At 63.4% G+C, this 57,237-nt stretch carries 47 protein-coding genes, 1 tRNA gene and 1 pseudogene (1 of these 49 only partly in view); 16 read left to right on the forward strand and 33 right to left on the reverse strand.

Annotation, left to right across the window (positions count from 1 at the left end; all coding sequences use genetic code 11):
• Window positions 1–174: 174 nt before the first annotated feature.
• The 9 genes from IGS60_RS04730 to wrbA all read right to left on the reverse strand — a co-directional run bounded on the left by IGS60_RS04730 (window position 175) and on the right by wrbA (window position 10,444).
• The gene (locus IGS60_RS04730; protein ID WP_230502714.1) at window positions 175–1,275 is read right to left on the reverse strand and encodes a beta-eliminating lyase-related protein; all 1,101 of its coding nucleotides are present in this window, start codon (window positions 1,273–1,275) and stop codon (window positions 175–177) included.
• A 10-nt stretch (window positions 1,276–1,285) separates the two neighbouring features.
• Complete coding sequence (leuE, locus tag IGS60_RS04735) at window positions 1,286–1,960, reverse strand: leucine efflux protein LeuE (RefSeq protein WP_070224441.1); 675 nt, start codon at window positions 1,958–1,960, stop codon at window positions 1,286–1,288.
• A gap of 2 nt (window positions 1,961–1,962) precedes the next feature.
• Window positions 1,963–3,843 (reverse strand): ABC transporter transmembrane domain-containing protein, encoded by a 1,881-nt coding sequence (locus IGS60_RS04740; RefSeq protein WP_230502716.1) that lies wholly within the window; start codon window positions 3,841–3,843, stop codon window positions 1,963–1,965.
• 78 nt (window positions 3,844–3,921) lie between these two features.
• Window positions 3,922–4,998 carry a carotenoid 1,2-hydratase gene (locus IGS60_RS04745; RefSeq protein ID WP_230502718.1) on the reverse strand — a complete coding sequence of 359 codons (1,077 nt, stop codon included), beginning with the start codon at window positions 4,996–4,998 and terminating at the stop codon, window positions 3,922–3,924.
• The gene (locus IGS60_RS04750; protein WP_230502720.1) at window positions 4,998–7,589 is read right to left on the reverse strand and encodes an FtsX-like permease family protein; all 2,592 of its coding nucleotides are present in this window, start codon (window positions 7,587–7,589) and stop codon (window positions 4,998–5,000) included. Before IGS60_RS04750 ends, IGS60_RS04745 begins: the two co-directional genes overlap by 1 nt.
• Window positions 7,577–8,005, reverse strand: coding sequence for a DUF4124 domain-containing protein (locus IGS60_RS04755; protein ID WP_083293704.1), 429 nt, complete (start codon window positions 8,003–8,005; stop codon window positions 7,577–7,579). Before IGS60_RS04755 ends, IGS60_RS04750 begins: the two co-directional genes overlap by 13 nt.
• Entirely contained in the window at window positions 8,002–9,429 is a 1,428-nt protein-coding gene (locus IGS60_RS04760; protein WP_230502722.1) for an FAD-binding oxidoreductase, read from the reverse strand. Before IGS60_RS04760 ends, IGS60_RS04755 begins: the two co-directional genes overlap by 4 nt.
• Complete coding sequence (locus IGS60_RS04765) at window positions 9,426–9,836, reverse strand: DUF2069 domain-containing protein (RefSeq protein ID WP_070224481.1); 411 nt, start codon at window positions 9,834–9,836, stop codon at window positions 9,426–9,428. The genes IGS60_RS04760 and IGS60_RS04765 overlap by 4 nt, the downstream gene beginning before the upstream one ends.
• The gene (wrbA, locus tag IGS60_RS04770; RefSeq protein ID WP_230503475.1) at window positions 9,836–10,444 is read right to left on the reverse strand and encodes an NAD(P)H:quinone oxidoreductase; all 609 of its coding nucleotides are present in this window, start codon (window positions 10,442–10,444) and stop codon (window positions 9,836–9,838) included. The genes IGS60_RS04765 and wrbA overlap by 1 nt, the downstream gene beginning before the upstream one ends.
• Window positions 10,445–10,511: 67 nt before the next feature.
• On the opposite strand from wrbA, the gene IGS60_RS04775 reads away from it, so the two are divergent.
• Both IGS60_RS04775 and IGS60_RS04780 read left to right on the forward strand, forming a co-directional pair.
• Window positions 10,512–11,888 carry a YihY family inner membrane protein gene (locus tag IGS60_RS04775; RefSeq protein WP_230502723.1) on the forward strand — a complete coding sequence of 459 codons (1,377 nt, stop codon included), beginning with the start codon at window positions 10,512–10,514 and terminating at the stop codon, window positions 11,886–11,888.
• A gap of 119 nt (window positions 11,889–12,007) precedes the next feature.
• The gene (locus IGS60_RS04780) at window positions 12,008–13,405 is read left to right on the forward strand and encodes an esterase-like activity of phytase family protein (RefSeq protein ID WP_230502725.1); all 1,398 of its coding nucleotides are present in this window, start codon (window positions 12,008–12,010) and stop codon (window positions 13,403–13,405) included.
• A gap of 73 nt (window positions 13,406–13,478) precedes the next feature.
• Here IGS60_RS04780 and IGS60_RS04785 read toward each other — a convergent pair whose 3' ends face one another.
• The 4 genes from IGS60_RS04785 to IGS60_RS04800 are packed head-to-tail and all read right to left on the reverse strand — an operon-like array spanning window position 13,479 to window position 19,058.
• Window positions 13,479–15,470 carry a WG repeat-containing protein gene (locus IGS60_RS04785; RefSeq protein WP_230502727.1) on the reverse strand — a complete coding sequence of 664 codons (1,992 nt, stop codon included), beginning with the start codon at window positions 15,468–15,470 and terminating at the stop codon, window positions 13,479–13,481.
• Between the two features lie 29 nt (window positions 15,471–15,499).
• A complete protein-coding gene (locus IGS60_RS04790) occupies window positions 15,500–16,906 on the reverse strand; it encodes a PoNe immunity protein domain-containing protein (RefSeq protein ID WP_230502728.1) in 1,407 nt (468 codons plus the stop codon).
• 21 nt (window positions 16,907–16,927) lie between these two features.
• Window positions 16,928–17,746, reverse strand: coding sequence for an alpha/beta fold hydrolase (locus IGS60_RS04795; RefSeq protein WP_230502730.1), 819 nt, complete (start codon window positions 17,744–17,746; stop codon window positions 16,928–16,930).
• 1 nt (window position 17,747) lies between these two features.
• The gene (locus tag IGS60_RS04800) at window positions 17,748–19,058 is read right to left on the reverse strand and encodes an O-acetylhomoserine aminocarboxypropyltransferase (RefSeq protein ID WP_230502732.1); all 1,311 of its coding nucleotides are present in this window, start codon (window positions 19,056–19,058) and stop codon (window positions 17,748–17,750) included.
• Between the two features lie 294 nt (window positions 19,059–19,352).
• Here IGS60_RS04800 and IGS60_RS04805 point away from each other — a divergent pair, with 294 nt between their 5' ends.
• Window positions 19,353–19,976, forward strand: coding sequence for a 2OG-Fe(II) oxygenase (locus tag IGS60_RS04805; RefSeq protein ID WP_070291630.1), 624 nt, complete (start codon window positions 19,353–19,355; stop codon window positions 19,974–19,976).
• Between the two features lie 129 nt (window positions 19,977–20,105).
• Window positions 20,106–20,552: a CBS domain-containing protein gene (locus IGS60_RS04810; RefSeq protein ID WP_010398828.1), complete on the forward strand. Its 447-nt coding sequence runs from the start codon at window positions 20,106–20,108 to the stop codon at window positions 20,550–20,552.
• A gap of 67 nt (window positions 20,553–20,619) precedes the next feature.
• Here IGS60_RS04810 and IGS60_RS04815 read toward each other — a convergent pair whose 3' ends face one another.
• The gene (locus IGS60_RS04815) at window positions 20,620–22,881 is read right to left on the reverse strand and encodes a bifunctional diguanylate cyclase/phosphodiesterase (RefSeq protein ID WP_070291631.1); all 2,262 of its coding nucleotides are present in this window, start codon (window positions 22,879–22,881) and stop codon (window positions 20,620–20,622) included.
• 560 nt (window positions 22,882–23,441) lie between these two features.
• On the opposite strand from IGS60_RS04815, the gene aroC reads away from it, so the two are divergent.
• A complete protein-coding gene (gene aroC, locus IGS60_RS04820) occupies window positions 23,442–24,536 on the forward strand; it encodes a chorismate synthase (RefSeq protein WP_070224428.1) in 1,095 nt (364 codons plus the stop codon).
• 392 nt (window positions 24,537–24,928) lie between these two features.
• On the opposite strand, the gene IGS60_RS04825 is transcribed toward aroC, so the two are convergent.
• Both IGS60_RS04825 and IGS60_RS04830 read right to left on the reverse strand, forming a co-directional pair.
• The gene (locus tag IGS60_RS04825) at window positions 24,929–26,425 is read right to left on the reverse strand and encodes an HDOD domain-containing protein (protein ID WP_230502734.1); all 1,497 of its coding nucleotides are present in this window, start codon (window positions 26,423–26,425) and stop codon (window positions 24,929–24,931) included.
• A complete protein-coding gene (locus IGS60_RS04830; RefSeq protein WP_070224478.1) occupies window positions 26,422–28,161 on the reverse strand; it encodes a bifunctional diguanylate cyclase/phosphodiesterase in 1,740 nt (579 codons plus the stop codon). The genes IGS60_RS04825 and IGS60_RS04830 overlap by 4 nt, the downstream gene beginning before the upstream one ends.
• Before the next feature lie 397 nt (window positions 28,162–28,558).
• Between IGS60_RS04830 and IGS60_RS04835 the strand changes: the two genes are divergently transcribed.
• The 4 genes from IGS60_RS04835 to IGS60_RS04850 all read left to right on the forward strand — a co-directional run bounded on the left by IGS60_RS04835 (window position 28,559) and on the right by IGS60_RS04850 (window position 31,915).
• A complete protein-coding gene (locus IGS60_RS04835) occupies window positions 28,559–30,241 on the forward strand; it encodes an isovaleryl-CoA dehydrogenase (RefSeq protein ID WP_230502736.1) in 1,683 nt (560 codons plus the stop codon).
• 137 nt (window positions 30,242–30,378) lie between these two features.
• A complete protein-coding gene (gene upp, locus IGS60_RS04840; RefSeq protein WP_046682928.1) occupies window positions 30,379–31,029 on the forward strand; it encodes a uracil phosphoribosyltransferase in 651 nt (216 codons plus the stop codon).
• 21 nt (window positions 31,030–31,050) lie between these two features.
• Complete coding sequence (locus IGS60_RS04845; protein ID WP_070291633.1) at window positions 31,051–31,413, forward strand: Hpt domain-containing protein; 363 nt, start codon at window positions 31,051–31,053, stop codon at window positions 31,411–31,413.
• 298 nt (window positions 31,414–31,711) lie between these two features.
• Window positions 31,712–31,915 carry a cold-shock protein gene (locus tag IGS60_RS04850; protein ID WP_010398811.1) on the forward strand — a complete coding sequence of 68 codons (204 nt, stop codon included), beginning with the start codon at window positions 31,712–31,714 and terminating at the stop codon, window positions 31,913–31,915.
• 788 nt (window positions 31,916–32,703) lie between these two features.
• On the opposite strand, the gene IGS60_RS04855 is transcribed toward IGS60_RS04850, so the two are convergent.
• Window positions 32,704–33,615, reverse strand: a complete 912-nt coding sequence (locus IGS60_RS04855; protein WP_230502738.1) for a LysR family transcriptional regulator — start codon at window positions 33,613–33,615, stop codon at window positions 32,704–32,706.
• A 216-nt stretch (window positions 33,616–33,831) separates the two neighbouring features.
• Between IGS60_RS04855 and aceB the strand changes: the two genes are divergently transcribed.
• On the forward strand, window positions 33,832–35,430 hold the full coding sequence (aceB, locus tag IGS60_RS04860) for a malate synthase A (RefSeq protein WP_070223472.1): 1,599 nt from the start codon (window positions 33,832–33,834) through the stop codon (window positions 35,428–35,430).
• Window positions 35,431–35,510: 80 nt separating this feature from the next.
• On the opposite strand, the gene gloB is transcribed toward aceB, so the two are convergent.
• The gene (gene gloB / locus IGS60_RS04865) at window positions 35,511–36,320 is read right to left on the reverse strand and encodes a hydroxyacylglutathione hydrolase (protein WP_070223473.1); all 810 of its coding nucleotides are present in this window, start codon (window positions 36,318–36,320) and stop codon (window positions 35,511–35,513) included.
• A gap of 19 nt (window positions 36,321–36,339) precedes the next feature.
• On the opposite strand from gloB, the gene IGS60_RS04870 reads away from it, so the two are divergent.
• The 4 genes from IGS60_RS04870 (at window position 36,340) to IGS60_RS04885 (ending at window position 38,624) form a co-directional block, all read left to right on the forward strand.
• Complete coding sequence (locus IGS60_RS04870) at window positions 36,340–37,116, forward strand: class I SAM-dependent methyltransferase (RefSeq protein WP_121669758.1); 777 nt, start codon at window positions 36,340–36,342, stop codon at window positions 37,114–37,116.
• On the forward strand, window positions 37,109–37,546 hold the full coding sequence (rnhA, locus tag IGS60_RS04875) for a ribonuclease HI (RefSeq protein ID WP_034784447.1): 438 nt from the start codon (window positions 37,109–37,111) through the stop codon (window positions 37,544–37,546). Before IGS60_RS04870 ends, rnhA begins: the two co-directional genes overlap by 8 nt.
• Before the next feature lie 205 nt (window positions 37,547–37,751).
• Window positions 37,752–38,468 carry a DNA polymerase III subunit epsilon gene (dnaQ, locus tag IGS60_RS04880; protein WP_230502740.1) on the forward strand — a complete coding sequence of 239 codons (717 nt, stop codon included), beginning with the start codon at window positions 37,752–37,754 and terminating at the stop codon, window positions 38,466–38,468.
• Window positions 38,469–38,549: 81 nt separating this feature from the next.
• A tRNA-Val gene (locus IGS60_RS04885) sits at window positions 38,550–38,624 on the forward strand.
• Between the two features lie 417 nt (window positions 38,625–39,041).
• On the opposite strand, the gene IGS60_RS04890 is transcribed toward IGS60_RS04885, so the two are convergent.
• Entirely contained in the window at window positions 39,042–39,905 is an 864-nt protein-coding gene (locus IGS60_RS04890) for a class I SAM-dependent methyltransferase (protein WP_230502742.1), read from the reverse strand.
• Window positions 39,906–40,270: 365 nt separating this feature from the next.
• Window positions 40,271–41,164 (reverse strand): NAD(P)/FAD-dependent oxidoreductase, encoded by an 894-nt coding sequence (locus IGS60_RS04895; protein ID WP_070223477.1) that lies wholly within the window; start codon window positions 41,162–41,164, stop codon window positions 40,271–40,273.
• A gap of 135 nt (window positions 41,165–41,299) precedes the next feature.
• On the opposite strand from IGS60_RS04895, the gene IGS60_RS04900 reads away from it, so the two are divergent.
• Complete coding sequence (locus tag IGS60_RS04900; protein WP_230502743.1) at window positions 41,300–41,953, forward strand: TetR/AcrR family transcriptional regulator; 654 nt, start codon at window positions 41,300–41,302, stop codon at window positions 41,951–41,953.
• 234 nt (window positions 41,954–42,187) lie between these two features.
• Here the strand turns inward: IGS60_RS04900 and IGS60_RS04905 are convergent, their stop codons facing one another.
• Window positions 42,188–42,679, reverse strand: coding sequence for a hypothetical protein (locus tag IGS60_RS04905; protein ID WP_230502745.1), 492 nt, complete (start codon window positions 42,677–42,679; stop codon window positions 42,188–42,190).
• Between the two features lie 313 nt (window positions 42,680–42,992).
• Window positions 42,993–43,907: a hypothetical protein gene (locus IGS60_RS04910; protein WP_230502747.1), complete on the reverse strand. Its 915-nt coding sequence runs from the start codon at window positions 43,905–43,907 to the stop codon at window positions 42,993–42,995.
• A gap of 189 nt (window positions 43,908–44,096) precedes the next feature.
• On the opposite strand from IGS60_RS04910, the pseudogene IGS60_RS04915 reads away from it, so the two are divergent.
• Window positions 44,097–44,519: pseudogene (locus tag IGS60_RS04915) on the forward strand (MFS transporter); the annotation flags it as partial.
• Window positions 44,520–44,549: 30 nt separating this feature from the next.
• Here the strand turns inward: IGS60_RS04915 and IGS60_RS04920 are convergent.
• The 11 genes from IGS60_RS04920 to IGS60_RS04970 all read right to left on the reverse strand — a co-directional run.
• On the reverse strand, window positions 44,550–45,143 hold the full coding sequence (locus IGS60_RS04920; protein WP_230502749.1) for a hypothetical protein: 594 nt from the start codon (window positions 45,141–45,143) through the stop codon (window positions 44,550–44,552).
• 84 nt (window positions 45,144–45,227) lie between these two features.
• On the reverse strand, window positions 45,228–45,821 hold the full coding sequence (locus IGS60_RS04925; protein ID WP_230502751.1) for a hypothetical protein: 594 nt from the start codon (window positions 45,819–45,821) through the stop codon (window positions 45,228–45,230).
• Window positions 45,822–45,905: 84 nt separating this feature from the next.
• Window positions 45,906–46,499 carry a hypothetical protein gene (locus IGS60_RS04930; protein ID WP_230502753.1) on the reverse strand — a complete coding sequence of 198 codons (594 nt, stop codon included), beginning with the start codon at window positions 46,497–46,499 and terminating at the stop codon, window positions 45,906–45,908.
• 84 nt (window positions 46,500–46,583) lie between these two features.
• On the reverse strand, window positions 46,584–47,177 hold the full coding sequence (locus tag IGS60_RS04935) for a hypothetical protein (protein WP_230502755.1): 594 nt from the start codon (window positions 47,175–47,177) through the stop codon (window positions 46,584–46,586).
• Window positions 47,178–47,261: 84 nt separating this feature from the next.
• Window positions 47,262–47,951 carry a hypothetical protein gene (locus tag IGS60_RS04940; RefSeq protein WP_230502757.1) on the reverse strand — a complete coding sequence of 230 codons (690 nt, stop codon included), beginning with the start codon at window positions 47,949–47,951 and terminating at the stop codon, window positions 47,262–47,264.
• A complete protein-coding gene (locus tag IGS60_RS04945; protein WP_230502759.1) occupies window positions 47,948–48,541 on the reverse strand; it encodes a hypothetical protein in 594 nt (197 codons plus the stop codon). Before IGS60_RS04945 ends, IGS60_RS04940 begins: the two co-directional genes overlap by 4 nt.
• An 84-nt stretch (window positions 48,542–48,625) precedes the next feature.
• A complete protein-coding gene (locus IGS60_RS04950) occupies window positions 48,626–49,222 on the reverse strand; it encodes a hypothetical protein (protein ID WP_230502761.1) in 597 nt (198 codons plus the stop codon).
• On the reverse strand, window positions 49,219–54,333 hold the full coding sequence (locus tag IGS60_RS04955) for a DUF2235 domain-containing protein (RefSeq protein WP_230502763.1): 5,115 nt from the start codon (window positions 54,331–54,333) through the stop codon (window positions 49,219–49,221). The genes IGS60_RS04950 and IGS60_RS04955 overlap by 4 nt, the downstream gene beginning before the upstream one ends.
• An 83-nt stretch (window positions 54,334–54,416) precedes the next feature.
• On the reverse strand, window positions 54,417–55,682 hold the full coding sequence (locus IGS60_RS04960) for a DUF192 domain-containing protein (protein WP_230502765.1): 1,266 nt from the start codon (window positions 55,680–55,682) through the stop codon (window positions 54,417–54,419).
• A gap of 9 nt (window positions 55,683–55,691) precedes the next feature.
• Window positions 55,692–56,609, reverse strand: coding sequence for a type II secretion system F family protein (locus IGS60_RS04965; protein ID WP_070218534.1), 918 nt, complete (start codon window positions 56,607–56,609; stop codon window positions 55,692–55,694).
• A gap of 8 nt (window positions 56,610–56,617) precedes the next feature.
• Window positions 56,618–57,237, reverse strand: partial view of a type II secretion system F family protein gene (locus tag IGS60_RS04970; protein WP_230502767.1) — the 3' portion only. The gene runs 253 nt beyond the window's last position; only the last 620 of its 873 coding nucleotides appear in the window; the start codon falls outside the window, past its right edge; its stop codon occupies window positions 56,618–56,620.

Genomic DNA, 57,237 nt, shown 5'->3' on the forward strand with positions numbered 1-57,237 from the left:
CAAGATTTTGACAGCGGTCGATACCGTTCGCAATACCACGAACGGCATGAGGGGAATAATACAAGGTCGGATTAGCGTGGCGAAGCCGCGCGTAATCCGACGGTATTGTTGGCGATGGCTGTTGCTGTGGTGTTGTCGGGTTACGCGCTATGCGCTAACCCGACCTACCCCGACCTACGCCGATGGTGCCTTGTTACGCATGGCCTGATCCAGCAGGGTCAAGGCCAGCCGTACGCTGTCGTCCGGCAGTTCCAGCAAGTTGTCGCCCACATACCACTCCACCACGCTGTGCCCGGGCAGGGCCGCGTGGCTGGCGCGGCCGAACAGCCAGATGCCGTGGTCTTCGGCCACCTGGTTGCGGATGGCGATGGCCCGCTCGCGGGAAACGGGCAGGTGCAGGTGCAGCATGTTCGCTTGCGGCTGGGCGGGATTGACGGCGATCGATGGAAAATCGCGCAGCAGCGCGTACAGCCACTGCGTGCGCGCAAAATAGCGGGGCATGGCGGCGAGGCGCGCGTCGAACTGCATGGCGGCGGCCACCACGTAGGGCGTGCGGTGCACGATGTTCCCGCCCTGGCGGTGGAACCACGCGCGCGCCCGTTCGACAAAACTGCGGCTGCCGGCCAGCATGGCGCCGCCGAGGCCGCCGATGCCCTTGTACAGCGACACGTAGACGGAATCAAAACCGTCGCAGATGGCGGGCAGGGACTGGCCAAAACCGGCTTGCGCTTCCCACAGGCGCGCGCCATCCATGTGCAGGTGGATATTGCGTTCGCGGCAGTGCCGCTTGATGTCTTTCAAGGCATCCCACGACGGACACTGGCCGCCGATTTCGCGCATCGGCAGTTCGAGCTGCGCGGCACCCAGCGCATCGGGCACGGCGCGCAGGTCGTCCACCGTCCACGGGCGGTGCGGGTCGCCGATCGTCAAGCCCTTGAAGTGGTCGAGCAATTCATGGTTGCCCCGTTCGTGGCGCAGAATGTGCGAGGTCGGGTGCAGCGCGACGAGGCGCGAGCCCCGGTCCTGGCAGGCCAGGCGCAGGGCCGTGACTTGCGTCATGGTGCCCGTGATGCAGAACACGGCCGCCTCGAAACCGAGCAGGCTGGCGATCTTGTTCTCGAACTGTTCGATCAGCGCGCCTTCGCCATAGGTATCGTGTGCAACATCGTTGGCATCGCACCAGGCGGCCATGGCGGCGAAGGTGGCCGCTGGCGTCGGCTGGCGGTGGCCCGGCAGGATGGTATGGCAGCGCTGGCGCAGTTCAAGCTCGTTCACGGTGTTTTCCTTACAGGGTGGCCGTGGCCAGTTTTGCGCCAAAGCCGATGAACATGGCGCCCACACCGCCGCCCATGCCGGCCGACAGGCGGCGACGGCGGCGGAAGGTCTCGGCCAGCCGCGCGCCGACAAAGATGATGGCCGTCAGGTAGGTAAAGCTGATCACCTGGCAGATCAGGCCCAGGCCGATGAAGGACAGCACGGGCTTTGCAAAGGCCGGGTCGACGAACTGGATGAAAAACGAGATGAAGAACAAAATCGCTTTCGGGTTCATCAGGCTGATGATCAGCGCCTTGCGGAACGGGTCGCTTTCCTTGACGGGGGGCGGCACGGCTGCCGCTTCGCCTTCAGCGGGAGCGGGCGCGCGCAGCTTGCGCCAGCAGCCTATCAGCATCTGCAGGCCGATCCAGCCCAGGTAGGCCGCGCCGATGTATTTCACCACGTAGAACAGGGCCGGGCTGGCTTTCAGCAGCGAAGCGACGCCGCAGGCCGACAGCACCATCAGAATCAGGTCGCCGGCGAAGATGCCGAAGGCGCCCTGGTAGGCGGGCCGCACGCCGCGCTGGGCGGCCACGGACAGCACGTACATGGAGTTGGGACCGGGCAGGATGACGATGAAGATGGTCCCCAGTAAAAAGGTCCAGAAATCGGTGATGCCCAGGTTGGCGTGGAAAAGTGCGTTCATGATTATTCCGCTGGATTGAGCTGTACGTGATGGAATTGCAGTGCGGCAAGATTTGCATAGATACCTCCAAGCGCCACCAGCGACGCATGCGTGCCCGTCTCGACGATCCTGCCGTCTTCCATGACGATGATGCGGTCGGCCCGCTGCACGGTGGCCAGGCGGTGCGCGATGATGACGGTGGTGCGGCCCACCATGGCCGCTTCCAGCGCCTTTTGCACCAGGCGTTCCGATTCCGCGTCGAGCGCGCTGGTCGCTTCGTCGAGCAGCAGCAGCGGCGGGTTTTTCAGCAGGGCGCGGGCGATGGCGATGCGCTGGCGCTGGCCGCCGGACAGGCGCACGCCCCGTTCACCGAGGAAGGATTTGTAGCCGTTCGGCAGGCGCTCGATGAATTCGTGGGCGGCCGCCATCTTCGCGGCGGCGATGACTTCCTCGTCGCTGGCGCCGGCGCGGCCGTAGCGGATGTTTTCCATGGCGTCGGCCGAGAAAATCACGGTATCCTGCGGCACGATGCCGATGGCGTCGCGCAGGGTGTGCAGGTCGAGCTGCTTGATGTCGACGCCATCGAGGCGGATGCTGCCGCTTTGCGGGTCATAGAAGCGCAGGAACAGCTGGAACAGCGTGGTCTTGCCGGCGCCCGACGGGCCGACGACGGCCACCGTTTCGCCGGCGCGGATGTCGAGGCTGACGTGGTTCAGGGCGTGGGTGTCGGGGCGCGACGGATACGAGAACATGACGTCGTCCAGCGACAGCGAAGCGCCGTTCGCGGCGCGCGCGGGCAGCGGCAGCGGCGTGGCAGGCGACTCGATTTCCGATTTGACGGCCATCAGTTCCAGCAGGCGCTCGGTGGCGCCGGCGGCGCGCTGCGCTTCGCCCATGACTTCGGACAGGGCGCCGATGGCGCCGGCCACGATGGAGGCGTACAGGATGAACTGGCCCAGGTCGCCGCCCGTCATCGCGCCTTCCAGCACGGCGCGCGCGCCCAGCCACAGGACGAACACGATGGTGCCGAAGACCAGCAAAATCGCGATCATGGTCAAGAGGGCGCGGGCGCGGATGCGGCGCATGGCCGTCATGAAGGCACCTTCGACGGAGTCGCCGAAGCGTTTCGATTCGATTTTCTCGTGCGTAAACGCCTGCACGGTGGGCATGGCGTTGAGGATTTCGCCGGCCATGGCCGACGCGTCGGCGATGCGGTCCTGCGAATCGCGCGACAGCTTGCGCACACGGCGGCCAAACACGATGATGGGCACGACGACGAGGATCAAGAGGCCGATGATGATGCCCGCCAGCTTGGCGCTGGTGACGAACAGCATCACCAGACCGCCCAGGAACAGCAGCACATTGCGCAGCGCCATCGAGATGCTGGTGCCGACGACGGCCTGGATCAGGGTCGTGTCGGTGGTGATGCGCGACAGGACTTCGCCCGTCTGCGTGGTTTCAAAGAATTCCGGGCTTTGCGTGACGACGTGGCGGTACACGGCGCTGCGGATGTCGGCCGTGACGCGCTCGCCCAGCCACGACACCGTATAAAAGCGCGCCGCCGTGGCCAAGGCCAGGATGGACGCCACGCCGAACAGGGCGAGGAAGACCAGGTCGACGTGCTGGATGCTTTTCGAGCCGGCCGCGCCGCCGAAACCCAGGTCGATCATCTGCTTGAAGGCGGCGGGAATGGCCAGGGTCGAGGCGGCGGCCACCACCAGCGCGATTCCGGCCAGGAAGAACTGCTTGCGGTACGGCGTCAGAAAGGGCATCAAGCCCTTGAAGGCGGCCAGGCTGCCTTTTTTCAGTTCGCGGCTGCTGCCGGTGTCGGGAGTCGGTGCGGTACTTGCGGCGGTTGCGGCGGTTGCTTTGCTGGTGCTGCCTGTTTCTGTGCTGGTTGTCATTGTTTTTCGCTTTGATTTACTTTTTTGCTTGTCCGGGGTCAGACCCGATGGGTCTGACCCCGGCATTTTATGCATTGCTTACAACTTCATCGGCTGGACATAGCCCGTCATTTCCAGGTAGGCGCGGCCGACCGGCTGGCCGTCGCGCTCCACCGTCACGGCGCCTTCCCAGTACACGGCCCCCGTCGAGCGGCGTGAATCGAGCTCCTGGTCGGCCTGCAGGGGCTTGATCTGCCAGCGCGTGGCACCCGTGCGGATCTCGGTGGCGACCGGGTATTCGGCCTGCGTGCGGGGCGAGCGCCACAGCTGCGTGGGCGTGAAATCGACGTCGCCGGGCGCGTACTGCGTCATCTTACCGGACGCATCGCGCCATGTCGCGTGCGCCCATAGTTTAGCACCTGTCTTGCTGCGGATCTGGAAGGCCATCAGGGCGCCGCCGTCAGCGAGGTTGGCGCCTATCCAGTTCCAGCCGCTGGCGTCCGCATCAAGCACCTGGCTCGACCACTCGTGATCGAGCCAGGTGGCGCCCGTCACCGCTTCCGGCTTGCCGCCCGCGCGGGCGATCGTGCCCGTGGTACGCAACTGCGGCTCGCTGTAGTAATAACTCGATTGCGCGGGCTGCGCGCCCTTGCGCGAATAGCCGCCAACGCCTTGCAGCAGCACGGGCTGCGTGGGCGCGAGGGTCAGCTGCAAGCTGAAGTCGCGCGCGGCCAGGCTGACCTTGTAGCTGCCGTCCGCTTGCCGCTGCATGCGCCAGTCGTCGAGTTTGACGTCCGTGTCGCCGACCTTGGCGTAGGCCAGGCCAAAACCCTCGCGCGCGCTTTTCTCGTCGTGCAGCAGCTTGCCCACTTTCGGGTCGGACAGGGCCGCATGGCCGATGATCAGCTGTTTCGGCGCGAAGGCGCTGGGGTTGTCCGCGTCGGCGGCCGTGGCGCTGCGAAAGAAGGTCACCTGGTAGCCCAGTTGCTCGCCGCCGGCGGTCTTGACCCAGCCAGTGGCATACCACCATTCCGTTTTATAGGCGGGATGGGCGCCGAAATCGTGCGGCATGCGCAGGGTCTGGCCGGCCGGCAGCGGCGTGACGGGGGCGAAGGCGGGCGGCGCGGCGATGGCGGCGGCGCTGCAAAACAACAATAAACAAGTCAAACGGCGCATTACCAGTCCTCCCTGACGGCGCGGATGGGGCCAGCGGACAGCGCCTGGCGCCCCGCGATGAGGGCGGTGAGGGCGGCGGCCGTCAGCAGGGCGCCGGCCACGGTGGCGATCAAGGACCACGGCAGGTGCAGCTGCATGGTCCAGTGGAACGATTGCGGGTTGACGATGAAGACCAGCACAAAGCTGATCAACAGGCCCAACACAAAGCCGGTGGCGATGCCCAGCGCCGTTAGCGCGCCGCCCTCGAGCGCCAGGATGGACAGGATCTGGCCGCGCGTCACGCCCACGTGGCGCAGCATGCCGAATTCGCGCGCGCGCGCCAGGGTCTGCGCCGAGAACGTGGCGGCCACGCCGAACAGGCCGATGACGATGGCGATGGCTTCCAATAAATACGTGACGGCGAAGCTGCGGTCAAATATCTGCAGGCTCAGGGCGCGGATGGCCGACGGGTTCGACACTTCGAGGCTGGCGCCGAAGGGTAGGGCCTTGAGCTTTTCCTGCAACTGCTCGCCCGTGGTATTTTTGGCCAGCCACAGGGCCGCATCGCTGACGTCCATATCGCCCGTCAGGGCGCGGTAGTCGTCCAGCGGCATCTGGATGGCGCCGGACGAGCGCGCATAGTCGCGCCAGATGCCGGCGACGAAGAACTTGTGCCGGCCGCCCGCCAGCGGCAGCGCGATCTGCTGGCCAGGCTTGACGTTGTACAGGTCGGCCGCCGCTTCGGACAGCCACACGGGCCGGCTGCCTGCCGGCACGGGCAGGGTGTCGCCCACCAGTACCATGCTCTTGCCAGGGTCCCGCAAGTTGATGGGGCGCGCCAGCAGCATGACGTTCGGGCGGTCCGGCGCCAGCGACAGCGAGCGCAGGCGTTGGAAATCCACCCTGGCCACGCCGGGCAGGGCGGTGATGCTCGCCTGTTCGCGCGGGTTCAGGCCCGCCGTGCCGCCGCTGGCCGCCGGGCGCGTGTACACGTCGGCCGGCAGGATCTGCAGCAGCCAGTCGTCGACGGAAACGCGGAAACTCGACACCATGATCGCCATCGCCACCATCAGGCTAAAGCTCGACAGCACGCCGCCGAGCGCAATGCCGGCCTGGCCCGAGGCGTTCGCCAGGCGCGCCACGGTCAGGCTGCGCACGGGCGCATGCTTGCTCGTTTCCGTGCGCAGCCAGGCGGCTTGCAGGGCGCGGAAGACGACGGCCGCCAGCTGCGGCATCAGGGCGATGGCGCCGATCAGCAGCAGGGCGATGGACAGGTAGCCGAACAGGGGCAGCTCGAACACGGGCGGCAGGAACGTCAAGGCGCCGGCCAGCAGCAGACACGCCAGCGCTGGCCAGGTCTTGGCCAGGCGCGTCGTCACGACTTCTTCGCTGCCCGATTTCAGGGCGATGGCGGGGGCCGCGCGCGCCGCTTCCAGCGCGGGCGCGGCGCAGCCCAGCAAGGCCACGCCGAGGCCCAGCGCGAAATACACGAAAGCGGCGACGGGCGTGAATTGCACCTGCGGCTGCACGCCCGCGAAATAGCCGGCGCCCAGGTCGCCGCCGAAGAAGCGCAGGGCGACAGCGGCCATGGCGTAGCCGCCGGCGATGCCCAGCGCCGCGCCGACCACGCCCAGGCTGGCGCCTTCCAGCAGCACCTGGCGCAGCAATGGCCTGCGCTCCATGCCCAGCACGCGCAGCAGCGCGAACTGGCCGCGGCGGCGGATGACGGACAGGGCCTGCGTGGAAAACACGAGGAACGCGCCCGTAAACAGGGCGACCAGGGCCAGCACCGTCAGGTTGACGCGGTAGGCGCGGCTCAGGTTATTGTTGCGGCTATTCTGGTTTTCATCATTTGGCTGGCCTACCTGGAAACGCCCCGGGTACTGCGCTTCCAGCGCGCGCGCGAGATCCGCCTGGAAGGCGTCGCGGTTGACGCCCTGGCGCAGTTTCAAGTCGATGCGCGACAGCTTGCCCAGCTTGTTGAAGCGCCATTGCGCCGCACCGATATCCATCACGGCGATGCGCTGGCCGGCGCGCGCGCGCTGTAGCGAACCGGCCACGCGCAGGGACACCGTGCCCGTGCCCGATTGCAGCGCGACTTGACCGCCTTCGGCGACGTCGAGCCAGCGCAAGGCGGCAGGCGATAAAAAGAGGGCGTCGTCGGCCAGGGTGTCGAAAGGCTGGCCTTCGGCCGGCGCGCCGATCAGGTCGGGCGAGATGAAGCCGGCGCGGAAGACGTCGAGCGCCAGGATGTGCAGCGGGCCGCCGTCCTTCTTGCCGTTCACGCCGGCTTGCAGTTCCAGCACGGGCGAGGCAACGGCCACGCCGTCGCGCTGCGCCAGCCACGGGTAGACGGCTTCGTCGAACAGCGCTTCGCGTCCGGCCACTTGCACGTCGGCCTGACCGGACAGGCTTTTGACGGCCGTGGAAAATTCATTGAAGGCGGCCGCGTTGATCAAATGGATGGCAAAGCCCAGCGACACGCCGATGGCGATGGCGAGGATGGCGACGAAGGCACGCACGGGATGCGCGCGCCATTCGCCCAGCAGCAGCCAGCGCGACAACAGGCGCATACCTGCGGGATTGGCCGCCGGCGCACTCAATTCAGACATTCAACGGCCAGGCGCTCGCCGGCGCGCCGCGCTTTCAGTTGCGCCGCATTGCGGGTTTTATCGCCCGCGCCGACGGCGTCCTGCGCCGCCCATTTTTGTTCCAGCCGTAGCTGGGCGCAATGCTTCTCGTGCATTTCCTTCTGTTTGGCGGCCCGTTCGCGCGCCTGGTCTTCCAGGTTTTCGCGCTTCTTGCGCGCCGCTTCCATCTGGCTGGCCACCCGTTCCTGACGCGTGGCCGCGCCCTTGTCGACGGCGGGCGGAGGCGAGGGAACTTCCAGGATCTGCAGCTGGCCGCCCGTGCAGGGCGTGGCGCTATAGCTGGTCTGGCCATCCTGCACGCATTTGTAGACGTCCTGCGCGCTGGCGGAACCGGCCAGCAAGGTCATGGCGCAGAGCAGGAGGGACGATGGCTTCACAATATCTTCCCCGGATTCATGATGTTTTGCGGGTCCAGCGCCTGCTTCACGGCGCGCATCAGCTGCAGTTCCAGCGGCGACTTGTAGTGCGCCAGATCCGCCTTTTTCAGTGCGCCGATGCCGTGCTCGGCCGATATCGAGCCGCCAAAGCCGTGGACCTGGTCGTGCACGATGCGGTTGATGACATCCTGGTTGGCCAGGAAATCCCGGTCCGTCATGCCGGCTGGCGGCGCCACGTTGTAATGCAGGTTGCCGTCGCCCAGGTGGCCGAAGCATACGAGCTGGCAGCCGGGGAAGGCTGACGCAAGGGCCGCATCCGTGACGGCGATGAAGTCGGCGATGCGGGAAATCGGCAGCGAGATATCGTGTTTGATGTTCTTGCCCGCCTGCGCCTGCGCCAGCGGAATATGTTCGCGCAGCTGCCACAGGCCTTCGGACTGCGCCACGGAACTGGCGACGACGGCGTCTTCGATCAACTCGTCTTCCAGGGCCGCGCCGATGCTCGCTTCGAGCAATTCCACAGCATGCGCCTCGGACTGGCTGCTGGACAGTTCCAGCAACACATATTGCCCATGCGACTGCCCATGCGCGTCGGCGAACGGGCGCGGCAGCTGGGGGAACTGCTCGGCCACCAGCTGCAAACAGTATTGCGACATCAGTTCAAAGCCCGTCAGGCTGGCGCCGCAATGGTCCTGCATCAGGCTTAACAAGCGCAGGGCGTGGGCGGGCGAGGGCATGGCGGCCAGCGCCGTGATGCAGGCCTTCGGCTGCGGGTACAGTTTCATGACCGCGCCCGTGATCACGCCCAGGGTGCCTTCGGCGCCGATGTACAGGTCGCGCAAATCGTAGCCCGTATTATCCTTGCGCAGGCCGCGCAAGCCGCTCCAGATCTCGCCCTGCGGCGTGACTACTTCCAGGCCCAGGCACAGCTCGCGCGTGTTCCCGTAGCGCAGCACCGCCGTGCCGCCCGCGTTGGTGGCCAAATTCCCCCCGATGGTGCAACTGCCTTCGGCCGCCAGCGACAGGGGGAATAGGCAGCCGGCGGCGCTGGCCGCTTCCTGGATGGTTTGCAGGATGCAGCCCGCATCGACCGTGATGGTGCGGTTGACGGGGTCGAGCGCGCGGATGGCGTTCAGGCGCGCCAGCGACAGCACGACGGCCGTGCCGGCGGCGTCGGGAATGCTGCCCAGCACCAGGCCCGTATTGCCCCCCTGCGGCACGACGGGCACCTGCCATTGCGCGCAGGCGCGCAGGATTGCGGCCACCTGCTCCACGGTGGCGGGGCGCAGCACGGCCAGGGCCTTGCCCGTAAAACGGTCGCGCCAGTCGGTGAGGAAGGGCGCCATGTCGGCGTCCAGGGTGAGTACATAGGCGTCGCCCAGCAGGTCGCGGCAGGCGGCGAGGAAATCGGTTTGACCAGTCATTTCTTGATGCTCACTTTATTCACTTTTTCCAGAAGCTCTTTGGCCATGCGCTTGGCCGCCTTTTTATACGGGCGCAGATACAGCACGGCGCAGACAAAATAGACGCAGACGATGGCCGCCTCGCCCCAGGCCATCAGGGCCGAGGTGGGGTTCGTGTCGCTGTAGCCGCGTACCACGCCTTCCGTAAAGTACAGCAGGATCACCATCGACGACCATTGCAGGGTGTAGACGTCGCGCTTGATGACGCCATACAGGGGAATGAGCAGGGGCGCCGCCTTCAGCACGACCCAGGAGCCGCCCGGCTGCAGGGGCGCGACGACGGTTTCCCACAGCAGACACCAGACGATCAGGGTGACGAGGCTGGCGATGGCGCCCCAGTGAAAATACTTGTGCAGTGTGCCGTGCATCATGCGCCTGCCAGTTTCGCGGCGTTTTCCGCCAGGCGCCGGCCCAGCGCGACGGCCAGCCGTTTTTCATCGTCGCTCAAGGCCTTGTCGCTGTCTATGCCCGACCAGTGCGTGGCGCCATACGGCGAGCCGCCCGTGGAGGTGGTCATCAGTTCCGGGTGCGTGTAGGGCAAGCCCATGACCAGCATGCCGTGATGGAAGAGGGGGATCATCATCGACAGCAGGGTCGATTCCTGGCCGCCGTGCAGGCTGCCCGTGGACGTGAACACGCAGGCGGGCTTGCCGGACAGGCTGCCGGCCAGCCAGTCGCTGGCCGTGCCATCCCAGAAGTACTTCATGGCGGCGGCCATGTTGCCGAAGCGCGTGGGCGAGCCCAGGGCCAGGCCCGCGCATTCCTGCAGGTCGTCCAGTTCCACGTAGGGCGCGCCGTCCAGCGGCACCTCGGGCGCCGTCGCTTCCGTTACGGTGGAGACGGCGGGCACGGTGCGCAGGCGCGCATCGCAGCCAGGCACGCTTTCCACTCCCTGGGCTATCAGCTCGGCCAACTGGCGCGTGGCGCCATGGCGTGAATAAAACAATACGAGAATAATCAGATTGGTAGGCTTCATCATTGGTATTATAGGGCGCTTTACAGCCTGATACGACTGCTGTCATGGCGCCGTTCTGATTTTGCACATGTTTTCAAAATATATATTCCCGTTCTTCCAATACCTGTGGCGCACCCTGAGCATGGGGCTGGACGTCGTGCGCGGCCTGACGTGGTCAGAAGCGCGCGACCTGCTGCAGTTCGCGCGCCGCCGCGTGCGCGAGGAAAGCCTGCCGCAAGTGGCCGGCAGCCTGACGTTCGCCACCGTGTTCGCGCTGGTGCCGCTGCTCACGCTGGCCCTGGCCATCTTCACCACCTTCCCCCTGTTTAATACCTTCCGCCACGCGCTGGAAGACTATTTCGTGCAAAGCGTGATGCCCAAGGGCATCTCGAACACCATCCTCGACTACCTGACGACGTTTGCCTCGAAGGCGACGCGATTGTCGGCCATCGGCGCGGGCGCCCTGATCGTCACCTCGGTAGGCATGATGGGCTTGATCGAGCGCGTCTTCAACCGCATCTGGCGCGTGCGCCAGGAGCGCCGCTGGACCAAGCGTTTGCTCGTCTACTGGGCCATCGTCACCCTGGGGCCGCTGCTGGTGGGCGTGTCGCTGACGGTGACGTCGCGCCTCTTCATGGCCACCAGCGGCGTGGTGGGCGCCGTGCCGTTCATCGGCGCCGTGTTTTACACGCTGGTGTCGATCGGCCTGACCATGCTGGCGTTTACCTTGCTGTACATCGCCGTGCCGAACCGCGACGTGGACTGGCGCGACGCGGCCTGGGGCGGCTTGCTGGCGGCGCTGGCGTTCGAGGTGGCCAAGCGCGGTTTCGGCGAATTCATCCAGGAATTTCCCACGTATTCGCGCATCTATGGCGCGCTGGCCGCCTTGCCGCTGTTCCTCGTGTGGATATACCTGAGCTGGATGATCACCCTGGTGGGCGCCTTGCTGGTGGCCGCCTTGCCCGTCGTGAAATACGAGCGCTGGTGGTACGAGGCGGCACCGGGCAGCGAATTCGTCGATGCCGTCGCCATCCTGAAAGTGCTGCACGAGGCGTGCCACTGCGCCGATTCGGCCCTGGTGGGCGCGGCCGAGATCCGCCGCAGCACGCGCCTGGGCTTCGAAGAGATGGAAACCCTGCTCGACAAGATGGTGCAGCAGGGCTGGGTGGGAAGAGTCAACGTGGACGGCGCCGTGCGGGTACAGTGGGGCAAGCGCGTGGCCGACAGTTCCGACCACTGGGTCTTGCTGGGCAACGTCAACCGCATCAGCCTGGCCGACGTCTACCGCCTGTTCGTCTTCGGCGGCATGCGCGTGAACTCCGGCTATCCGGCCGGTTCCACCAACGAGCGCGACATCAAGGCGGCGGAAGAAGCGGCCGCGCTGGCGGCGCAGGTGGAAAACGCCGTGGAGCAGGGACTGGGCCTGAGCCTGGCGCAGCATTTCGGGGAAGTGCGCTGCAATTGACGGGCCCGGCGGTGCGCTTCCTGCCGGCATCCGCCGCGCGCGCTAGGGACGCATGTCATAAACTGGTCACCGAAGGCCGGTAAGCTTTCCTCTCCATTCATCTTGTAGAGGAAGCAAATATGCGTTGTCATTTGAGCGGTTTGAATTTGTGCCGCGGCTTGGCCATCGTGATGGTGAGCGGCATGCTGGCCGCCTGCGGCGGCAGTTCCTCTGCGGCTCCCGACGCGGTGCCCAAGGAGGGGGAAGGGCTGCCGCACCAGCTGGTCGGCTGGGCAGCGTTGCCTGACACGGCGCGCTGGCCGGCGCCGGTTTCCGGACAGTTCACGGCCGTGGCGCTTGGCGTCAGCCCGCCGTTTGCCAATGGCGTGCCGATTCCCGGCTTCTCCGCTCTGCTGAGGAATGACGACGGCAGCTGGACTGCCATGGCCGACAATGGCTACGGCGCCAAGGGCAATTCGGCCGATTTCGTGCTCGGCCTGTATAACGCCAGCATCAACTTCCGCACGGACGCAGACGCCAGCAAGACGCCGGGCAGCATCAAGATCAACAGTTTCCTCGCCTTCAACGACGCCAGGGGTTTCTTAAACGACGGCAAGGGCATCGACCTGAAAATCACGGCCGACTATGTCAACTACCCAAGCAACACCTCCGGCGGGCTGGTCTTTTCCGACAGCGGTATCGCCGTCGATGCGCGCATTCGCGCGGGCCGCCTGCTGACCGGTTTTGACTTCGACATTGAATCGCTCGCGCGCGCCGCCGATGGCACCTGGTTCGTGGGCGAGGAGTTCGGCCCGTATATCCTGCACTTCGACAAAAACGGCACGCTCATGGGCGATCCCGTTCCCCATCCCTTCCTGCGCAGCCCGGCCAATCCGGAAGTGCTGGGCAAGGGCGCCAGCATCACCCTGTCAGGCAGTCGCGGCTTCGAAAGCCTGGCCTATAACGCCGACCGCAGCCTGCTCTACGCGGTGCCGGAAGCGGCGCCAAGCGACCCGTCGCTGCGGCCCGTTGCCGCGGATGAGCGCTACCTGAACATCTTCGAGTTCGACCCCGCCGCCATGCGCTATACGGGCAAGAACCTCGTGTACCGCAAGGATGGCGCGGCCAAGGATAATGGCGTCGTGATCGGCGACATGACCAATGTCGGCGGCAGCAAGTTCGTGCTCATCGAGCGCGACGGCTTCTGGGGCGCCAAGGCCGTGATCAAGCGCCTGTACCTGGTCGACCTGAAGGAGAAAGATGCTGATGGCGCCCTCAAGAAAACGCTGCTGGTGGACTTGCTGAATATCTCCGACCCCAAAGGCATCGGCGGGCAGGCGAGCAATATGCCCGTGGGTAAGTTCAGCATGCCTTTCGACTCGGTGGAGAGCGTTGAAGTCCTCGATGCCCACACGCTAGTTGTGGCAATTGACACGAACTACCCCGGTGAAGACGGCCGCAAGCCAGGCAAGCCGGACGATACCGAAGTCATTACCCTGCGTTTTGACAAGGCGCTGTTCGATCGTTCCGTCAAGTAAAGATGCACCCGGCCAGCAACGGCGTTCCATGTTGCCGGCCGGGTGCGATATCAGCAGACGGGCTGGCAAGCCGTCACAGCAGCACGGGCCGCAGGGCCGCCTGCAGTGCCGCCTTGCTGAACGCGGCCGCATCCTGCGTGCGTACCACGCCCAGATAATACGTATCTTCGCCGCCGTGCAGGTTCACCAGGCGCAGCTGATGCGGCGCCAGGTGGGTGGCGATGGCGGCCAGGCCTTCGGCCATCGCGTCGCCATCCTCGCGCTGCGCCCACGAAAAATCGCGCAGCGCGGGCAGGCCGATGTGCTGGGCGATGCGTGGCACTTCATCGACCGATTTCCAGTCCAGGGTGGTGCCGTGGCCCAGCGCATCGGCGGCGGTGGACCAGAGCAGGAAGAAACACGCCGCTTCGGGCGTCTCGCCTTCGTATTCCTCTTCCGGGTCGTCTTCCGTCAGTTCTTCCAGGGTGATGTCCACGCAGCGTGCGGCCAGTGCAGCATCGCCCAGCAAGAGCAGCGCGGCCATGCTGCGCAACTGCTCGCGGTCGGCCTTGGCCAGGATCTGCGCCGGCGTGAAGCTGCGGCGCTTGGCGGGTTTTTTCTTGCCCAGGCCGATGGACTCGCTCAATTGCGCCGTGATGGCCGCCTTGAAGTTCTCCACGGTGTCGAACTGCTCCAGCAGCTGGCCCGTGAAATCCATGCTCCAGGCCATGCCATCGTTGACCACATATAAAAAGTCGCTTTGCACGGCCACGCCGCGCAAGTGGTGGGCGGGCGGATATAGCGGCGTAAACGCCTGCTTGCCATCGGGCGTCAGCATGCAGGCCAGGCCTTGCGCATCGATGGCGAAGATCAGATTCTTGCGCAGCTTGGGCGGCGACGACGTGGTGGCGCTATCGATGGCTTCGTACTGGCAGGGCGCCAGCAGCTCGCCCTGGCTATTGACCAGGCCAAACAGGAAGCGCCCGCCGATGCGCTGGCTGACGATGGCGATTTTCTTCTTCGTGCCGAAATCCTGCACGGAGCTGTAGGAGGCCGGCACCACCACCTTGCCCGTGGTGTCGACCACGCCGTGCACATTGCGCTCGTCGTCATCGCCCGTCTGGCGTTCGATGTCGATCAAGCCATCGTCGCGCTGGCAGATGTTGTCCACCCCGTCCATCAGCAGCGCGCCGTCGGGCAGGCGCAGCAGGCTGCTGGCGCCGTCCGGCGCGATTCTCTGTACCAGATGGGGGCTGATGACGTACAGGGCGCCGGGGGATGGCGGCAGCACCACCGTGCCGTTGAGGTCCAGCACGCCGTGTGCATCGGAGGTGTCCGCCGTGGCAAAGGTGATCCAGCCATCGTCCGCGTAGTAAACGCCCAGGTCGACATAGCGCTGCGACAGCGGCACGATCCAGCGGCCATAGGGCGTGACCAGGCCGGCGACGTCCGGTTCAGCGGCGTCGCTGACTGCATAGCACAGCGCGTCTTCCTCCCATCCCGCCACTTCCAGACCTTGCAGGAACGGTACATCTTCCGCATCGAGTTCCTCGACATCGGCCAGTTGCGCGCTGGCGGACGCCGACCAGTAGCCGGTCGCAGGCGATGCGGAACCAGCGGCCAGCAGCGGCGCCAACGCGTCCCGGTCGCCGCGCTGCAGGGCAGAGTGCAGGGCATGCGCCTCGGCGCGCAGGGCCTCGAGCGCGGCCGCGTACTCCGGCGTGCCGATATCGTGCGCGATCAGCTGCACGCAATCGAGGATCAGCCACGCCTGGCCGCTGGCCAGCAGGCTGCTGATGGCGCTGCGCGCGACGATGGCGGCCGCGTCGCGCGGCCGGTCCATCAGCGTTGATAATGCTTGCCAGCTGGCCTGCGCCTGCGCCATCGGCGCGGCCAGCACGCAGGGGCAGTCTTCGCCATCGCCGTAGATGGGCCAGGCGACGGCTTGCGTGCCGGCGCCGATGAGCAGCTTGAACAGCACGGGTACGTCCAGCCGCCATTCAGCCAGGCCCGTGATCGTCTCGATGTCGAAGCCGGCCTGGCCGGGTAAAAATGCGGTGCCGAACAGGGCTGCGGTATTGATCATTGATATTTATCTAAAAGTAAACGGGGCATTCAGGGCGTGGGCGGCATCACCCAGTGGGCCAGCGCGCTGCGCTCCAGGCCAAGGTGTTTGGCCACGGCGGCCGCCTCGAAGGCCCACAGGCCGTAGTAGCCGCCCAGGCCGTGCGCGCGCAAATGGCCGTTGAACCAGTCTTCGTGCACCAGCGCGCCATGCCAGCTGGCCAGGTAGTGTTGCAGGTGCTCGAGCTGCTGCGCCGGGTCGTCCGCGTCCAGGCACTCGAACAGGGCGGAATAGGGTTCGGCGAAATACCATTCGTCGACGGCGGGACGCTGCGCATCGATGGTCGACAGCAGCGCTTCGTACACGCCGTCTTCGCCATCGAAGGCCGTCTGCAGGGCGGCCAGGCGCATGGCCAGGTCGTGGCGGCCGAACAGCAGGGCCGCGCCCAGCAGCTGCAGGGTGCGCGCATAGTCCGTCAACTGTTCGAAATCAAAGGCGGGCAGGGCATCGTCATCGTAGGCGGCGGCCAGGGCCGCGCGCGCCGTTTCGCAGGCGGCGATGGCCGCTTCCAGCGCCGTCTCCACGTCAGGCAAGGGCAGGCCGGCCGTGTAGCGCAGCGAGAAGACCTGGTAAGCCACGCTGGCGGCGGCGCACGCCCAATAGGCGGCGTCGCCGCCGTCGACTTCCGCCTGCGCCTGGGCGCGTTCATAGGCGGCCAGCAGGGCGTCAAGATAGGCCAGGTTGCGCGCAAAATCGAAGGGGGTACCGAAAGGCGCGGGCGGCGTCTGGCGCGGCGCGTGGGGCCACGGTTCCTGCGCTGGCAGACAGACATCGGCGCACTCGCGCTGGATGGCCCAGTCGGCGAAGATTTGCTGCAAATATGCCGCCGTCTCGTCGTCGTGGACGATGGCGCCCGCGCCCACCAGGGTCGTGCCCAGCAGGGTATAGCCGGGGAAGCGGCTGCTTTCGTAGGCGATGGTGGTCACGCTCTGGATGGCCTTGCCGTCGCTGAGGTCGCGCACGCGAAAGTACACGTCGTCCCAGCCCGTCAGCGGCGGCGCTGGCGCTTCGTTCGGCAGGGTGGCCCAGCTGCCGTCCGCCTGCTCTTCATAGGCGTCGAGCAGTTCGTCCAGGCCGCCGGGGCGGTCGATGCGGTTGTTGGCATCGTATTGCAGGTCCAGTTCGGCCGCAAACGCGGCCGCGTGGCGGCCCTCGAAGACCAGGTATTGCGCGTTGATCGTACCGACCAGCAGGTCCGTGTGCTGGCCTGCCACGACCAGCACCTGCGGCAGCCGGAACCAGTGGTAGCTGGGGATGCCGGCCATGGGGCCGCCTTCGTCCGCTTGCGGGTTATTGAAACGCAGCTGTTGCAGCCAGTTGTAGCGTTCGTGCCGCTCCGCTTCCGTGCCGCTGCCGCGGCCGGTCAATTCTTCAAACAGGGTATTCAACAACATCATGCATCTATCCTAAAAAAGCGTTCATGCCGCTGCCGCTGCCGTTTGCGCAAACGCAAACAGCGCGTCGAGCACGGCGTCCGGCTGCTCGGCCATCAATTCGTGCCCGCTGTCGACCTGCACCACCTTGCCATGCGCGATGGCGGACGTCAGCCAGCGGGTCGATTTGGGCGGCGTCATCATGTCGCGCGCGCCGAAAATGAATAAAGTGGGGCAGTGTACCGAAGCGGCCGCGATTTCGCCGTTCGCGTAGGCATTGCAGGCAGAAAAATCCGTGTGAAACACGTGAGCGGGATTGAGCGCGGCGATGCGCTGTTTCAGGCGCCGCGCGCCGCCCATGGCATAGAAGCCGGGGCCGGGAAACGACGGCTTTTGTGCGATCGACGAGTGCGACCAGATATTGACCATGTCGATGGCCGCCTGTTCATCGTTGAGCGACGTTTCCAGCAGCGCCGGCGAGACTTTCATCGGGTAGGTGGAACCGAGCATGGCCAGGTGGCTGACGCGATCCGGCGCCAGGAATGCCGCTTCCAGCGCGATCAATGAACCCATGCTGTGGCCGACCAGCATGGCCCTGGATGCGCCGGCCCCGTCCAGCACGGCGAGTATCCAGCGCGCCAGGTCTGCCACATTATCCTTTGCCGCGCCGCCGCTGCGGCCATGGCCCGGCAAGTCGACGGCCAGCACGTTCCAGCCGTGGTGGGCGAAATAGCGCGTCTGCAAGGCCCACACGCTATGGTCGTTCTGCGCGCCGTGGATGAAGACGGCCGTGGGCTGGTGCGGGTTGAATGGTTTGCCGCCCGTGTAGCAGTAGGCCGTGGCGTTGTCGATGGTGAGCTGCATGTCAGGCGCCTTTCTGCGACAGTTTCAGGCCACGGACCAGGTCTTCGATCAAATCGTCGGCGTCTTCCAGGCCCACCGACAGGCGCATGGTGCCCTGCGTGATGCCTGCCTGCGCCAGTTGATCGTCGGGCACGCGGAAGTGCGTGGTGGAGGCGGGGTGGATGACGAGCGACTTGGCGTCGCCCACGTTGGCCAGGTGCGAGAAGATCTTCAGGCTGTCGACGAAGCGCTGGCCCGCCGCGCGGTCGCCGTGCAGGCGGAAGGTGAAGACGCCGCCCGCGCCCTTCGGCAGCAGGGTTTTCGCCAGCTCGTAATCGGGATGCGACGGCAGTTCCGGGTAGGACACGGATTCCACGGCCGGATTGGCCAGCAGGAAATCGATGACCTTGCGCGTATTGGCCACGTGGCGGTCCATGCGCAAGCCCAGGGTTTCGATGCCTTGCAGGATGGCGAAGGCGTTGTGCGGACTCATGACGGCGCCGAAGTCGCGCAAGCCTTCGCGCCGCGCGCGCAGGGCGAACGGTGCCACCGTCGATTCCTCGGCGAAGACCATGCCGTGAAAGCCCTCATACGGTTCGCATAGTTCGGCGAAACGGCCCGTCTGGTCGTAGGCCGCCTGCCAATCAAAAGTGCCGCCATCGACCAGCAAGCCGCCGATGGCCGTACCGTGCCCGCATAAAAACTTGGTGGCCGAGTGGAACACCAGGTCGGCGCCATGCTCGAAGGGGCGCAGCAAATACGGCGTGGTGAACGTCGAATCGAGCATCAGCGGCAGCTGGTGTTCGTGCGCCAGGGCGGCAATGGTCGGGATATCGAGCACGTCGAGGCCGGGATTGCCCAGGGTTTCCGCGAACAGCACTTTGGTATTCGGGCGGATGGCGGCGCGCCAGGCATCCACGTCGCGCGGGTCGACGAAGGTCGTCTCGATGCCGAAGCGTTTTAATGTATACGTCAGCAGGTTGTGCGAGCCGCCGTACAGGGCGCGCGAGGCAACGATGTGCGAGCCGGCGCCGGCGATGGTACATAAACCCAGGTGCATGGCGGCCTGGCCGCTGGCCGTGGCGATGCCGGCCACGCCCCCTTCGAGGGCGGCGATGCGCTCTTCCAGCACGGCGTTGGTGGGATTCGAAATGCGCGAGTAGACGTGGCCGGCCCGCTCCATGTTGAACAGCGAGGCCGCATGGTCCGAACTCTTGAAGGCAAACGAGGACGTGAAATGGATGGGCGTGGCGCGCGCGCCCGTGGCCGGGTCGGGCGCGGCGCCCGCATGCAGGGATAAGGTATCGAAACCGGGGTATTTCGGGCCGCTCATGGTGTCTCCGCCAAGTTTTATAGTGGCAAGATCGTAACCTGATTTGCAGCTGAGCAAAAGGGCTCCTGTGCAGGGCGCATGGGGCCGTGCTGGCGGACGGTCAGGCTCAGCTCGCGTGTAACCTGAAGTGTAAAAAAAGTGACCGGCGCGGTGCGGCGGTGGTACGATATCGTATCAGCGATATTCGGGCTGTCTTAGCTGTGCGCGTGCGCCGCGCCGCAGGGAAGCAGTTGCAAGCGAACGAAATCCTGGGCTTCAGGCGCACTCTCATGCATGTCCACCAGGAAAGATTTTATGCCCGCAATATCGTTCGACGGCTCCCTTGCCGTACCCGGACCCTCTATCGTCGACGGCCTGTGCCAGGCAGGCTGGCTCATGCAAGAGCATTTCATCTCCCCTGAACTGAGCCGCCAGCTGGCCGCCGAATGCGTGCAATCCATGCTCAGCGGCAAGATGAAGGGCGCCGGCGTGGGCAGCGGCCATGCGCCGCTGCTGCAGCCGGACATCCGGGGCGACCATATCGAATGGCTGGAAACGGGCAGGTCAAGCGCGTGCGACCGCTACCTGGCACACATGGAAGCGCTGCGCCTCGTGCTCAACCGTGAGCTGTTCCTGGGGCTGGAAGAGTATGAAAGCCATTTCGCCCTGTACGCGCCGGGCGCCTTTTACCGGGCCCATCTGGACCGATTCCGCGACGACGACAAGCGCACCGTGTCCGTCGTGCTGTACCTGAACGACGACTGGCTGCCCGAACATGGCGGCGCGCTGCGCCTGCACCCGCAGGATGGCGCTCAGGTGGATATCTTGCCGCAGGCGGGCCGCATGGCCATGTTCATGTCGGGCGAGATGCTGCACGAAGTGTTGCCGACGGCGCGCGAGCGCCTCTCGATTGCCGGGTGGTTCCGCCGCCGGGGCTGATGAAAAGTTGCGCGCAATCCCCCTCGATTTGATTGCGCGCAAGGCTGGATTTTTCCGCAGGCATAGGCTACAGTCGCAGTAAGGGCTTAGAATAACTAAAATACCAATCACGCGGACAGGACGGCCAATATGAAAGTATCTGAAATTCTCCAAGTCAAGGGCAATATCCTCTACACGGTCACGCCTGACCAGCCCCTGCTTGACGCGGCCAATACCATGGCTGAAAAAGACATCGGTTCGCTGGTGGTCATGGAATTTGGCGACCTGGTCGGCATGCTGACCTTCCGTGAAGTGTTGAACGCCTTGCATGAAAACGCGGGCCAGATCGGCGGCGGCACCGTGCGCAAGCACATGGATGACCACCCGATCACCGTGACCCCGGATACGGAAGTCAATGAAGTGCGCCGCATCATGCTGGAAAAGCACGCGCGCTACCTGCCCGTCATGAATGCCAAGACCTTGCTGGGCGTCATTTCCTTCTACGACGTGGCGCGCGCCGTGCTCGAAGCGCAAAGCTTTGAAAACCAGATGTTGAAAGCGTACATTCGCGACTGGCCGGCCGAAACGACGGACTGATACCACGATGCAGTAAAAACAACGCCGGCGATTGCCGGCGTTTTGCATTCGCGATCCAAGGTGCAACCTATGCCGCGCCCTGCAGCGCTTCGTTGTTCAGCCAGGTGCCCAGCGCCGTAGCCGTCATGGGGCGGGCGAACAGAAAGCCTTGCGCCATCGGGCAGCCCAGCGCCTGCAAAATCTGTGCTTGCCGCTCGTCTTCCACGCCTTCGGCGATCACGGCCAGGCCCAGGTTGCGGCCCAGCTGGATGACCATTTCCGCGATGCTGCTGCCGCGCGCCGATCCCGTGATCTCGGTGACGAAGGCGCGGTCGATCTTCAGGCGGTCCACCTGCAGGCGCTGCAAATAGGACAGCGAGGAAAAGCCCGTGCCGAAGTCGTCGATGGCGATGCTCACGCCCGTCTGCTTGATCTGCCACAGCATCTTGATCAATAAGTCCGGCTCTTCCATGGCCATCGATTCCGTGATTTCCAGCTCGATGAATTCGGGCGGCGCCTGCGTTTCTTCCAGCGCCGCGCGCAGCATTTCCAGGAACAGCGGGTGGCGGAACTGCACTTGCGACACGTTGACGGACATGACGAAGTTGCGGTGGCCCTGCTCGCGCAGCAGCACCAGTTCGCGGCACGCCGTGCGCAGCACCCATTCGCCGAGGTCGATGATGATGCCCGAATACTCGGCGATCGGGATGAAGCGGTCGGGCGAGATGAACTTGCCGTCCGGCGTCTGCCAGCGCAGCAGCGCTTCGGCGCCTACGGGCCGGCGCGTGGTCAGGTCGATTTGCGGCTGGTACACGACAAACAGCTGGTCCTGACTGAAAGCCGTGCGCAGCGCGTGCATCATGCGGACTCTCTCTCGGATTTCGATGCCCATGCTGCGCGAAAAATAGAAATGCCCGGCGCGCTGCTGGCTTTTGGCCCGTTTCAGCGCGATGTCGGCATCCTTCAGCGCATCGGCGCCCGTGCCCGCATGTTCGCCCAGGCGCACCAGGCCCAGGGTGGCTGACAGCTGCACGTCCTGGCCATCGATGCAGAACGGCGGCTGGAACAGGGCCAGGATATTGCCTGGGTTGACTTGGGACGAGTCGCCCAGCACGCAAAAGATATCGCCGCCCAGGCGCGCCACCGTCAGCTGCGGCCCCAGCTGGGTTTGCAAGCGGCCCGCCACGGCGATCAGCAGCGTATCGCCGAACTGGTGTCCCAGCGCGTCGTTGGTTTCGGCAAAGTGGTCGAGGTCGACCAGCGACAACGTGGCGTCGTCGCGCGCGGGGCCGGCCAGGGTGGCGTCGAGAATTTCCACCAGGCGCGTGCGGTTCGGCAGCTTCGACAACTGGTCGTAGAAGGCGGCGTTGTGCAGGTGCGATACCAGCTCGACGTTGTCCAGGCCCACGGCGACGTTGCTGCAGAATACTTCCAGCAGGCTTTCATCGATGGCGGAAAGGGGGCGCGGCAGCATGAGGTAGGCGGCCGCGTCGCGGCCGGCCTTGCCCGCGAAGTACAGCGTGGCGTAGTCGTGTGCGTAGACATTGCGCCGCTGCGCCAGCGTGTGCTCGATGGCGGCCATCACGCGCGGGTTTTGCAGGCCGCACAGGGCGCTGTGCGGCAGGCTGGAAAAGCTGCCCGTGCAGGCCGAAACGAGCAGCTCCTTGCTGCCATTGTCCTGCAAGTCCTGCACGCACAGCACGCCGTCGGCCCGGGTGCCCAGCAGGTCGGCGATCTGCGCCAGCACGCCGGCCGAGAAATTCTGTACGCCATGCAGCGCCATCAGCTGCGTGCTGGCGTGGACGATACGGTCCAGGCCGCGCCGGCTGCTGTTGATTGAACGGATCTGCTCGTACGAGCGGATGGCCGCCGTCACCGTGGTAAACAGCTTGATGCGCGTCAGTTCGGACTTGGTCTTGTAGTCGTTGATGTCGAAATCGCGGATGGCGTCGATTTCCGGCGCATAGCCGGGCTGGCCCGTGCGCAGGATGATGCGCACGTCCGTCATTTTCAGCGTTTCGCGTATGTAGCGCACCAGGTGCAGGCCCGCGTCATCCTGTTCCATGACCACGTCGAGCAGGATGACGGCGATGTCGTCTTCATGCTTGAGCAGTTCGCGCGCCTGGCCGGCCGAATACGCATGCACGAATTCCAGCGGGCGGTGCTGCATTTCCAGATTGCCCAGGGCGAATGTGGTGGTGGAGTGGACGTCTTCATCGTCGTCGATGATCATCACCCGCCAGACGCTGCGCTGTGCGACGGCCAGCGACGCCGCTGGTTGCTCATCGAGGAATACCAGGTCGTCGTGATCGTCCTTGTTGGCGTCAAGGGGGATGATCGGTGCGGGCATGTATAGCTTCTCCAGGATGACTCAATACGGAACGTGAGCACATCAGAAATGTCCATGGCGTTGTTGTACTGCCTCGCCGTACTCGCGTACTGTCTTCGGCAGTACGCCTAGCCCTGGGCATTTCTGATGCACTCTGGAACAACGAAAAACAGCACTCAACTATCGTTGCGTTGCCTCGCCGTACTTGCGTACTGTCTTCGGCAACGACGCCTGGCCCTGGGCATTTTGTGACGTGCTCTCGGCGCAGCCTAAATCTGGGTTGGCGTTCAGTATTGTGTGCCGCGCTCTGATCCAAGTATATAGCTATTTAATAAGCAAAATGTTTTTTTAAGTCTATTCTGTAGGGCAATATTTCTTGCATTGCATGATTGCGACGCTTATTTGGTATTTTTTATGCGAAAAAATAACGCGGGATTTTAAAATGGCGGTTTGGGGCGGGGCGAAAGGCGCGGCGGGAGGGTGGGTGGCGGGTAAATATCGGGCAGTGGCCTGGCATTAGCGGCATGGCATGCCCCGCAGGCTGGTAGAATTGAGTTTTCCAGTCCTCACCACTTCCTACTATGTCCGGCAATTCTTTTGGCAAGCTGTTTACTGTTACCACTTTCGGCGAATCGCACGGTCCGGCCATCGGCTGCGTGATCGATGGCTGTCCGCCGGGCTTGATCCTGTCGGAAGCCGATATCCAGCCCGAGCTGGACCGCCGCAAGCCGGGCACTTCGCGCCACGTGACGCAGCGCCAGGAATCGGATACCGTGGAAATCCTCTCCGGCGTGTACCAGGGCGTGACGACGGGTACGCCCATCGCGCTGCTGATCCGCAATGAAGACCAGCGCAGCAAGGACTACGGCAATATCGCGGAAAGCTTCCGCCCCGGCCACGCCGACTACACCTACTGGCATAAATACGGCGTGCGCGATCCGCGCGGGGGCGGGCGCTCGTCGGCGCGCCTGACGGCACCCGTCGTGGGCGCGGCGGCGATTGCCAAGAAATGGCTGCTGCAGCAGTACGGCACCACGTTCAAGGGCTGCATGAGCCAGCTGGGCGATATTCCCGTGCCGTTCCAGTCGTGGGAGCACGTGCATGCGAACCCGTTCTTTGCCGCCAGCGGCGACGCGGACCTGATCGCGCGCATGGAAGCGGCGATGGACCAGCTGCGCCGCGACGGCGATTCCATCGGCGCGCGCATCGACGTGATCGCGCAAAACGTGCCGGTCGGCCTGGGCCAGCCCATCTACGACAAGCTCGACGCCGACATCGCCTATGCCATGATGGGCATCAATGCCGTCAAGGGCGTGGAAATCGGCGCCGGCTTCGATTCGGTGGCGCAAAAGGGTTCCGAGCACGGCGACGAACTGACGCCGGAAGGCTTTATCGGCAATAACGCGGGCGGCGTACTGGGCGGTATCTCGACGGGACAGGACATCAGTGTGTCGATCGCCATCAAGCCGACGTCGTCGATCCGCACGCCGCGCCGCTCGATCGATAAAGAGGGCAATCCCGTGATGGTGGAAACGTTCGGCCGCCACGACCCCTGCGTGGGCATCCGCGCCACGCCGATCGCCGAAGCCATGCTGGCGCTGGTGCTGATCGACCACGCCCTGATGCACCGCGCGCAATGCGGCGATGTCAGCGTGAATACGCCGAAGCTGAAGTAAATTGAATGTTGTCGGATGACGGGCCTGCGGCCCGGATCCGACCTACGACCCATGCCATGGAATGCTGTCGGATGACGGGCCTGCGGCCTTAATTCGACCCGCGACCCATGCCATGGAATGTCGTCGGATGACGGGCCTGCGGCCCTGATCCGACCTACGGCCCATGCCATGAAATGTTGTCGGATGACGGGCCTGCGGCCCTGATCCGACCTACAACCCATGCCATGGAATGCTGTCGGATGACGGGCTTGCGGCCTTAATTCGACCCGCGACCCATGCCATGGAATGTTGTCGGATGACGGGCCTGCGGCCCTGATCCGACCTACGGCCCATGCCATGTAGGTCGGATTAGCGCGCAGCGCGTAATCCGACACCATTGTCGGCGCTTCCTGTCACGCCACCTTGTTCGCCACCAATTCCAATTGATGGCGCATCTCCACCGACTGCACCAGCAACGCCCGGATATCGTTGATCAGGTTGAATTCCGTCTGATTCAATTGGATCGGCGGGAAGCTGTCGTCCCAGTCGCCATATAAAAATCCCGTGGGGTGGCCGTTGGCCGACAGCGGCAGCACGACGAAGCTGCGCGCTTCCGACAGGGTCGTCTTCCACCATTGCGGCAGCTTGGCGGCGAATTTCGGGTCGCGCGCGTTGTCGATGAAGATCACGCGGTCGCTGTTGAGGGCCGCATGGAAGACGTTCGGCTCATACGCGTCGCCAAACACCATCAAATCCTGCAGGTCCGCCATGCCTTCGCCCAAGCTGATGCGCGCCGAATACAAATGGTCCCTGTGGTTGCGCACGAACGCCACCGAGCGCGAAAAATCGAAGCCCTGGTGCAGCGTTTCGAGTGCCATCGAGACCATCTGTCCCGGGCTGGCGCTGCCGATGGCGCCGCGCAGGTCGGCCAGGCCGCCGATCAACACGCGATTGCCTTCGGCGCGCATGCGCGTCGAGGCCAGCTGGCGCGCGCGCCGTTCGGCCGGTTTCGACAGCGGTGCGATCGACAGGTCGGCCGCCGCCATCGCCTTGGCCTTGTCCACCGCCACCACCAGGTCGGTCGCGGTGATGCCCAGGGTGCCCGCATAATCGTCGATCAGCGCATGCACCTGCGCCGCGCCGGCCGCATCGTCATGCCACAGCGAGTCGGCGCAGCGCGCCGCCATCGTCGACAGGCCCGCCATCCAGTCGACGCCGCTGACGGGGGAGTTGTCCGGCGACGGGTCCATCGGACGCATGCCGTTGATCAGGTGCTGCGGCAAGCCCCAGTGGGCGGCCGTGGCATAGCCCACTTCGGGCAGCGACAGGCCGAGGATTTCGCGCGCGGCGGCAGCTTCGTTGCCGGGACCCGCATGCGCCTGCATGCGCGCCCAGAAATCCGTCATGTAGAACGTCACCATCATGCGGCCCAGGGTGTGCAGCATGGAGCAGACGACGGCTTGCTCCGCCTGCAGGCTGCCGGCGCTGGTGGCCACCTGCTGCGCCACCATCCCGGCCAGCACGGCTTTTTCCATTTCCACGTGGGCGCTGACGGAATCGGGCGACGCCTGCGACAGCTCCTCGATCAGCTTCAGGCCCAGCGCCAGGTGGCCGATGGCGTCGATGCCGAGCACCAGCACGGCCTTCGAGACCGTGTTGACGCGCTGGCCGAAGGCCGAATACATGCCGCTGTTGGCCAGCCTGAGCACCTTGTGCGTGAGGACAGGGTCGGACAGCACCGTTTGCGTGATGTCGAATTCGTGGTCATCCTCGCCGCGCATGGCGCCCAGGATGGCGCTGATGGCTTTCGCGAAGCCGGGCATGTCGCCTTGCTGTCGCGTGCGCGCCCACAGCAGGTCCAGGGTGTTTTTGCCGAGCTGTGTCGGTACCGTGAAATGACCTGGATTCATTGCACCCCTCCGCGCGGTTCATTGGCAGACGGCGCAGGCACCAGCGCCGCATAGGTTTTGTCGCTCAAGGCCGATAGCGCGGCATGGGCCGGCATCGGCTTGCCCGTCAGGTAGCCTTGCACGTACTGGCAGCCGCGCGACTCGATGAAGTGCATCTGCTCCTCGGTTTCCACGCCCTCGGCCACGACGGACAAATTCAAATGCTTGGCCAGGTCGAGAATGGTGTTGCAGATGGCCGCATCCTTGCTCGATTCGGGCAAGTCCTTGATGAAGGTGCGGTCGATCTTCAGCACGGAAATGGGGAAGCGCTTCAGATACGCGAGCGAGGAGTAGCCGGTGCCGAAATCGTCGATGGCGATGCGCGCGCGGCGCTCCGTCATCTTGACGAGGATGGTTTCAGCATGCACGGGGTCGATCATCAGCGTGCCTTCCGTGATTTCCAGCACCAGGTGTTCGCCGGAGAGACCCGAAAACGCGATGGCTTCATCGAGCACGTCGAGGAATTTATCGTTGCGGAACTGGCGCGGGCTGATGTTGACGGAGATGTACAACGGCCGTTTGGCCACTTCCTGGAACTGCTTGAGCTGCACGCAGGCCGCCTTCAGCGCCCAGGCGCCGAGCAGGTTGATCAGGCCATTGGCTTCCGCAATCGGGATGAAGCGCACGGGCGGCACCAGGCCCAGTGTCGGATGCTTCCAGCGCATCAGGGTTTCGAAGCCCTGGATCTGCCGCGTGTGCGCGTCGACGATGGGCTGGTAAAACAGCAGGAATTCGCCTTCGCGCACGGCGTGGAACATGGCCGCTTCCAACGAAATATCGTGTTCCGACGGGCCGTTCAGGCGCGGGCTGTAGACCAGGCAGCGGGCCTTGCCCGTTTCCTTGGCGCGCGACATGGCCGCATCGGCCAGCGCCACCAGGCGCACTTCATCCTCCGCGTGCAGCGGATAGATCGATACGCCGACGGAGGCGCCCACGTAGATCGTGTGGCCATCGACTTCGAACGGCGCCTGCAGGGTGGCCAGCAGGCGGCCCGTCACCAGCTTGATCTGGGCGTCGGTGGCGCTGCCAGGCAGCACGGCGACGAATTCGTCGCCGCCCACGCGCGCCAGGGTGTCGCTGTCGCGCAGGGTCTTGCGCAGGCGCGCGGCGGCCAGGCGCAGTACGGCGTCGCCGACGGGGTGGCCCAGGCCATCGTTGACCTTTTTAAAACCATCGAGGCCGATGGTGGCGACGGAAAAGCCCTGGCCCGAACGGGCGGCCTGGGCGATCACCATGCGGATGCGGTCCGACAGCAGCAGGCGGTTCGGCAGACCCGTGAGCGCATCGTGCGTTGCCATGTGGCGCAGCCGTTCTTCCGTGTTGTGCTGGGCCGACGTGTCGCGCCCGACCACCAGCAATTCGGCCACGCCGGCCGCGTTCATATAAGACGACAGGCGCAGCTCGAACCAGATTTCCTGGTCCGGCGCTTGCAGGCGCACTTCCAGGCGGCCCGGCTCTTCCAGCGCGTCTTCCAGCGCCGCCTGCAGCGCCGCGCGCGACGCTTCGGTGGCCAGCGGCAGCAGCAAATGGCCGGACAGGCCCGAGGGCGCGCCGAACAGGGTGGCCGCGCGCTTGCTGGCGAACAGGATCAGGCCGTCCGTATCGAGCCGGAACACGACGTCGCCTGCCTCTTCCATGAGGTTGTCCAACTCGTGGCGGGCCTCGCGGTGGGCGGCGGATGGGGTACTGGAAAACATCGTGCTGGCTTTTACCTTTTTATTATCAGTGCCGGCGCTCGCTGCAGGGCAGGGCGCCAACGGAAACAGTGCATCGTGCGTGACGCGCGCCATAGGGGCCGGAAGGGCGGCTATCGGAACGCGATCCACACGAAATGTATCATTGAAAAGCATTCGATTACATGAAATAAAGCAACATTGCTTCAGGTTTTGTAAATATTCCTGCCTTCCATGAAAAAAATCATGCCGCGCGACACACATGGGTATTTTCATTCCACATGGAAACATTTATCTGCGCTTGCTTCCCCTGGCGCGCTTGCCCCGCCTTGCGCTTTGCGCTAGTCTGGCTGGCAGACGGTGTTGACGGCGCGCCCGCGGCAGGCAAGGGCGCCATGATAACAAATCGCGGGAGACCCCCATGAATGCTTTTGATACGCATGAAGTTTTCAACCAGGCCACGCCGTTTGAAAACGTCAACCTGTTCGCCTGCGACCCGGCGCTGATCGAAGCGCTGCTGCGTGAAGGCGGCGGCGCGGCGCTGCAGGAGCTCGACGCGCTGGGCGACAAGCTGGGCCGGCCCGAGACGTATGCGCTGGCGCGTCTGGCCAATATCCACACGCCCGAGCTGCAGCAGTTCGACCGGTCCGGCCGGCGCATCGACGAAGTGCTGTTCCATCCGGCCTGGCATGAACTGATGGACATCCTCGTGGGCGCCGGCGCGCACGCGTCGCCCTGGGCCTCGCCCGGTCCTGGCGCCCAGGTGGCGCGCGCGGCCGCCTATCTATTAGTGGGACAGGTGGAAAACGGCACGCAGTGTCCCGTGACGATGACGTATGCCTCGGTGCCTGCCCTGCGCCAGGCGCTGGATCTGCCGCAGATCGCGCAGCGCTGGCTGCCGAAAATCCTGTCGCGCGAATACGATCCCCGCTCCTTGCCGGTGGAGCAGAAGCGGGGCGCCCTGGTCGGCATGGGCATGACGGAAAAACAGGGCGGCTCGGACGTGCGCAGCAATACCACGCGCGCCGTGCCCGTGCCGCCGGACGAGGCGCAAGCGCTGTTCGGTGCAGAGGCAGGCGGCGCCTGGCGCATCGTCGGCCACAAATGGTTTTTTTCGGCGCCCCAGTGCGACGCGCATCTGATCCTGGCGCAGGCGGACGAGGGCGGACTGTCGTGTTTCTTTTTGCCCCGCTACCTGCCCGACGGCAGCCGCAACGCCATCCGCGTGCAGCGCCTGAAAGACAAACTGGGCAACCGCTCGAACGCCTCGTCGGAGGTGGAGTTCACCAATGCCTACGGCTGGCTCGTGGGGCAGCCGGGGCGCGGCATTCCCACCATCCTGGAGATGGCCAGCCATACGCGCCTCGATTGCGTGCTGGGCAGCACCGGCATCATGCGCGCCGCCTTGACGCAGGCGCTGCACCATGCGCGCCAGCGGGCCGTGTTCGGCAAGCCGCTGGCCGAGCAGCCGCTGATGCAAAACGTGCTGGCCGACCTCGCGCTCGAGTCGGAAGCGGCCACGGCGTTTGCGTTGCGCCTGGCCCGCTGTTTCGATGAAAAGGACGATGCAGGGCAGGCGATGCTGGCGCGCGTGCTCACGCCGGCCGGCAAGTACTGGATCTGCAAACGGGGGCCCGGCTTCGGCGCGGAAGCCATGGAAGTGCTGGGCGGCACGGGCTACGTGGAAGAGGCGCCGCTGGCGCGCCTGTACCGCGAACTGCCCGTCAACTCGATCTGGGAAGGCTCGGGCAACGTCATGTGCCTCGACGTCTTGCGCGCCTTCGGCAAGTCGCCGGCCGCGCGCGACGCCCTGGCGGCCGAGCTGGCGCTGGCCGGCGATGATGACGCTTCCTTTGTGGCCTGCCGCGCGCGCCTGCTGGCCGACCTGGACGGGCCGCAGACGGATGAGTTTGGCGCCAGGCAACTCTCCGAACGCATCGTGCTGGCCGTGCAGGCGGCCTTGCTGCTGCGCCATGCGCCGCCGTTCGTCGCGCAAGCTTTCCTGCAGTCGCGGCTGGTGCAGGCGCCGGGCGGGGCGTATGGCCGCTTGCCGGCCGGCACCGATTGCGCGGCCATCCTGGCGCGCGCGCTGCGCGAGTATTGATTTCAATAAATCCGAAAATTCCGGCCACAGGCGGGCTGCGGACTGGGATAATGCTGCAATCCATGATTTTATCGACACACAGCGCGCTTGCGGTGCATGCTTGCCGCCGCGCCAGAGAGTAGAGAAAGAAAAACAATATGAAACAAGACCCACGCTTCCCGAATTTGTTCATTACCGATCACCCGTTGATCCAGCACAAACTGAGCCACATGCGCGAGCACGACACGTCGACGCGCACCTTTCGCGAATTGCTCAAGGAAATCACTTTGCTGATGGGCTATGAAATCACGCGCGATCTGCCGCTGACCACGCGCGAAATCAAGACCCCGCTGGTGACCATCGATGCGCCCGTCATCGCCGGCAAGAAACTGGCCATCGTGCCCATCCTGCGCGCAGGCATCGGCATGAGCGATGGCTTGCTGAACCTGGTGCCGTCGGCGCGCGTGGGCCATATCGGCGTGTACCGCGACCCGGCCACGCACATGCCCGTGGAATACCTGGTGCGCCTGCCGGACCTGAACGAGCGTACTTTCATCCTGTGCGACCCGATGGTGGCGACCGGTAATTCGGCCGTGTATGCCGTCGATGTGCTGAAAAAACGGGGCGTGACGGACGAGCAGATCATCTTCCTGGCCCTGGTGGCCGCACCGGAAGGCGTGACCGTGTTCCAGAACGCGCACCCGAACGTCAAGATGTTCTGCGCCGCGCTCGACTCGCACCTGGATGACCACGCCTACATCGTGCCGGGTCTGGGCGACGCCGGCGACCGTATCTTCGGCACCAAGTAAGTCATTCAGGCGAGTATTGCGATGGCAACCTTGATCGATCCGGATTTCCGCACGCGTTTGCGTGCGTTGAACGAAAAGTATGCGGCCAGCGTGCCGGCCCTGATGCAGGCGATTGCGCAGGCAAGCGGCCGCTGCGACAGCGAAGGCGCCCGTCTGGAACCGTTGACGGAGCTGCACCGCGCGCTGCACGCGGTGGCCGGCTCGGCCGCCACCTTCGGCTTTGCCGCGCTGGGCCAGGAATGCCGGCGCATCGAACAGCTGGTGCGCGCCATGCTCAATACCCCAGCGCAAGCGGTGGCGGAATGGCCCGCCTTGCGGGCGCAAGTGACGGCGCTACTGGACTGGGCCGGACGTGATGCGGCCGCCACCCATTTCACCGCGTGAGCGACAGCACTACAGAGATGTGGTTGCAATGATTCATTTGATGCAACGCAAAGCACCCGCGTCGAAGATTAGGATATAGTGTCTCCATGCCGCTGGTAAAGGGCGCCGCAAGACGGGGATTTGGCTATTAAAGTAGTGTTCGCAAGTTTATTTTGCGAAAGAATGGTTTTTCTCAGTTTTGTTGGTATAATTGGGCATCGTTGGATTCGAGGTAGTAGTGCAGTTTGTCTGTCATTTCTTTCTTGCTTCAAACGATATAACGGGCGCAAGCCCAACTTAACTGAAATAGGAAATTGTAATGGCAACTGGCATCGTAAAATGGTTCAATGATTCGAAGGGTTTCGGCTTTATTACCCCTGACGAAGGCGGCGAAGATCTGTTCGCTCACTTCTCGGCTATCCAGTCGAACGGCTTCAAGTCCCTGCAAGAGAACCAACGCGTTTCTTTTGAAGTGACCGCTGGCCCTAAAGGCAAGCAAGCTTCGAACATTCAGCCAATCTAATACGCTGGATCAAACGAAATAAAGAAATCCTCGGTCTCCGAGGATTTTTTTTCGCCTGAATTTCCGTGAGGTATGGGTTTTGCGTGGGCTGCGCGCTCTTTTGGCGTGCTTGCGTCACCGTGTAGGTCGGCTTAGCGCTTGCGCGTAAGCCGACAATGGCGGTGCTGGCGAGGTGCATGGGCTGGCGGTGTCGGCTTACGCTGCGCTAAGCCGACTTACGCCGACTTGCGTCGACCTACGTCGACCTACGCTGACCCATGCCGGCCTGCGTCTCGCACGTCGCGGTGCGCAATCAAGCCGTTGCGAATACCTCTGATTTTTGGCCGGCATGCCTCGCCGGGCAGGCGGGTAGCTGGTAGGTCGGCTTAGCGCTTGCGCGTAAGCCGACAATGGCGGTGCTGGGGAGGTGCATGGGCTGGCGGTGTCGGCTTACGCTGCGCTAAGCCGACCTACGCCGACTTACGTCGACCTACGTCGACCTACGCTGACCCATGCCGGCCTGCGTCTGGTACGTCGCGGTGCGCAATCAAGCCATTGCGAACCCCAGTGATTTTTGGCCGGCATGCCTCGCCGGGCAGGCGGGTAGCTGGTAGGTCGGCTTAGCGCTTGCGCGTACGCCGACAATGGTGGTGCTGGGGAGGTGCATGGGCTGGGGTGTCGGCTTACGCTGCGCTAAGCCGACCTACGCCGCCCTTAGCCGACCTACGCACGATCAGGGGGCTGAAGTTGTTCCTTCATGCGTCACGACGGGGGCAAAACTGTCGCGCAGCAGCTTGGGTCCGGCATCCTCAGATGGCGCGCTCGCGCCAGTAGTCGGGTTGGGAATATGCATGCCGCAAAAAATCCACAAATGCCCGTATGCGCAGCGGCAAGTGGCGGCGTTGGGCGAAGACGGCATAAATATCATTGCCCGGCGCGGCGAACTGGTCCAGCACCGTCACCAATTGGCCCGATTCGATCTCCGCGCCCACTTCCCACATCGAGCGCCACGCCAGGCCCTTGCCTGCCAGGGCCCAGTCGTGCAGCACTTCGCCATCGTTGCAGACCATATTCCCTGCTACTTTCAGAATCACATTCTTGCCGTTTTCGCGGAAGGTCCAGCCCCGCTGGCTGCCTTCGCTGCTGATCGCCAGGCAATTGTGCTTGACCAGGTCGGCCGGGATACGCGGCGTGCCCGCCCGTTTCAGATAGGCGGGCGAGCCGACGAGCACGCGCTGGTTGTCGGCCAGCTTGGTGCTCACGAGCGAGGAATCGGACAGACTGGCGATGCGGATGGCCACGTCGATGCCTTCGCCGATCAGGTCGACGAGGCGGTCGTTCAGATTCAGCGACACCGTCACGTCGCGGTGCTCGGCGACAAACGAGGGAATCAATGGCGCCACGTGCTGGCGCCCGAAGCCGGCCGGCGCGGAAATGAGCAAATGGCCGCTGGCTTTGACGCTGCGCTCGGCCACGGCCGCTTCCGCCTCTTCCAGTTCCCCCAGAATGCGCTGGCAATCTTCCAGGAAGGCGGCGCCTTCATTCGTGAGCGCCAGCTTGCGCGTCGTACGCTGCAGCAATTTGACGCCCAGGCGCTGCTCCAGCGCGTCGAGACGGCGGCCTATCATGGCCGGCGCGATGCCTTCCGCGCGTGCGGCGGCCGACAGGCTGCCCTTGGCCACCACTTCCACGAAGGTCGATATTTGTCTGAACTGGCCCATGTGTTGCTCCCGCTATGTCATCACTTGTGATAAAAACGCATAGATGAAGTGATTTTTAATCTCGTTTCCATGCCTTATAGTGCAATACTATAGAACAAACGCGCCGCCTGGCAGAGTGTTTTTGCGCCTCTGTCCAGCTTGCCTGCGCAGTTGTTGCGCTTATACTTGGATCACCAGATTTCCTTTGCTTATATTGACTAAAAACCGGAGAACTTCATGACGCAGAACACGATCGCACTTCCCGATGGCATGCAAATCACGGGTGACATCGCCCCCGGCTACGAACAGATTTTGACGCCGGCCGCGCTGGCGCTGGTGGCCAAGCTGACGCGTGCATTCGAGCCGCGCCGCCAGGAGTTGCTGGCCGTGCGCGTGGAACGGGCCAAGCGCCTCGACGCGGGCGAGCGTCCTGATTTTCTGCCAGAAACCGCGCACATCCGCGACGGCGACTGGAAGATCGCGCCGATTCCGAAGGCGCTGGAATGCCGCCGCGTGGAAATCACCGGTCCCGTCGAGCGCAAGATGGTCATCAACGCCTTCAATTCCGGCGCGGACAGTTACATGACGGACTTCGAGGATTCGAACACGCCGAACTGGGATAACCAGATCACGGGCCAGATCAATATGTATGACGCCGTGCGCAAGACGATTTCGCTCGAGCAAAATGGCAAGTCGTACAAGCTGAACGACAAGATCGCGACCTTGGTTGTGCGTCCGCGCGGCTGGCACCTCGATGAAAAGCACGTGCTGGTCGACGGCAAGCGCATTTCCGGCGGCATTTTTGATTTCGCCCTGTTCATGTTCCATAACGCCAAGGAGCAGCTGGCGCGCGGCGCCGGCCCGTATTTCTACCTGCCGAAGATGGAATCGCACCTGGAAGCGCGCCTGTGGAACGACATCTTCGTCATGACGCAAAACGAACTGGGCTTGCCACAAGGCACGATCAAGGCGACAGTGCTGATCGAAACCATCTTGGCGGCGTTTGAAATGGATGAAATCCTGTACGAACTGAAGGAGCACAGCTCGGGCCTGAACGCGGGCCGCTGGGATTACATCTTCTCGTGTATCAAGAAATTCAAGCTGGACAAGGATTTCTGCCTGGCCGACCGCGCGAAAGTCACGATGACGGCGCCCTTCATGCGCGCCTACGCCTTGCTGCTGCTGAAAACCTGCCACAAACGTGGTGCACCGGCCATCGGCGGCATGGCGGCCTTGATCCCGATCAAGAATGATCCGGAAAAGAACGACATCGCCATGGGTGGCGTGCGCAACGACAAGGCGCGCGACGCCACCGACGGTTATGACGGTGGCTGGGTTGCCCATCCGGGTCTGGTGGAACTGGCCATGGGCGAGTTCACCAAAGTGCTGGGCGACAAGCCGAACCAGATCGAGAAGCAGCGTCCCGACATCGACGTCAAGGCATCGGACTTGCTGAACTTCCAGCCGGAAGCGCCGATTACGGAAGCCGGTTTGCGTTACAACATCAACGTGGGCATCCACTACCTGGGCAGCTGGCTGGCCGGCAACGGTTGTGTGCCCATCCACAACCTGATGGAAGACGCGGCCACGGCCGAGATCAGCCGCTCGCAAGTGTGGCAGTGGATTCGTTCCAGCAAGGGCGTGCTGGAAGACGGCCGCAAGGTGACGGCAGACATGGTGCGCGCCATGATTCCGGAAGAGCTGGCCAAGGTGCAGCGCGATGCGCCGGGCGGCAATGGTCCGACCTATGTGCGCGCCGGCCAGATTTTCGAGGAAATGTCGACGTCGGAATCGTTCGCCGAGTTCCTGACCTTGCCGCTGTACGAGGAAATCTGATCCTGATCAAATGACAGCATAAAAAAATCCCGGCGATGCGATCAGCATCGGCCGGGATTTTTTATGGCGAAAGGGTACGTTTAAAAATTATTTTTCCACATCCGCAAAGCTGCAAACGCTTCGACGGGCGAAGCATCGGTGGTCAGCTTGCCTTCCACCTTCAGGCTGCTCAGGATGGCCGGTTCGCGGTAGCGCAGGAAGGGGTTCGTGGCCTTCTCAAGGGCAATGGTTGACGGCACGGTCGATAAACCCTGCTGGCGCTTTTCCGTGTCGATGGCGATGCGTTCCTGCAAGGCCACATTACCCGGCTCGACGGCGTTAGCGAAGCGCAAATTGGACAAGGTGTACTCATGCGCGCAAAATACCTCGGTATCGTCGGGCAGGGCGGCCAGCTTGCCCAGCGAGTCGGCCATCTGGCCCGGCGTGCCTTCGAACAGGCGGCCGCATCCGCCCGCAAACAGGGTGTCGCCGGAAAACAGCCACGGTGCGCCGCTGCGCTCGTCGCGCTGGCGCACGTAGGCGATATGCCCCTTCGTATGGCCGGGCACGTCGATGACGGTCATTTGCAAGCCCAGTTCGGGCACGTAAGCGACATCGCCTTCGGCAAGCGGTTCCGTGATGGCTGTGATAGCCTCATTGCGAGGTCCGAAGACGGGGACGGCGAAATGCTGCAACAATTCAGGCACGCCACCCGTGTGGTCGGCGTGGTGATGCGTGAGTAAAATGGCGGACAAGGTCAACTGATGGGCTTTGAGCGCATCGAGGATGGCCATCGCATCGCCGGGGTCGACCACGGCGGCGTGGCGGCCGTCATGGATCAGCCACAGGTAATTGTCGGCAAAAGCGGGCACGGCAAGTACCGATAAAGCGTGTTCAGGGGAGTGTGTCATGAGCAAAAGAGAAAACTGAATGGACAGTGTGGCATCCGAAAAATCCATTATAGCGCTTGACGGCTGGCTGCAGACGCCGGCCGGTGTGTACGTGCGCGCCTGGGAGCAGCAATGTCTCGACAGTCTGACCGTTGACATCTTCGGTTTTAATGCCGTGCAGATAGGTTTGCCCCAGCTCGACGCACTGGCCGCCAACCGCATGCCGAATAAATGGCTGCTCGATTCGCGCCTGCCATCGCGTCCGCCGCAAGAGAGTCGTTTGACCCTCGTGTCGGCCTTTGACGAGTTGCCGTTCGACTCGCAAAGCCTGGACCTCGTGGTCTTGCCGCACGTGCTTGAATTTGCCGCCGAGCCGCACCAGGTCTTGCGCGAAGTCGAGCGCGTGCTGATCCCCGAGGGGCGCGTGATCGTCTGCGGCTTCAATCCGGCCAGCCTGTGGGGCGTGCGCCAGGGGCTGGGGCGGGTCACGGGACGCCATTACCTGCCGCAGGCGGGCGAGCTGATCTCTATGCCGCGCATGAAAGACTGGTTAAAATTGCTGAACATGGGCGTCAGCCAAAGCTACTTCGGCTGCTACGCACCTGCCTGCAGGACAGAAAAATGGCTGCGCCGCAACGCTTTCATGGACAAGGCGGGCGCGCGCTGGTGGCCATATCTGGGCGCAGTGTATATAGTGCAGGCGATCAAGCGCGTCAAAGGGATGCGTTTGATCGGTCCGGCGTGGACCAAGAAACCGGCGACGGCGCCCGCAGGCGCACCGGTCACGAATAAAAGGCGGGAACAGCAAGATGGATAAGGTAGAGATTTACGCCGATGGCGCATGCAAGGGCAATCCCGGCACGGGCGGTTGGGGCGCGCTGATGGTAGCCGATGGCGCCAAGAAAGAAATTTACGGCGGGGAACTCAATACGACGAATAACCGCATGGAATTGAAGGCCGTGATCGAAGCCTTGACGGCGCTCAAACGTCCGTGTCAGGTGGTGCTGTATACCGATAGCCAGTATGTCCAGAAGGGCATCAGCGAATGGATCCACGGCTGGAAGGCGCGCGGCTGGAAAACGGCGGCCAAGGCGCCCGTGAAAAACGTCGACCTGTGGCAGGCGCTCGATACGGCCCAGGCCGTGCATGAAGTGGAATGGCGCTGGGTGCGCGGCCACAATGGCCATCCTGGCAATGAGCGAGCCGATCAGCTGGCCAACCTGGGCGTGGAAACCGTGCGCGCCTAAGAACGCCCAACCCAACCTACTGCGCGGCGCGCTTTGCGGCCTGTGATGCTCGCCGTACTAGAGTACGGTTGCGCTTCTCGGCCACAAATCACTGCCGCTCGCTACGGTTTTGTTGGGCGTTCGAACATGTCTGGGTGCGATTGCAGCAGTACACAGGTTTGCTATACTGTGCCCTTCGCTTTTTGCTTTTACGAATGAATCCGCCATGCGTCAAATTGTTCTCGATACTGAAACCACCGGCCTCAACCCGCGCACGGGCGACCGCATCCTGGAGATCGGGGCGGTCGAACTGAACAACCGCATGTTGACGGGGAATAATTTCCACCATTACATCAATCCCGAGCGCGATTCGGAAGAGGGCGCGCTGGCCGTCCACGGATTGACGACGGAATTTCTCAGCGACAAACCGAAATTCGCGGAAATCGCCGACGAATTCCGCGCCTACATCGCCGGCGCCGAACTGATCATCCACAACGCCCCGTTCGATATCGGCTTCCTCAACGCGGAATTCAAGCGCCTGAACCTGCCGCCCGTGCATGAACAAGTGGTTGGCGTGATCGATACCCTGGTGCAGGCGAAGGAAATGCATCCGGGCAAGCGCAACTCGCTCGACGCCCTGTGCGACCGCTACGGCGTCTCGAACGCCCACCGCAAGCTGCACGGCGCGCTGCTCGACTCCGAATTGCTGGCCGACGTCTACCTGGCCATGACGCGCGGGCAAAACAGCCTGAGCATGGAAGAAGAGGTGGAAGTGGCCGCCGACGGCGCCGTGCTGGAAATCGTGCCCCTGGCCGAAGTCATCTTCCAGAGCGCCACGGCCGACGAACTCGCCGCCCACGCAGCCACCATCGCCGGCCTCGACAAGGCCGCCAAAGGCCAGTGCATCTGGAGCGCCGTCACGTCGCCGCCAGCGGCCGCCTGAGAAAAAAGCGGGGCATGGTAAATTTCCTCTTGCCAGCCCTTGCAGATGCCGCAACACCTATGCGATAATTCGCCTCGCTTCGGGAGGTTAGCTCAGGGGTAGAGCACTGCATTCACACTGCAGGGGTCGCAAGTTCGAAACTTGCACTTCCCACCAAATTTTTCGTTTGTATTCAATGACTCAGGATTTCATCTTTTGTCTGAATACGAACTTGGGGCAAACTTGGGGCAATGGGATTTTCGTCCATTGTCCAGTCCCAAACGATACGGCCGCTTCCTGCGGCCGTTTTCATATCAAGCAGGCTTACGCCTATCATATCTCTTCCTTGCTCTCAAAGCCTAAGCCACGCATGTCGTCTGCTATCGGCCGGGCGGAAACGGTCGGTCGCGACCTTCAGCAGTCCCTGCAAGTTCATATTTTTATCTGGACGAACAATAAAGTCGGACATCCTAGACGGCACATTTTTCATCGCAGCGCCAGTGGCGTCAGAGCCATGCCAGACGGGATATCAATCTGCCCGGCCCAAGGCGCCCCGTTCCACCAAGCGGTGGGCGTCCCCCGTGTTAATCCGTGTCAACTTGCCGGATTGCGCGCCGTGACGATCCATGCCGCGCCGTCGATCATCACCGAGCGCTCGCCGGGGCGGCCCGCGAAGACGGTACGGACGGCGACCGCGGCGCGGGCACGGATCTCATCGGGCTGAGCGGCGAGCACGCGCGACAGCGGGCCGACCTCGAGCGCCATCTTCACCGCGTCGTCGATCGCAGCGTCCCGCGTTCCGCCCTCGCCGAACGGGACGGAAGCATCGAAGGGCGCGATAGCGATATCGGTGAAACCGGCTGCCGTCAGGATGCGCGTCACCCGATCCCGCTCGCCGAACGAAAACGGGCCGGGCGCTTCGGGATCGGGCGGCGCGGTCAGCGCGACGATGCCCTGTATCGCGCCCATCGGCAGGCGCATCCATTCGTTCTCGGCCGCGCCGCGCCAGCAGACGAAAGCGACCCGCCCGCCCGGCCGCAGCGCGCGTCGCATATGGGCGAACGCCCCTGTTGGATCGCCGAAGAACATCACCCCGAAACGCGAGAACAGGATGTCGAACGCGCCTTCCGGCAACTCGGCACTGCTGGCGTCGGCTACCAGGAACTGGGCCGGCGTATGTTGTGGCGTAAGCGTGCGTGCGCGGCCGATCAGCGATTCGGATATGTCCACGCCCAGCACTTGCCCCTGCGCGCCGACGCGGGCGGCCAGAGCCAGACTCGACGCGCCTGCGCCGCAGCCGACGTCCAGCACGCGCTCGCCCGTCGCGGGCGCGGCGGCTTCGATCGCGGCTTGGCCGAACACCGCCACCATGGCATCAAGCCGGGCCTGGTTTGCGACCCAGCGCTCTCCGCTTTGATCATTCCAGTCGGCGACCTGATAGGCATTTTGCTCTGTCATGCTATCTCCTTGTTCTGATTTGTTCTTGACTAGACCCCTTTTGTCGAGGCAGGGGGGAATGACACGAGTCGGCCCCACGCCGCGATCCGTTCCGCGATCGCCTCGGGGGCCTCGATGTGTAGGAAGTGGTCGACGTCGGGGGACGACCTCCATCGCATGCCGTGCGGCGAACCGATGGCGGTCCTCGACCTGCGCGGAGAGGATCTCATGAACGTGAGTGGGTGAGGAATTGCGAGCGCGGCCGCGCGTTCGATCTGCTCCGCCGCCAACCCCGACAGCAGCGCTCCCGGATAGATGACGGGCGGAGGGATGTGTACACCGGCGCTGTCGGGTTCGATGGCCATGCTCATCACAAATCTGTGCCCTCAAACCAGCATCGACTGCTGAGCGGAGATACCCGCCGTTGCGCCCTGCGATATTGCCGTGGTGACCGAGGCCATGGCTGGGTTTGCAAGATCGCCGGCGGCGTAGATGCCGGGTATGCTGGTTTCGCGGCGCTCGTCGACCTTGATGGCGATGCCCAGTGGCGTATTGACTGTAGCGAGGCCCAGTGATTCATGCAGGCTTGCGGACGGCTTGTTGCGCGGATGCGCGAACAGGATGTCGACCGCGACATTGGTGGCGGTATCGAGCTTGACAGTGGCATTTTCGCCTCCGTGTCGGGTGATTTCCATGATTCGGCCATCGACGACAGGTATGTTGCGGCGCGCCAGATCGGCCCGGATATCGGGTGGAATGTCGTGCCCATCGGCGAAGACCGTCAGCGTCTCGGTCCAATCGCCGTACAGCCTGACATAATTGTGCGACTGCGGACCAGACCAGACAAGGCCCCAATGCTGGCCGGCGACTTCAAAACCGTCACAATAGGGGCAGGGCACAATGGACGTGCCCCAGCCTTCGGCGAAGCCCGGGATATCAGGCATTTGATCGACGACGCCATAGCTCAGGATCAGGCGACGTGCCCTTAGGCTTTCGTTATCGTCAGTGACGACGCAGAAATCGTCGATCGTACCGGAGATGCATTCGGCACGGGCAGTGACCAGCCTGATCGTTGGATAGCGCGCCAGCTGCTGCCGCGCCTCGACCAGGATGTCCAGCGGCGGCTTGTGATCGTGGCCGAGCAGACCATGCGAATGGCCGGCAAAGCGGTTGCGCGGCCGGCAACTGTCGAGGACCGTGACCTTGCGGCGGGCACGGCCGAGCTGCAGGGCGGCGGCGAGGCCAGCAAAGCTGCCGCCGATAATGATGACGTCATTCATGGTGATGGACTCCGTGTGTGGGTGAGGGCTGGGCAGGGCTTGGCGCGCAATAACCTGTCCATTGGGTTTGCACGTTTTGGATACTATGTGGTATCCTAATTAAAGAATTGGATACTGTCAAGTACTGGAATTTTTATGACTGAAAAAAATCAGGGCCGGCGCGGCCGGCCAACCAACGAGGCGCTTGGCCAAACGATCGCCGACGCTGCGTGCGAGCTTTTTGTGGAATTGGGTTTTCAAGCGACGACAATGGACAAGGTCGCCCAGCGGGCGAAGATATCCAAGCTAAGCATCTATCGGCACTTCGAGAACAAAGAGGCGCTGTTTAGCGCTGCCATTGCGGCCCGCTGCCATCAGTTTGCACCGCAGGCCCTGTTTGAAGGCGTAGACGGTTCGGCCGAGGATCAGCTCATGGCGGTGGGATCATCCCTGCTTCGCACGTTCTTGAACCCGGACGTCCGTCGTATCGAAGCCATGATCATGGCCGACAAGACGAGTCAACAGTCGCTAAGCAAGCTCCAATACGAAGCAGGCCCCGCCCATGTCATCGCCCAAATCGAGGCTCTGTTGCGTCAGTTGCACGCGAAGGAGGTTCTGCATGTGCCCGATCCTCGCCGGTCCGCCCGCTTGTTTGCCGCGCTGTTAAAAGGTTCCGATCTGCTGATCATCGCACGCTTCAATGAAGCGATAGCGGAGGACGACAACGAAATCGAATCCTATTGCCGGTCCGCAGTCGCCATGTTCATCGCCGCGCACGGTGGCAACGACCATGCGGGCGGATGCAGCTGATTGCTCCGGGCATTTCATAGTAGCGGGAGGGGGGGCTTGGTGGTGCGAAAACTTGCCAGACAGTGCCAGGCTGAAAACGAAAACAGCCCGCATTTAGGCGGGCTGAGAGGTGCTTTAGTGCTCTTTGGTGTCGGCTTATGCCTGACGCGGGACCATCCCACTCGATTACTTTTTGACTGACGGGTACATTAAACCACTGCACTGACTCGTTTGCCTCATCCGAAGTCGGGTAACTTATCTGAATGGCTGTTGACGAAGATGAGGCGAGCGAATTCGTTCGACAAATAGACCTAGATCGCGTGTGATCGCAATCGACCGCTCGCATTTCGAGGGTACTCCGATGTACATGTAGTAGTCATAGCCAAAATGGACATACGCCTTGCCTGGCACGACGAGTTTTCCCCAGGCCTCTTCGCGAAGGACAAGACGCGCGAAATCGAGGCTTTGAGCAATAGATAGGTTCCCCCGGTGCAGAAAGCCATCTGCGGGGGCGTCGCGACATTCCAATGCCGTCAACGCCAATGACTCGATACCTGCCTCATCCAGGAAACTTTTCATAGCAGACAGGTAGCTATTTTCAACATTCAGATACACCGCCTCAGACAGCATCCCAGCGTCAAATACCCGTCCGATATCAGATCGCGAAGTCCAATCGCAGCCTGTGTATCCGCCTGTCGCATCTCTCAGCGAGGGGTCATATTTTGTTACACGGTATTGATTCTTCATGGTCGCGATTCAGGCAGAAGGGAACTGAGCAAATCCATCACTGACAAAGGCTGCTTTTGGCTGCGGGTTCAATCGATCAACGCAACACTTTAACTTAAATGCATCATTGCAGAGCTGAATAGATAGGCCAGCCCGATCTCGTCGTTGGATCGGGCAGCTACGAGATCGCACACCAGGTGCCTGGCAGGACGCCCATGCCAAACACGATCCATCGGTTTTTCATCTTTCAAGAACTATGTCTCAGGAGCGTCTCAGCTACTGGCGCCGATTCATCACTGGAAATTGAGCGAAGAAAAACGTGCTTTCGTTTCCTTCAATGCATTGGATGGCATGCGACAATTTCCATTAGCTCCGCTGCAGCCTTAGAGGCTTGCTCGATCGTCAGTGAGTATTCTTTTCTAAAACTGCGAACCAATTGCATCCTTTCTCCGGCTTTGGCAAAAGAAATCAATTCTGAAGAACCCACAAAAATACCGCCGAGCACTATCGGTTCACCCTTGCGCGAAATCGGAAGGGCTGGAACAATTTCAATCATAGACTGTGCAACACCAGCCTGTATGAGAGCATTTGAAAACTCGCTGCGGACTATCCAACGTACTTCCCCACGTCTTTTCAGCAGATGCTCAACAGGCAGTAGCTGCGTTAGCGCTCCGCAAAATCGCTCCATACCGGACGCATCAACTATCAAGTCACCGTCATCGGCAAGCATCCGCAAATGGCTTTCGACCTCGCACGCGTCATTTGCATGCATCCACGGTGCAAGCCGAAGATGCGTCGGCTTATAGTTGATGATGCTGACGGGCGGCTGCAGGTCTAAATAGCTCCGCACAATCTCGAGCAGTTCGCCAGCAGGCCCGCTGCAACGGTCAAAGGGCAAACATTCAAACACAGCAGCCAGCATCGTGTGTGCAGCGCACCCTTCTTTCGGACTCCACAACGAAAACAACTGAGGCTTCGAACTCGAGGAACCGAAAACTCCGTTAATGCTAATTCCATCCAAGCCAAGCTGATTCCACTGTTCATCCCACTCCATTAACATGGCGGAAGAACGTCTATGGAGTGTCGCCATTTGTTCACTTTCGACTGACAAACTATGTGTAATGCGCGGAAGAAGGCCTGTCTGAAGGGCTTCAAATGTGGCCAGTCCCGTGGCCTCACCTTCAATCCGAATTGAACATTGGCGATGGAAGGAGGGAGAGATATTGAGGACGAGATCGAAAATGGACATATCTTTTTAATATTTTTAATGAAAGTTCAGTCTTGCCCGCTGATGCTTCAGTACTTGTCAATAGTTCACTGACGAGATTAGACAATGGAAAAATTTGATTTTGCTTGCTCATTTTAGCCGTTCTGATTATTCAGCGGCATCGCCATCGGGACGGTCGTTTCCGTACCGCTGGGCAGTTACTTAGGGGGCATATATGGCTGGCGCAGTGCATTTATAGCAGCCGCGGCTGTCGGAGGGCTAACACTTTTGTTTCAATTGTTCACGCTGCCCCGTATGGCGCCGCGCACGATGACGCGCACCACATCGGTACTGCGATTGCTCCGTCGCCCGGGGATCGGGATCGGGATGTTGGGCTGCGTACTGGCCCATACCGGGCAATATGCATTGTTCACCTATATTCGCCCTGCTCTTGAAAGCGTTGTCCATATAGATGTAAACGGTTTGTCTCTGATGCTCCTGGGTTTTGGTGTCGCCAACTTCGTTGGCACGCTGCTGGCCGGCTGGCTAATGGAGCGTAGCCTGCGTGCCACTTTAGTGCTCATGCCTGCGCTGGCGGGCTTGGCGGCACTCGGCAAGATCCTGCTGCCAGTCCAAGGAACAGGCCTGATGTTTTTGGTCGCTGTGTGGGGCCTGGCGCTTTGGTCATGGCGCAAGCTCGTCGCCGCCTTCGCGCAGCAAGCCACAGCAGCTGCTTTTCAGTTTCCAGCGGAGTTTGATGCCCGTCTCGTACCAGATGAAATACACCCACAGCATCTTGTCCGGCAGCGCCCGCGGCGCTCTTTGCCTGTTCGACGCCAGCACTTCGTCAATGACGTCTTGCGGCACGCGCGACCGGACGGCGACGCGGGCTGTCTGGATGGGCAGCGAGCGGGACATGGCATGCACGCCGTTGCTCCATGCCTGCAGTGCTACCGGCTCGGCAGGCATGTCCGGGTAGGGATAGGGCCATACCTTCCATTCGAACTCCACCCATTGCGGCAGTTCGCGGCCATCGGGCGCGGCACCCATGGTCTTGCCGCCAGTCATGGGATTCTTGTCGGGTCCCAGGGAGCCAGGGGTCGGAAAAAATACGCCGTTCGCCGTTCGCGCGCGCAGCACGTCGACCTTCTTGCCTTTGATGCCGTTGCTGAACGTTACGATCATGCCGGGGCCGTCCTGCGACCGTGTTACAGAGCAGGCTGCACAGAGGGCGATGGCCGCCAGGAAGCAGATCGTCTGAAGCAGATGTTTTTGCATGATAGCGCCTTGCAGGAAGTGTTGAAGGTGGGGGTGACGGCCACGGCGGGCGCGCCGGCCGGTGCTGGTTGCCTGGGGCTTTGGTCATGGCGCAAGCTCGTCGCCGCCTTCGCGCAGCATCTTGCAACAGCCTTGCAGCAGCCTCCAGCGAAACTTGATGCCCGTGTCGTACCAGATGAAATACACCCAGAGATCCTTGTCCGACAGCGCCCGCGGCGCTCTTTGCCTGTTCGACGCCAGTACTTCGTCGATGACGTCTTGCGGCACGCGTGACCGGACGGCGACGCGGGCCGTCTGGATGGGCAGCGAGCGGGACATGGCATGCACGCCGTCACTCCAGACTTGCCGCGCTACAGGATCAGAAGGCCTGTCCGGGTAGGGATAGGGCCATACCTGCCATTCGAACTCCACCCATTGCGGCAGTTCGCGGCCATCGGGCGCGGCGCCCATGGTGGCTCCGCCGGTCATGGGATTCTTGTCAGGACCTAGTGAACCAGGGGTCGGAAAAAATACGCCGTTCGCCGTTCGCGCACGCAGCACGTCGACCTCTTTTCCTTTGATGCCGTTGCTGAAGGTCACGATCATGCCGGGGCCGTCCTGCGACCGTGTTACAGAGCAGGCTGCACAGAGGGCGATGGCCGCCAGGAAGCAAACTGCCTGGAGCAGATGTTTTTTCATGATGGTGCCTTGCAGGATGCGTTGAAGGTAGGGCCGGCGGCCACGGCGGGCGCGCCGGCCGGTGCTGGTTGCCTGGGGTTTTGGTCATGGCGCAAGCTCGTCGTCGCCTTCGCGCAGCATCTTGCAACAGCCTTGCAGCAGCCTCCAGCGAAACTTGATTCCCGTCTCGTACCAGATGAAATACACCCAGAGATCTTTGTCCGGCAGCGCGTTGGGCGCTCTTTGCCTGTTTGACGCCAGCACTTCGTCGATGACGTCTTGCGGCACGCGCGATCGGACGGCGACGCGGGCCGTCTGGATGGGCAGCGAGCGGGACAGGGCATGTACCCCTTCGCTCCAGACTTGCCGCGCTACAGGATCAGCGGGCCGATCCGGGTAGGGATATGGCCATACCTGCCATTCGAACTCCACCCATTGCGGCAGTTCGCGGCCATCCGGCGCGGCACCCATGGTCTTGCCGCCAGTCATGGGATTCTTGTCGGGACCTAATGAACCAGGGGTCGGAAAAAATACGCCGTTCGCCGTTCGCGCGCGCAGCACGTCGACCTCTTTTCCTTTGATGCCGTTGCTGAACGTTACGATCATGCCGGGGCCGTCCTGCGACCGTGTTACAGAGCAGGCTGCACAGAGGGCGATGGCCGCCAGGAAGCAAACTGCCTGGAGCAGATGTTTTTTCATGATGGTGCCTTGCAGGATGCGTTGAAGGTAGGGCCGGCGGCCACGGCGGGCGCGCCGGCCGGTGCTGGTTGTCTGGCGCTTTGATCATGGCGCAAGCTCGTCGCCGCCTTCGCGCAGCAAGCCACAGCAACTGCTTTTCAGTTTCCAGCGGAGTTTGATGCCCGTCTCGTACCAGATGAAATACACCCACAGCATCTTGTCCGGCAGCGCGTTGGGCGCTCTTTGCCTGTTCGACGCCAGCACTTCGTCAATGACGTCTTGCGGCACGCGCGACTGGACGGCGACGCGGGCCGACTGGATGGGCAGTGAGCGGGACATGGCGTGCACGCCGTCACTCCAGACTTGCCGCGCTACAGGATCAGAGGGCCGATCTGGGTAGGGATAGGGCCATACCTGCCATTCGAACTCCACCCATTGCGGCAGTTCGCGGCCATCGGGCGCGGCGCCCATGGTGGCTCCGCCGGTCATGGGATTCTTGTCGGGTCCCAGGGAGCCAGGGGTCGGAAAAAATACGCCGTTCGCCGTTCGCGCACGCAGCACGTCGACCTTCTTGCCTTTGATGCCGTTGCTGAAGGTCACGATCATGCCGGTGCCGTCCTGCGAGCGTGTTACAGAGCAGGCTGCACAGAGGGCGATGGCCGCCAGGAAGCAGATCGTCTGAAGCAGATATTTTTGCATGATGGCGCCTTGCAGGAAGTGTTGAAGGTGGGGGTGACGGCCACGGCGGGCGCGCCGGCCGGTGCTGGTTTCCTGGGGTTTTGGTCATGGCGCAAGCTCGTCGCCGCCTTCGCGCAGCATCTTGCAGCAGCCCTGCAGCAGCCTCCAGCGAAACTTGATGCCCGTGTCGTACCAGATGAAATACACCCAGAGATCTTTGTCCGACAGCGCGTTGGGCGCTCTTTGCCTGTTTGACGCCAGTACTTCGTCGATGACGTCTTGCGGCACGCGTGACTGGACGGCGACGCGGGCACGTTTGTGCGGCAAAGTCCGGGTCAGCAAGTCCACACGGTCGTTCCATGCCTGTAGGGCGCTTGACTCTGTTGGTGGAGGCGGTGCTGGATAGGGCCATTCGGTCCATTCGAACTCCACCCATTGCGGCAGTGCGCGGCCATCGGGAGCGGCGCCCATGGTCTTGCCGCCTGTCATCGGATTCTTGTCGGGACCAAGGGACCCGGGGGTCGGAAAAAATACACCGTTCGCCGTTCTCGCACGTATGACGTAGACTTTTTTGCCTTTGATGCCGTTGCTGAAGGTCACGATCATGCCGGGTCCTTGCTGCGAGTGTGGTGCGGCACAGGCTGTGCAGAGGGCGATGGCCGCCAGGAAGCAAACTGCCTGGAACAGATGTTTTTTCATGATGGTGCCTTGCAGGAAGTGTTGATGGTAGGGCGGTGGCCACGGCGGCCACGGCGGGCGCGCCGGCCGGTGCTGGTTGTCTGGGGCTTTGGTCATGGCGCAAGCTCGTCGCCGCCTTCGCGCAGCATCTTGCAGCAGCCCTGCAGCAGCCTCCAGCGAAACTTGATGCCCGTCTCGTACCAGATGAAATACACCCAGAGATCCTTGTCCGGCAGCGCGTTGGGCGCTCTTTGCCTGTTTGATACCAGCACTTCGTCAATGACGTCTTGCGGCACGCGCGACCGGACGGCGACGCGGGCCGTCTGGATGGGCAGCGAGCGGGACAGGGCATGTACCCCTTCGCTCCAGACTTGCCGCGCTACAAGATCCGCAGGCCTGACAGGGTAGGGATAGGGCCATACCTGCCACTCGAATTCCACCCATTGCGGCAGTTCGCGGCCATCGGGCGCGGCGCCCATGGTGGCTCCGCCGGTCATGGGATTCTTGTCAGGACCTAGTGAACCAGGGGTCGGAAAAAATACGCCGTTCGCCGTTCGCGCACGCAGCACGTCGACCTCTTTTCCTTTGATGCCGTTGCTGAAGGTTACGATCATGCCGGGGCCTTGCTGCGAGTGTGGTGCGGCACAGGCAGTGCAGAGGGCGATGGCCGCCAGGAAGCAGATCGTCTGAAGCAGATATTTTTGCATGATGGCGCCTTGCAGGAAGTGTTGAAGGTGGGGGGGACGGCCACGGCGGGCGGGTCGGCCGGTGCTGGTTGTCTGGGGCTTTGGTCATGGCGCAAGCTCGTCGCCGCCTTCGCGCAGCATCTTGCAACAGCCCTGCAGCAGCCTCCAGCGAAACTTGATTCCCGTCTCGTACCAGATGAAATACACCCAGAGATCCTTGTCCGGCAGCGCGTTGGGCGCTCTTTGTCTGTTCGACGCCAGTACTTCGTCGATGACGTCTTGCGGCACGCGCGACCGCACGGCGACACGGGCCGTCTGGATGGGCAGCGAGCGGGACATGGCATGCACGCCGTCGCTCCATGCCTGCAGTGCTACCGGCTCGGCAGGCATGTCCGGGTAGGGATAGGGCCATACCTTCCATTCGAACTCCACCCATTGCGGCAGTTCGCGGCCATCGGGCGCGGCGCCCATGGTGGCGCCGCCATCTTTCATGGGGTTCTTGGCGGGACCTAGTGAACCAGGGGTCGGAAAAAATACGCCGTTCGCCGTTCGCGCGCGCAGCACGTCGACCTTCTTGCCTTTGATGCCGTTACTGAACGTTACGATCATGCCGGGGCCGTCCTGCGACCGTGTTACAGAGCAGGCTGCACAGAGGGCGATGGCCGCCAGGAAGCAAACTGCCTGGAGCAGATGTTTTTTCATGATGGTGCCTTGCAGGAAGAGTTGACGATGGGGCTGCTGGTCATGCTTAGGCCATAGCTGGCCAGCCAGAGCTTGTATTTGTTCATGTCCACCAGCCCGATATCGGGATTGGCCATCGTGCCGCACTTGTAAGCATCGGGGAAAAAATTGATGAAATCGTTGGTATCCGAGGTTCGCTTGCCATCGAAGACCGCGTCCGTTTGCGATACTTCCTTGCCGTTTTCATAGCCGACGTATCTGGTGACGGTGATGTCGTCGCTGTTGAACCTGTTGCCGCTCCGGTCATGCAAGATGGGGTTGGTAATGGTGCTCCATCCATTGTCGTTGAGCTTTGTATTATCAATCGCGATTCCCTGCCCCTTCGCCTGTTCAACCATCCACATCAGCGCCACATCGGACAGGTCGCCGGTGCCGAAGCCGCCGCCGATGTCGGAATGGCTGCCAATGAATGCCTTTTCGAGGCGGTTCGCCGAACTGGTCTGGCCGGGTCTGTCCATGATGGAGCGCAGATCGAAGTCAGGCGGCCCACCGCGGTGCTCGTTCAGCGCCACGGCGTGCACCGCGTATTTGACGGCGGCCGGTACTGAAAAGAAGTATTGTTTTTCGTCCTGATGCAATATGCCGAGATGCGGCACGGTATCCCACAAGCCTTCGAAGCGCAGGTTCAGGCAGCGGCTTTTCCCATCAGTCACATAGGCGCCGTCATTTTTCTTGAGGTTGTCGGCAACGACATTGAGAAAAAAGCGTGCCTCGGCTGCACCACGGCTAAAACCCACCACGTCAATATTAAGAATACTGGTATCGCTATCGGTTCCTATGAAATTGTTGAGAAATTTCAATCCCAGGCTCACGCGCTGATCGAAGCCTTCGCCCGTAATAGCGCTGCCGGCGTAGGGCATATCCTGGTTGGTGGTGCCGATGCCGGTGATATAGAATTTCTTTCCATTTTGAATCTCGTCGTAGACCTCGTAGAACTTCAGCACATTGGAAATCGAACTGTCCGGTTTCGGATGTTCGCTGTTGCCCGTGCCATCAAACGCAAACAGGATCAGCCCGTTCGGATCGACATATTTAAGCGGATTGCCCGCGACATAGACATAGACGTAGCTGTTGGTGCCGGCACGCAGACCCAGCGGGTCGGGCGTCAGGTAACGGCCCTGGGCCGGGTCGTAATAGCGCTGGTCGTTGTAGTACAAGCCCGTTTCCTGGTCGGCATACTGGCCCGGCAGGCGCAGCTTGAGCTGGAAGGCGTACTGGGTGTTTGTTTTTCTTAACTTGCCAAATGGCGCATATGCGGCCTGCCACACGGGCTTGCCATGGGCGTCGGTAGCCAGCTCGGGCGCCCCCAGATGGTTGTTGTGCAGGAAGGCGATGCTCTCGCCGCGGCTGAACCACGCCTTCCAGATGGCCGAGATGTCGGCCATGGCTTGCGCCAGCGGCCCACGCTGTTCCCGTGATTCGTCGGCATCGACTGTGTCGATCAGCGCCAGCGGCTGGCCGGCAAGATAGATGTATTGCCGGCTGACCTTGCCGTCGGCATCGAGTTCCGCCAGCAGCTTTCTGTCGTCGTCGTACAGATAATAAGTACGCATCCCGCGCACTTCCTTGGCGATGCGCAGTCCGCGATGGTTGTAGCGGTAGCGCGCCAGCAGGTCCAGGCCCTGATGCACTGCCAGCAGCCGGCCCAGCGCATCCCAGGCATAGCGGCGCTGGCCGATGCGCTGCGGCTGGCCGGCCGCGTCGTAGCGGGCGTCTTTCGTATCGCTGGCGCGGACGGTGTTGCGCCGCAGTTCATCCTGGCTGGCGATCTCTTCCTGGCTGATAAGGCGGTTGCCGCCGCTGTCGTAGTGGTAGCGGTCGAAGCTTGCCGCCGTTGACGGGGCCAGGGAGGCCGTTGCCGCTGCAATCAGGCGGTCGTGGGCATCGTAGGCGTAGCTGCTGGCAGCGTCCCTGTCCCTCGTATACAGCAAGTTGCCCTGCACGTCCCACAGGTAGCGGTGATCGAGCAGGGCGGCCGGATCGGGTGGCAGGCCCAACGCGCCAGCCTGAGCGGCGTGCTGCGCATTTTCGGCTGGCAGCGCGGATTCCGGCACGGCCACGGCCTGGCCGATGCCCAGCACGGCTTGCAACGCCAAGACGGCTTGCTGCCCGGATTGGTCCCCCCGCGCGTTGCGGTAGACGATGCGCGCCAGCGCCCCTTCCTTGCTGCGCTGGTAAAGGGCCTCGATGCCGTTGCCATAGGTGTAGCGCTTGAGGCCCATCACGTCGCGCTCCAGGTCCTTGACGATGCTTGTCCCTGGCAGCAGCCAGCGCAGCCAGGGACTGTGGACGAGCTGGCGCTCAAGCGCCACTACCTGCTGCTGGCCGTTGCGCCGGTATTCGAGCATGCTGCCGTCAGGCAAGCTGATGCCGCTCAGCTGCCCCAGACTGTCGTAGCGGTAACGGGTGTGGTAGCTGGCCTGTTTACCGTCGTGGAGCGTGATGATGACGGTCTTGACGGACAGGCGCCCATGCGCGTCATGGCTGTAGCGCTCGGATTGTTGCGGGTGATCGATGGCGACCAGGTGTGCGCCCGCGTAGCGCCAGGTGCTGACGGTCTGGCGCTGGCCGGCCGGAGCGCCGACATCGGTGATGACCTGGCGCACGATGCGCCCAGCGCCATCGTAGGCGTAGCTGGCCTGGTTGCCCATGGCGTCGGTGCCCGCTATCAGCCTGCCGGCGGCGTCGAATTGCCGGCGTGTCATGCCGCTGTCGGGGCTGATGGTGGCGATGACCTGGCCGAAATCATCGCGCAGATAGCGGGTAGTGGCGCCGTTTGGCGCTGTCACGGCCGTGGGCTGGCCGTCGATATCGCGTTCGAAGCGGGTTTCCGTGTTTTGTCCCAATGCCTCCGGCGTGTTCGCCCACTGCGTCACGCCGACGATATTGCCCATGGCGTCATGGCGCAAACGCGTGACGCGCCCCAGCGCATCGGCCACCGTATCAGGCAGGCCGCGTGCGTTCCACCTGATCGTCGAGCGCGCGCCATTCGCATCGGTCATGGCCAGCAGATGGCCCAACGGGTCGTAGCGGTAGCCAAGGGTTTGCTTGATGGTACTCGATTGCGTGGTGGTGTCGAGCAGGCGGTTTTCCGTGTCGTAGCGATGGCGCGTCACGATGCCCAGGTGTGAGGCGTTCCAGATGCGGCGGCCGGCGGCGTCGTACCCCAGGCGGGCAAGCGACTGCTGGCCTGCCTGGTCGCTGTATGCGATTTCGAGCGGATTACCCAGGCCGTCGTAACGCGCCGCATACGTCGCGCCGTCGCGCGTCTGGCGCATTAACTGGCCGCGCGGCGTGTAGGCGTACTGCGTGATCTGACCGAGCGCATCGGAGATGGTGGCGATGCGGCCGGCGCCGTCATAGGTGAACGCGCGCTTGAGATTGCCAGGCGCGATGATGGCGGTCAGGGGGACGTCGCTTGTTCCATGCTCGTCATACCGCGCCAGCTTGCCCGCGTCGCTCTTGTCCGCCGGCTGGCCATATTCAAACACGGTGACGTCGGAGTCCGACGGCGTGCCCGTCTTGCCGTTGGGCAGGGGGCCGTCGATACGGGTCAGCAGGCTGTGGCCGGCGATGATGGCGTACTGGTAACTGGTGGTGCGCGCGATGGCGGCCGTTGCCTGCTGGCCGTCGTGGCCTGGCACCCAGCCCGTCTGCGTCACGCGCAGGACCTGGCCCATGGCGTTGTAATCGATGCGCGTTTGCCGCTCCTTGTCCGGCACGACGCTGGGGCGGGCGATCAGCGTGGGCGCGGGATCGTCGCCCGCGTATTCCAGGCGTAGCCGCCATTGCGCGGCGCCCCGCTTGCCGTGCTGGTATGTCACGCTGCCGGCGCGGACGGTGCGGCCCAGCGGATCCAGTTCGCGCCAGTTGGCACTGACGGGCTCGCCCTTGTCGTCCAGGCGGGTCGTTTCCAGCAGTTGCCCCAGCTTGTCGTAGGCGTAGCGCACATTGCTTTCGCCGCAGCTGGCGCAGCCGGCGCCGCGTACTTCCAGCAGGCGCTGCTGGCCCCCGACGATGGCGTGGCGGTAGACGGTGCGCTGGCCCAGGCTGTTGGTGAGCACGGTTTTTCCCCCCTCGCTGGTATCGAGCGTGACCTTGCCGACATTGCCGGCATGCGTGCTGAGGTTGGCGCGGCCGTTGCTGTCGTAGCCGAAGGTGGCGTAGCGCGTGGCCACGGGCGGGCCGCCGGCGCTGCCGGTTTCGATGCTGATGCCCGTCAGCAGCCAGGGCAGGCGCGGGTCTTCGTGGTGGTAGCGGCGGCTGACGGCGGGCTGCGCCTTGTCGCCCGCCGGCAAGTGCACGCGCAGCAGGTTGGCCAGCAGGATGCGCCGCTCGAAGGACAGTGCTCCCGGTGGCGGCGCGCCGCCGTAGTCGTAGGAAAAGCGTCCCACGGGGCTGTCGATGTGTTGCACGCCGCGAAATTGCGTGCCGGCCCTGGCGCCTGCCGAGGTGGGCGCCAGGTAGCGCAGGTGCAGGCTGCGGCCTTGCGGGTCGGTCACTTGCACCAGCAGATGGTTGTCGTCATACAGCAGTCTGAGCATTTCGCCCGTGGCGGCCGTGATGCTGTCGAGCTTGCCCAAGGTATTGAAATGCAGGCGGCGCCCGTCGGGCAGGGTCCAGGTGTAGTCGCTGGCTCCGTTGGCCTGGGGCGCCAGCGTCAGGCGGCCGTGGGCCGGCAGCGCCGTGCTGCACAGGTCCGGATGCCGTCGATCGCGGTCAAAGATGACGCGGGCGCCGTCGGCCTGCAGGATCTGGATGCGGCCATCCTTGTCGATCAGTTCGGTTTCATACGACAGTTTCCATTCGCGTCCCATGGGACCGTTGGGGCTGCCTGGCTTGCTGTAGGCGCTGTTGTAGTGACGTACGATTTCCACTCCCAGCACGCCGGGCAGGGCGGGCAAGTCTTCCTCGCGCTGGTATTTATTGCCGGTGATGACGTTGATGGGATTGCCCGCGCCCGCATCGGGACCGCCGCTGCCGCCCACGCCGGCGACGGCGCCGCTGCAGGGGGACGGGGGGCCGCCCGGTTCGGGGCCGCAGGCGCGCGCGGGCAAGGTAAAAGATAGCATGCAGGATAACAAGAACCAGGCCGGCAGGCTGATACTGCGGGGACGCAGACGATGAATATATAGAGATGGCAACATGGTTTACCTCAGCTCGGTTCGCAGCAGACGATGGAGCACGGTTCCGGCACGCAATGCCGCGGGTCCGTGAACGGGTTGCAAGGGGGCGGAGTCACGGGCGGATCGGTGCAACTGAGGTTGTCGCACGCGGGCGGCGGCAGGTCTGTGACGGGCGGGTTGCCGGGGTTGACGGGCGCTCCGCCGTTGCCCGGCCCCGGCGTGGAAACGGGGCTGTTGCCCTCGATGGCGTCGGACTGCATGTGTACGGTGACGTGCGTGACCACGGGTATGCGGCCGCTGGCCAGCAGTTTGGTATGAAAGGCGTCCGTGTGCGGGTCCAGCCATTTCAGGTAGGTGGCATACAGGTTCTTGACCAGGGGAACTTTTGGCAGGTAGCCATGCGTGATGCGCAGCTTGATGAGGTTGGCGTCCTGGATGGTTTGGCCGGAAGTGGCGCCCACTTTCTGCTCCTTCAGGCTCTGGCCGCTGTACGGGATGACGCGGCGGTTGCCCGTATGCAGCGCGATTTGCCTGTGCACGTCGTTCCAGTCATCAAAACTTTGCCGGGTCGGGTTGAGCAGCTCGATGCTGGCGTTACCGGTGCCGTTGGCGCCGAGGTCTGCGTTCGCTTTGGCCAGCGAAGCAGCGAGCTGGGCTGGCGTCTGGCCGCCGCCGTACAGGGGGATCAGCGCGCGCGTGTACGCCGCGTAGGCGCTGCTGACGCTGGCATGGGCGACGGCCCCTTCGCGCGCGGCCATGAAGGCCGCGTAGTTGATTTGTGTCCTGGCAAAAAACAACATGCCGTATTGCAGGATCGACAGCCCGAGCAGGCTGATGATGGGGCCGACAACGGTAAATTCGATCATCGCCGAGCCGCGCTGGGTCTTGTCCCGCGTGCCGGCCACCGTTGCGGGCGCAGCTTCCAGCCGTGGATGCTGCAGGCGGTCGCCAGGACGAATGTGCAGGGCCGCGATGGCGCCGGCGGCCAGTTCCAGCGTGTGCGCCGTGCGCGGCGCACGCCAGCCGAGGCCGCCGAAGCTGGCGCGCCACAGGCGCAGGCCGGCGGCGCAGCCGGTGACGACGCCGTGGCGGTCCAGGTAGACCACGTCGATGGGATAGCGCATGCAGGCCGCATGCACGCTGGCGCAGCGCGTGATCAGCAAGCCTTGCGCGCCATGCAGCGGCGCGGCCAGCATCAGGCCGCGCAGGCGCGTGAGAAAGCTGTCCGCCAGGCGCAGGTCCAGCGCGTGCGCACCGCTGGCCGTGTGCAGGATGCTGGAATGGCGTGTCGGCATGGCGGCTCCTTATAGGCCCGACTGCATGAATTGCACGACGATGGGAAAGAACAGGACGATGAAGGTGCAGGGAAAGATGAAGGCGATGAGGGGAAACAGCAGCTTGACGGGCGCTTCCATGGCCAGTTTTTCGGCGCGCAGAAAGCGCTCGGAGCGCCGCTGATCCGCTTGTGCCCGCAGCACGGGTCCCAGGTTCATGCCCATGCGTTCAGCCTGGATCAGCGCCGTGACGAAATTGGTCACGGCCGGTTCCTGCACCCGTTCGCTCATGGCGCGCAGCGCGTCGGCACGCGCCTTGCCGCTACGCACATCGCGCAGCACGCGCTTGATTTCGTCGCACAGCGCGCCTTTCGGCCCTTTCAGCGCCGCCTGTTGCAGCGCGCCCTGCAGATTGAGTCCCGCCTCCACGCACAGGGTGATGAGGTCGAGGTAGAAGGGCAGGGACTTGTTCAGCGCGCTCCTGCGCAGCGCCATGCGGTCGCGCAGCCAGATACCCGGGTAGCACCAGCCGGATCCGGCGCCGGCAAGCCCTGCCTGCCAGTAGCGGGCGGCGCCGACGCCGCTGCGGCTGCCCTGGCCCAGCGAATCGAGCACCCAGCACGAAAAGGCGGCGACGATCAGCGCGCACAGCAGCCGCGCCGCGACGAATTGCGAGGGGCTGAGACTGTAGTCCAGGCCCGCCTTGCGCAAGCGCACGGGCAGCGAGGCCGTGGGCGCCCTGGCAATGAAAGGGCGCAGCGCATGGCCGCCCCAGTGGATGGGCCACCACAGCAGGCGGAAGGCGAGGGGCGGCGCATCCTTGTAGCTGCGGTCCTCGGCCGGGATGGCGGCCACCGTCCTGGCCAGCAAAGTCGCCAGCAGCGCCATGGCCAGGCCGGACAGCATGGCCAGGGCAGTGATGGTGAGTTCGATGCGGGTGGGAGACATGGCGGCGCCTAGACATCGATGGCGACGATGCGCCGGATGACGTGGATGCCCAGCACTTCAAGGGTGGCGATGACGGCCAGCGCCCCCCAGCCCATGCGCGTGTGCCACAGCTGGTCCATCGCCTGCGGCTCCATGTGGTCGAGCACGAGCATCAGGGTGACGGGCAAGAGGCCGACTATCCACGCCTGTAACTTGCCCTGCGATGTCAGCGCGCGGATCTTGCCTTCGATGTGCAATCGGTTGCGCACCGTGCTGGCCGTGCGTTCGAGCATTTCCGCCAGCCCGCCGCCCGTTTCCGTGGCGATGCGCATGGCCGACACCACGAGGATCGTGGTCTGGGTGGGAATGCGCCGTACCAGGCCGTTCAAGCTTTGCTCCAGGGTCACGCCCAGGCGCTGCTCGCGCAGCAGCAGGGTAAATTCCTGGCCCAGCGGCGCCTGCGCCTCGAGGACCAGCTGCGACATCGCCAGGTTCAGGCTCAGGCCCGCGCGCAGGGCACCGGCCAGCATCATCAGCGCGTCCGGCAACTGCTCTTCGAACTTGCGCAGGCGCCGCCGGCGCAGCCAGGCATACACGGCGCGCGGCAGCAGGGCCAGGCCGAGGAAGGCCAGGGCGGCCACCAGCATGC

Source organism: Janthinobacterium sp. FW305-128 (assembly GCF_020858135.1).
Taxonomy (GTDB): Bacteria; Pseudomonadota; Gammaproteobacteria; order Burkholderiales; family Burkholderiaceae_D; genus Janthinobacterium.

What these genes read in the sequence shown, in the direction of transcription:
- IGS60_RS04775 (WP_230502723.1), top strand. Translation starts at nt 10,512, where the DNA reads ATGTTTTCAAAATATATATTCCCGTTCTTCCAATACCTGTGGCGCACC.
- IGS60_RS04955 (WP_230502763.1), bottom strand. Translation starts at nt 54,333, where the DNA reads ATGCTATCTTTTACCTTGCCCGCGCGCGCCTGCGGCCCCGAACCGGGC.
- IGS60_RS04900 (WP_230502743.1), top strand. Translation starts at nt 41,300, where the DNA reads ATGACTGAAAAAAATCAGGGCCGGCGCGGCCGGCCAACCAACGAGGCG.
- IGS60_RS04845 (WP_070291633.1), top strand. Translation starts at nt 31,051, where the DNA reads ATGGCAACCTTGATCGATCCGGATTTCCGCACGCGTTTGCGTGCGTTG.
- aceB (WP_070223472.1), top strand. Translation starts at nt 33,832, where the DNA reads ATGACGCAGAACACGATCGCACTTCCCGATGGCATGCAAATCACGGGT.
- IGS60_RS04895 (WP_070223477.1), bottom strand. Translation starts at nt 41,164, where the DNA reads ATGAATGACGTCATCATTATCGGCGGCAGCTTTGCTGGCCTCGCCGCC.
- IGS60_RS04950 (WP_230502761.1), bottom strand. Translation starts at nt 49,222, where the DNA reads ATGAAAAAACATCTGCTCCAGGCAGTTTGCTTCCTGGCGGCCATCGCC.
- IGS60_RS04925 (WP_230502751.1), bottom strand. Translation starts at nt 45,821, where the DNA reads ATGAAAAAACATCTGCTCCAGGCAGTTTGCTTCCTGGCGGCCATCGCC.
- IGS60_RS04795 (WP_230502730.1), bottom strand. Translation starts at nt 17,746, where the DNA reads ATGCAGCTCACCATCGACAACGCCACGGCCTACTGCTACACGGGCGGC.
- rnhA (WP_034784447.1), top strand. Translation starts at nt 37,109, where the DNA reads ATGGATAAGGTAGAGATTTACGCCGATGGCGCATGCAAGGGCAATCCC.
- IGS60_RS04910 (WP_230502747.1), bottom strand. Translation starts at nt 43,907, where the DNA reads ATGTCCATTTTCGATCTCGTCCTCAATATCTCTCCCTCCTTCCATCGC.
- IGS60_RS04830 (WP_070224478.1), bottom strand. Translation starts at nt 28,161, where the DNA reads ATGTTTTCCAGTACCCCATCCGCCGCCCACCGCGAGGCCCGCCACGAG.
- wrbA (WP_230503475.1), bottom strand. Translation starts at nt 10,444, where the DNA reads ATGAAGCCTACCAATCTGATTATTCTCGTATTGTTTTATTCACGCCAT.
- IGS60_RS04945 (WP_230502759.1), bottom strand. Translation starts at nt 48,541, where the DNA reads ATGCAAAAATATCTGCTTCAGACGATCTGCTTCCTGGCGGCCATCGCC.
- IGS60_RS04905 (WP_230502745.1), bottom strand. Translation starts at nt 42,679, where the DNA reads ATGAAGAATCAATACCGTGTAACAAAATATGACCCCTCGCTGAGAGAT.
- IGS60_RS04960 (WP_230502765.1), bottom strand. Translation starts at nt 55,682, where the DNA reads ATGCCGACACGCCATTCCAGCATCCTGCACACGGCCAGCGGTGCGCAC.
- upp (WP_046682928.1), top strand. Translation starts at nt 30,379, where the DNA reads ATGAAACAAGACCCACGCTTCCCGAATTTGTTCATTACCGATCACCCG.
- leuE (WP_070224441.1), bottom strand. Translation starts at nt 1,960, where the DNA reads ATGAACGCACTTTTCCACGCCAACCTGGGCATCACCGATTTCTGGACC.
- IGS60_RS04940 (WP_230502757.1), bottom strand. Translation starts at nt 47,951, where the DNA reads ATGACCAAAGCCCCAGACAACCAGCACCGGCCGGCGCGCCCGCCGTGG.
- IGS60_RS04965 (WP_070218534.1), bottom strand. Translation starts at nt 56,609, where the DNA reads ATGTCTCCCACCCGCATCGAACTCACCATCACTGCCCTGGCCATGCTG.
- IGS60_RS04805 (WP_070291630.1), top strand. Translation starts at nt 19,353, where the DNA reads ATGCCCGCAATATCGTTCGACGGCTCCCTTGCCGTACCCGGACCCTCT.
- IGS60_RS04765 (WP_070224481.1), bottom strand. Translation starts at nt 9,836, where the DNA reads ATGCACGGCACACTGCACAAGTATTTTCACTGGGGCGCCATCGCCAGC.
- IGS60_RS04790 (WP_230502728.1), bottom strand. Translation starts at nt 16,906, where the DNA reads ATGATGTTGTTGAATACCCTGTTTGAAGAATTGACCGGCCGCGGCAGC.
- IGS60_RS04745 (WP_230502718.1), bottom strand. Translation starts at nt 4,998, where the DNA reads ATGCGCCGTTTGACTTGTTTATTGTTGTTTTGCAGCGCCGCCGCCATC.
- aroC (WP_070224428.1), top strand. Translation starts at nt 23,442, where the DNA reads ATGTCCGGCAATTCTTTTGGCAAGCTGTTTACTGTTACCACTTTCGGC.
- gloB (WP_070223473.1), bottom strand. Translation starts at nt 36,320, where the DNA reads ATGACACACTCCCCTGAACACGCTTTATCGGTACTTGCCGTGCCCGCT.
- IGS60_RS04935 (WP_230502755.1), bottom strand. Translation starts at nt 47,177, where the DNA reads ATGCAAAAATATCTGCTTCAGACGATCTGCTTCCTGGCGGCCATCGCC.
- IGS60_RS04815 (WP_070291631.1), bottom strand. Translation starts at nt 22,881, where the DNA reads ATGCCCGCACCGATCATCCCCCTTGACGCCAACAAGGACGATCACGAC.
- IGS60_RS04855 (WP_230502738.1), bottom strand. Translation starts at nt 33,615, where the DNA reads ATGGGCCAGTTCAGACAAATATCGACCTTCGTGGAAGTGGTGGCCAAG.
- IGS60_RS04780 (WP_230502725.1), top strand. Translation starts at nt 12,008, where the DNA reads ATGCGTTGTCATTTGAGCGGTTTGAATTTGTGCCGCGGCTTGGCCATC.
- IGS60_RS04890 (WP_230502742.1), bottom strand. Translation starts at nt 39,905, where the DNA reads ATGACAGAGCAAAATGCCTATCAGGTCGCCGACTGGAATGATCAAAGC.
- IGS60_RS04810 (WP_010398828.1), top strand. Translation starts at nt 20,106, where the DNA reads ATGAAAGTATCTGAAATTCTCCAAGTCAAGGGCAATATCCTCTACACG.
- IGS60_RS04800 (WP_230502732.1), bottom strand. Translation starts at nt 19,058, where the DNA reads ATGAGCGGCCCGAAATACCCCGGTTTCGATACCTTATCCCTGCATGCG.
- IGS60_RS04850 (WP_010398811.1), top strand. Translation starts at nt 31,712, where the DNA reads ATGGCAACTGGCATCGTAAAATGGTTCAATGATTCGAAGGGTTTCGGC.
- IGS60_RS04930 (WP_230502753.1), bottom strand. Translation starts at nt 46,499, where the DNA reads ATGAAAAAACATCTGCTCCAGGCAGTTTGCTTCCTGGCGGCCATCGCC.
- IGS60_RS04870 (WP_121669758.1), top strand. Translation starts at nt 36,340, where the DNA reads ATGGACAGTGTGGCATCCGAAAAATCCATTATAGCGCTTGACGGCTGG.
- IGS60_RS04760 (WP_230502722.1), bottom strand. Translation starts at nt 9,429, where the DNA reads ATGACTGGTCAAACCGATTTCCTCGCCGCCTGCCGCGACCTGCTGGGC.
- IGS60_RS04835 (WP_230502736.1), top strand. Translation starts at nt 28,559, where the DNA reads ATGAATGCTTTTGATACGCATGAAGTTTTCAACCAGGCCACGCCGTTT.
- IGS60_RS04750 (WP_230502720.1), bottom strand. Translation starts at nt 7,589, where the DNA reads ATGTCTGAATTGAGTGCGCCGGCGGCCAATCCCGCAGGTATGCGCCTG.
- IGS60_RS04785 (WP_230502727.1), bottom strand. Translation starts at nt 15,470, where the DNA reads ATGATCAATACCGCAGCCCTGTTCGGCACCGCATTTTTACCCGGCCAG.
- dnaQ (WP_230502740.1), top strand. Translation starts at nt 37,752, where the DNA reads ATGCGTCAAATTGTTCTCGATACTGAAACCACCGGCCTCAACCCGCGC.
- IGS60_RS04740 (WP_230502716.1), bottom strand. Translation starts at nt 3,843, where the DNA reads ATGACAACCAGCACAGAAACAGGCAGCACCAGCAAAGCAACCGCCGCA.
- IGS60_RS04920 (WP_230502749.1), bottom strand. Translation starts at nt 45,143, where the DNA reads ATGCAAAAACATCTGCTTCAGACGATCTGCTTCCTGGCGGCCATCGCC.
- IGS60_RS04825 (WP_230502734.1), bottom strand. Translation starts at nt 26,425, where the DNA reads ATGAATCCAGGTCATTTCACGGTACCGACACAGCTCGGCAAAAACACC.